General features: G+C 46.4%; 50 protein-coding genes, 1 tRNA gene, 1 pseudogene and 3 riboswitches. Of the genes and pseudogenes, 37 read left to right on the forward strand and 15 right to left on the reverse strand.

The window, feature by feature from the left end:
* The 3 genes and pseudogenes from L9W92_RS11165 to L9W92_RS18890 all read right to left on the reverse strand — a co-directional run.
* Nucleotides 1-368 (reverse strand): annotated as a pseudogene (locus tag L9W92_RS11165) (IS21 family transposase); the annotation flags it as partial.
* Nucleotides 369-531: 163 nt separating this feature from the next.
* Complete coding sequence (locus L9W92_RS11170) at nucleotides 532-681, reverse strand: hypothetical protein (protein ID WP_240083843.1); 150 nt, start codon at nucleotides 679-681, stop codon at nucleotides 532-534.
* A gap of 165 nt (nucleotides 682-846) precedes the next feature.
* Nucleotides 847-904, reverse strand: a riboswitch (Fluoride riboswitch).
* A 40-nt stretch (nucleotides 905-944) separates the two neighbouring features.
* Nucleotides 945-1,001: riboswitch (Fluoride riboswitch) on the reverse strand.
* Between the two features lie 506 nt (nucleotides 1,002-1,507).
* Nucleotides 1,508-2,332, reverse strand: coding sequence for a methyl-accepting chemotaxis protein (locus tag L9W92_RS18890; RefSeq protein ID WP_282442340.1), 825 nt, complete (start codon nucleotides 2,330-2,332; stop codon nucleotides 1,508-1,510).
* Between the two features lie 163 nt (nucleotides 2,333-2,495).
* On the opposite strand from L9W92_RS18890, the gene L9W92_RS11180 reads away from it, so the two are divergent.
* Complete coding sequence (locus tag L9W92_RS11180; RefSeq protein WP_240083844.1) at nucleotides 2,496-2,630, forward strand: SHOCT domain-containing protein; 135 nt, start codon at nucleotides 2,496-2,498, stop codon at nucleotides 2,628-2,630.
* A gap of 227 nt (nucleotides 2,631-2,857) precedes the next feature.
* Here L9W92_RS11180 and L9W92_RS11185 read toward each other — a convergent pair.
* A tRNA-Leu gene (locus L9W92_RS11185) sits at nucleotides 2,858-2,946 on the reverse strand.
* 199 nt (nucleotides 2,947-3,145) lie between these two features.
* On the opposite strand from L9W92_RS11185, the gene L9W92_RS11190 reads away from it, so the two are divergent.
* Nucleotides 3,146-5,569: a Lon protease family protein gene (locus L9W92_RS11190; protein ID WP_240083845.1), complete on the forward strand. Its 2,424-nt coding sequence runs from the start codon at nucleotides 3,146-3,148 to the stop codon at nucleotides 5,567-5,569.
* A 53-nt stretch (nucleotides 5,570-5,622) separates the two neighbouring features.
* Here the strand turns inward: L9W92_RS11190 and L9W92_RS11195 are convergent, their stop codons facing one another.
* Together L9W92_RS11195 and fliK are read right to left on the reverse strand one after the other, a co-directional pair.
* Entirely contained in the window at nucleotides 5,623-5,925 is a 303-nt protein-coding gene (locus L9W92_RS11195; RefSeq protein WP_240083846.1) for an EscU/YscU/HrcU family type III secretion system export apparatus switch protein, read from the reverse strand.
* A 12-nt stretch (nucleotides 5,926-5,937) separates the two neighbouring features.
* On the reverse strand, nucleotides 5,938-6,534 hold the full coding sequence (gene fliK, locus L9W92_RS11200) for a flagellar hook-length control protein FliK (RefSeq protein ID WP_240083847.1): 597 nt from the start codon (nucleotides 6,532-6,534) through the stop codon (nucleotides 5,938-5,940).
* Nucleotides 6,535-6,673: 139 nt separating this feature from the next.
* Here fliK and L9W92_RS11205 point away from each other — a divergent pair, with 139 nt between their 5' ends.
* The 4 genes from L9W92_RS11205 to L9W92_RS11220 all read left to right on the forward strand — a co-directional run bounded on the left by L9W92_RS11205 (nucleotide 6,674) and on the right by L9W92_RS11220 (nucleotide 10,353).
* Entirely contained in the window at nucleotides 6,674-7,384 is a 711-nt protein-coding gene (locus tag L9W92_RS11205; protein ID WP_240083848.1) for a LysE family transporter, read from the forward strand.
* 55 nt (nucleotides 7,385-7,439) lie between these two features.
* The gene (gene amrA, locus L9W92_RS11210) at nucleotides 7,440-8,840 is read left to right on the forward strand and encodes an AmmeMemoRadiSam system protein A (RefSeq protein ID WP_240083849.1); all 1,401 of its coding nucleotides are present in this window, start codon (nucleotides 7,440-7,442) and stop codon (nucleotides 8,838-8,840) included.
* Between the two features lie 18 nt (nucleotides 8,841-8,858).
* Nucleotides 8,859-9,872 (forward strand): AmmeMemoRadiSam system radical SAM enzyme, encoded by a 1,014-nt coding sequence (gene amrS, locus L9W92_RS11215; protein ID WP_240083850.1) that lies wholly within the window; start codon nucleotides 8,859-8,861, stop codon nucleotides 9,870-9,872.
* A 169-nt stretch (nucleotides 9,873-10,041) separates the two neighbouring features.
* Nucleotides 10,042-10,353 (forward strand): ribbon-helix-helix domain-containing protein, encoded by a 312-nt coding sequence (locus L9W92_RS11220; RefSeq protein WP_240083851.1) that lies wholly within the window; start codon nucleotides 10,042-10,044, stop codon nucleotides 10,351-10,353.
* Between the two features lie 126 nt (nucleotides 10,354-10,479).
* Here L9W92_RS11220 and L9W92_RS11225 read toward each other — a convergent pair whose 3' ends face one another.
* The gene (locus L9W92_RS11225; RefSeq protein WP_240083852.1) at nucleotides 10,480-10,923 is read right to left on the reverse strand and encodes a YaiI/YqxD family protein; all 444 of its coding nucleotides are present in this window, start codon (nucleotides 10,921-10,923) and stop codon (nucleotides 10,480-10,482) included.
* 184 nt (nucleotides 10,924-11,107) lie between these two features.
* On the opposite strand from L9W92_RS11225, the gene L9W92_RS11230 reads away from it, so the two are divergent.
* Nucleotides 11,108-12,085: a GTPase gene (locus L9W92_RS11230; protein WP_240083853.1), complete on the forward strand. Its 978-nt coding sequence runs from the start codon at nucleotides 11,108-11,110 to the stop codon at nucleotides 12,083-12,085.
* A gap of 50 nt (nucleotides 12,086-12,135) precedes the next feature.
* Here L9W92_RS11230 and L9W92_RS11235 read toward each other — a convergent pair whose 3' ends face one another.
* Nucleotides 12,136-13,344, reverse strand: coding sequence for a DUF2225 domain-containing protein (locus L9W92_RS11235; RefSeq protein WP_240083854.1), 1,209 nt, complete (start codon nucleotides 13,342-13,344; stop codon nucleotides 12,136-12,138).
* 444 nt (nucleotides 13,345-13,788) lie between these two features.
* Here L9W92_RS11235 and L9W92_RS11240 point away from each other — a divergent pair, with 444 nt between their 5' ends.
* From L9W92_RS11240 to bioA, 14 genes are all read left to right on the forward strand, one after another.
* On the forward strand, nucleotides 13,789-15,024 hold the full coding sequence (locus L9W92_RS11240) for a glycosyltransferase family 2 protein (RefSeq protein ID WP_240083855.1): 1,236 nt from the start codon (nucleotides 13,789-13,791) through the stop codon (nucleotides 15,022-15,024).
* 247 nt (nucleotides 15,025-15,271) lie between these two features.
* Complete coding sequence (gene argC / locus L9W92_RS11245) at nucleotides 15,272-16,315, forward strand: N-acetyl-gamma-glutamyl-phosphate reductase (RefSeq protein WP_240083856.1); 1,044 nt, start codon at nucleotides 15,272-15,274, stop codon at nucleotides 16,313-16,315.
* 175 nt (nucleotides 16,316-16,490) lie between these two features.
* Nucleotides 16,491-17,702, forward strand: a complete 1,212-nt coding sequence (argJ, locus tag L9W92_RS11250) for a bifunctional glutamate N-acetyltransferase/amino-acid acetyltransferase ArgJ (protein ID WP_240083857.1) — start codon at nucleotides 16,491-16,493, stop codon at nucleotides 17,700-17,702.
* A gap of 12 nt (nucleotides 17,703-17,714) precedes the next feature.
* The gene (argB, locus tag L9W92_RS11255; protein ID WP_240083858.1) at nucleotides 17,715-18,602 is read left to right on the forward strand and encodes an acetylglutamate kinase; all 888 of its coding nucleotides are present in this window, start codon (nucleotides 17,715-17,717) and stop codon (nucleotides 18,600-18,602) included.
* 91 nt (nucleotides 18,603-18,693) lie between these two features.
* Nucleotides 18,694-19,890 carry an acetylornithine transaminase gene (locus L9W92_RS11260; RefSeq protein ID WP_240083859.1) on the forward strand — a complete coding sequence of 399 codons (1,197 nt, stop codon included), beginning with the start codon at nucleotides 18,694-18,696 and terminating at the stop codon, nucleotides 19,888-19,890.
* Nucleotides 19,891-19,910: 20 nt separating this feature from the next.
* Nucleotides 19,911-23,114 (forward strand): carbamoyl-phosphate synthase large subunit, encoded by a 3,204-nt coding sequence (gene carB / locus L9W92_RS11265; protein WP_240083860.1) that lies wholly within the window; start codon nucleotides 19,911-19,913, stop codon nucleotides 23,112-23,114.
* 26 nt (nucleotides 23,115-23,140) lie between these two features.
* Entirely contained in the window at nucleotides 23,141-24,082 is a 942-nt protein-coding gene (gene argF, locus L9W92_RS11270) for an ornithine carbamoyltransferase (protein ID WP_240083861.1), read from the forward strand.
* A 145-nt stretch (nucleotides 24,083-24,227) separates the two neighbouring features.
* Complete coding sequence (locus L9W92_RS11275) at nucleotides 24,228-25,439, forward strand: argininosuccinate synthase (protein ID WP_240083862.1); 1,212 nt, start codon at nucleotides 24,228-24,230, stop codon at nucleotides 25,437-25,439.
* Nucleotides 25,440-25,478: 39 nt separating this feature from the next.
* A complete protein-coding gene (locus L9W92_RS11280) occupies nucleotides 25,479-26,417 on the forward strand; it encodes a hypothetical protein (protein WP_240083863.1) in 939 nt (312 codons plus the stop codon).
* Nucleotides 26,418-26,545: 128 nt separating this feature from the next.
* Complete coding sequence (locus L9W92_RS11285; protein WP_240083864.1) at nucleotides 26,546-26,728, forward strand: hypothetical protein; 183 nt, start codon at nucleotides 26,546-26,548, stop codon at nucleotides 26,726-26,728.
* A gap of 329 nt (nucleotides 26,729-27,057) precedes the next feature.
* The gene (argH, locus tag L9W92_RS11290) at nucleotides 27,058-28,452 is read left to right on the forward strand and encodes an argininosuccinate lyase (RefSeq protein WP_240083865.1); all 1,395 of its coding nucleotides are present in this window, start codon (nucleotides 27,058-27,060) and stop codon (nucleotides 28,450-28,452) included.
* Nucleotides 28,453-28,642: 190 nt separating this feature from the next.
* Nucleotides 28,643-29,209 (forward strand): biotin transporter BioY, encoded by a 567-nt coding sequence (locus L9W92_RS11295; protein ID WP_240083866.1) that lies wholly within the window; start codon nucleotides 28,643-28,645, stop codon nucleotides 29,207-29,209.
* Nucleotides 29,210-29,215: 6 nt separating this feature from the next.
* Nucleotides 29,216-29,929: a dethiobiotin synthase gene (gene bioD, locus L9W92_RS11300; protein ID WP_240083867.1), complete on the forward strand. Its 714-nt coding sequence runs from the start codon at nucleotides 29,216-29,218 to the stop codon at nucleotides 29,927-29,929.
* Between the two features lie 14 nt (nucleotides 29,930-29,943).
* Entirely contained in the window at nucleotides 29,944-31,317 is a 1,374-nt protein-coding gene (bioA, locus tag L9W92_RS11305; protein ID WP_240083868.1) for an adenosylmethionine--8-amino-7-oxononanoate transaminase, read from the forward strand.
* Between the two features lie 14 nt (nucleotides 31,318-31,331).
* Here the strand turns inward: bioA and L9W92_RS11310 are convergent, their stop codons facing one another.
* The 7 genes from L9W92_RS11310 to L9W92_RS11340 form a co-directional block, all read right to left on the reverse strand.
* Complete coding sequence (locus L9W92_RS11310) at nucleotides 31,332-31,502, reverse strand: hypothetical protein (protein WP_240083869.1); 171 nt, start codon at nucleotides 31,500-31,502, stop codon at nucleotides 31,332-31,334.
* A 13-nt stretch (nucleotides 31,503-31,515) separates the two neighbouring features.
* Nucleotides 31,516-32,736 carry a Ger(x)C family spore germination protein gene (locus L9W92_RS11315; protein ID WP_240083870.1) on the reverse strand — a complete coding sequence of 407 codons (1,221 nt, stop codon included), beginning with the start codon at nucleotides 32,734-32,736 and terminating at the stop codon, nucleotides 31,516-31,518.
* Nucleotides 32,726-33,826: a GerAB/ArcD/ProY family transporter gene (locus tag L9W92_RS11320; protein WP_240083871.1), complete on the reverse strand. Its 1,101-nt coding sequence runs from the start codon at nucleotides 33,824-33,826 to the stop codon at nucleotides 32,726-32,728. Before L9W92_RS11320 ends, L9W92_RS11315 begins: the two co-directional genes overlap by 11 nt.
* On the reverse strand, nucleotides 33,827-35,452 hold the full coding sequence (locus L9W92_RS11325; RefSeq protein WP_240083872.1) for a spore germination protein: 1,626 nt from the start codon (nucleotides 35,450-35,452) through the stop codon (nucleotides 33,827-33,829).
* A 188-nt stretch (nucleotides 35,453-35,640) separates the two neighbouring features.
* On the reverse strand, nucleotides 35,641-36,705 hold the full coding sequence (locus L9W92_RS11330) for a hypothetical protein (RefSeq protein WP_240083873.1): 1,065 nt from the start codon (nucleotides 36,703-36,705) through the stop codon (nucleotides 35,641-35,643).
* Nucleotides 36,706-36,707: 2 nt separating this feature from the next.
* Nucleotides 36,708-38,258, reverse strand: a complete 1,551-nt coding sequence (locus L9W92_RS11335; protein ID WP_240083874.1) for a helicase-related protein — start codon at nucleotides 38,256-38,258, stop codon at nucleotides 36,708-36,710.
* A complete protein-coding gene (locus L9W92_RS11340) occupies nucleotides 38,255-40,360 on the reverse strand; it encodes a DEAD/DEAH box helicase (RefSeq protein ID WP_240083875.1) in 2,106 nt (701 codons plus the stop codon). Before L9W92_RS11340 ends, L9W92_RS11335 begins: the two co-directional genes overlap by 4 nt.
* 169 nt (nucleotides 40,361-40,529) lie before the next feature.
* Between L9W92_RS11340 and pheA the strand changes: the two genes are divergently transcribed.
* From pheA to L9W92_RS11420, 16 genes are all read left to right on the forward strand, one after another.
* Nucleotides 40,530-41,603 (forward strand): prephenate dehydratase, encoded by a 1,074-nt coding sequence (pheA, locus tag L9W92_RS11345; RefSeq protein WP_240083876.1) that lies wholly within the window; start codon nucleotides 40,530-40,532, stop codon nucleotides 41,601-41,603.
* A gap of 115 nt (nucleotides 41,604-41,718) precedes the next feature.
* Nucleotides 41,719-41,994 carry a hypothetical protein gene (locus L9W92_RS11350; protein WP_240083877.1) on the forward strand — a complete coding sequence of 92 codons (276 nt, stop codon included), beginning with the start codon at nucleotides 41,719-41,721 and terminating at the stop codon, nucleotides 41,992-41,994.
* A gap of 117 nt (nucleotides 41,995-42,111) precedes the next feature.
* A complete protein-coding gene (locus tag L9W92_RS11355) occupies nucleotides 42,112-42,750 on the forward strand; it encodes an adenylate kinase (RefSeq protein WP_240083878.1) in 639 nt (212 codons plus the stop codon).
* 79 nt (nucleotides 42,751-42,829) lie between these two features.
* Nucleotides 42,830-43,660 (forward strand): MTAP family purine nucleoside phosphorylase, encoded by an 831-nt coding sequence (locus L9W92_RS11360; RefSeq protein ID WP_240083879.1) that lies wholly within the window; start codon nucleotides 42,830-42,832, stop codon nucleotides 43,658-43,660.
* 213 nt (nucleotides 43,661-43,873) lie between these two features.
* A complete protein-coding gene (locus tag L9W92_RS11365; protein ID WP_240083880.1) occupies nucleotides 43,874-44,173 on the forward strand; it encodes a DUF5665 domain-containing protein in 300 nt (99 codons plus the stop codon).
* A 28-nt stretch (nucleotides 44,174-44,201) separates the two neighbouring features.
* The gene (locus L9W92_RS11370) at nucleotides 44,202-44,900 is read left to right on the forward strand and encodes a TraR/DksA C4-type zinc finger protein (protein WP_240083881.1); all 699 of its coding nucleotides are present in this window, start codon (nucleotides 44,202-44,204) and stop codon (nucleotides 44,898-44,900) included.
* A gap of 107 nt (nucleotides 44,901-45,007) precedes the next feature.
* Nucleotides 45,008-45,307, forward strand: a complete 300-nt coding sequence (locus tag L9W92_RS11375) for an acylphosphatase (RefSeq protein WP_240083882.1) — start codon at nucleotides 45,008-45,010, stop codon at nucleotides 45,305-45,307.
* A gap of 3 nt (nucleotides 45,308-45,310) precedes the next feature.
* The gene (locus L9W92_RS11380) at nucleotides 45,311-46,279 is read left to right on the forward strand and encodes an MBL fold metallo-hydrolase (RefSeq protein WP_240083883.1); all 969 of its coding nucleotides are present in this window, start codon (nucleotides 45,311-45,313) and stop codon (nucleotides 46,277-46,279) included.
* 36 nt (nucleotides 46,280-46,315) lie between these two features.
* Nucleotides 46,316-47,746: a Mur ligase family protein gene (locus L9W92_RS11385; protein WP_240083884.1), complete on the forward strand. Its 1,431-nt coding sequence runs from the start codon at nucleotides 46,316-46,318 to the stop codon at nucleotides 47,744-47,746.
* The gene (locus L9W92_RS11390) at nucleotides 47,688-48,425 is read left to right on the forward strand and encodes a type 1 glutamine amidotransferase (protein ID WP_240083885.1); all 738 of its coding nucleotides are present in this window, start codon (nucleotides 47,688-47,690) and stop codon (nucleotides 48,423-48,425) included. Before L9W92_RS11385 ends, L9W92_RS11390 begins: the two co-directional genes overlap by 59 nt.
* A 61-nt stretch (nucleotides 48,426-48,486) precedes the next feature.
* Nucleotides 48,487-49,086, forward strand: coding sequence for a GerMN domain-containing protein (locus L9W92_RS11395; RefSeq protein ID WP_240083886.1), 600 nt, complete (start codon nucleotides 48,487-48,489; stop codon nucleotides 49,084-49,086).
* Nucleotides 49,087-49,350: 264 nt separating this feature from the next.
* Nucleotides 49,351-51,246: an ATP-dependent protease PrkA gene (locus L9W92_RS11400; protein WP_240083887.1), complete on the forward strand. Its 1,896-nt coding sequence runs from the start codon at nucleotides 49,351-49,353 to the stop codon at nucleotides 51,244-51,246.
* A gap of 290 nt (nucleotides 51,247-51,536) precedes the next feature.
* The gene (yhbH, locus tag L9W92_RS11405) at nucleotides 51,537-52,691 is read left to right on the forward strand and encodes a sporulation protein YhbH (RefSeq protein ID WP_240083888.1); all 1,155 of its coding nucleotides are present in this window, start codon (nucleotides 51,537-51,539) and stop codon (nucleotides 52,689-52,691) included.
* Nucleotides 52,692-52,729: 38 nt separating this feature from the next.
* Nucleotides 52,730-54,160: a SpoVR family protein gene (locus L9W92_RS11410; RefSeq protein ID WP_240083889.1), complete on the forward strand. Its 1,431-nt coding sequence runs from the start codon at nucleotides 52,730-52,732 to the stop codon at nucleotides 54,158-54,160.
* A gap of 224 nt (nucleotides 54,161-54,384) precedes the next feature.
* The gene (gene nagA, locus L9W92_RS11415; protein ID WP_240083890.1) at nucleotides 54,385-55,536 is read left to right on the forward strand and encodes an N-acetylglucosamine-6-phosphate deacetylase; all 1,152 of its coding nucleotides are present in this window, start codon (nucleotides 54,385-54,387) and stop codon (nucleotides 55,534-55,536) included.
* 124 nt (nucleotides 55,537-55,660) lie between these two features.
* Nucleotides 55,661-55,749, forward strand: a riboswitch (cyclic di-GMP riboswitch).
* A 45-nt stretch (nucleotides 55,750-55,794) separates the two neighbouring features.
* Nucleotides 55,795-56,043, forward strand: coding sequence for a phage tail protein (locus L9W92_RS11420; protein ID WP_240083891.1), 249 nt, complete (start codon nucleotides 55,795-55,797; stop codon nucleotides 56,041-56,043).
* Nucleotides 56,044-56,197: the final 154 nt, after the last annotated feature.

A 56,197-nucleotide genomic window follows, 5' to 3' on the forward strand; every position in this document is an offset into this window, starting at 1 on the left:
CTTTTCACATAGTCAGCGTAGTATTTGTTAAACTGGGTTGACTTGTACGGTACTTGACCGGACTCGCGGCACTGGTCGCAGTATTCAAGCCATAACAGAGTTAACGTCACGCCGCTTTTTGCCATCTCTCGATGGATGTACTCGTAATCCGGCATTTTGTACGCTGGCTTAGTGCTCTCTGAAGGAAATAGGCGTTGTGACAACTCTTTGTCGGACATGTCGGCTGCCACCTGCCAACTTAGCCCTTGATCTTTTGCTCTTTGAAGCACGTTAATAACCGTGGTTCGCGAGCATCCGCATCCTAAAGCGATACGGGTGTTGTTGATTCCGAGACTGTGAAGCCGCAGAATCTCTTTGTAACTGGTCATATCAATGACCCTCCTTGAATTTATTTGCACCTTTTGGATGCATAAATTCAATTTAGCAGAAGGGCCATATCCAGTGTTCAACTTCTTCGGAACCGGTGTTCAGTTTCAAACGGGGACACTGTTTAATCTTAGCGGTCAAACTGTTCAGTTTTACCCGGTATACTCACTTACCGAGGGAAGCAGCTACAGCAGCTGTAATTACTCCAACGCATATTTCTACCAGTGCAATTGAAATGCGGAGGTGATAGGCGATGATAGCCGAAAAAACAGCCAATCCAAGCCAAAAGAAAGCCAGCATATAGATATGTTCCATATTTTCGTTCACCTTTCATTTTTAAAGATTTATAACATATAGGATAAGAAATCAATTATCAGCTCCTTAAATAATTTTTGACTGCAACAAACTGTAAAGTTACACCACCCCCTCTCGTATTCGCAATTAAAGTTTGATAAGAGCTATAAAAACAAAAACCCCCACCCGAAGGTAGGAGTCATCAGCTTTTTATGCTCAGGCGAACTCCATCGCCCCCCGTAGCGGGGATAATATTACTTTGTTCAAAAAATAAAAACCTCCCATTACCGGTAGGAGCCATCAACGATCCGCATATGGCGAGCTCCATCACCATATATTATTATAACATATATAACATACCCTCTAAAAAAATATAAAAATTGATTTGATAGAAGCAACCCGGTTAAGGCTGCTTTTCTATTCCGAGGCGGGTTTAATCCTTCTTGGAGGACCTGAGAAAAATTTACTCCTGCTTCATCACCAAGGACTTTTAGATATTTAGTAATTGATACGTTGATTCCATAGTGGTTAAATCGTTTGCTTTGCGGTATTTCGCAAAGTCGATGTCCGCCCACGAAACAAACTCATTAGCTTCATGCGGAGGTTCATAGGCGGACGGTTCTGGGAATATGCGTCCGTCATCCTGTTCGCATACTCCCCAAAGGCCAATAGCATCATGAGCCATATAAATTGCTTCTGCCAGGTCTTTACCTTGTGTATTAATGTCAAGTTACAACATATCCCGAATTGGTGGGGGTAAGGATTACAGGATACACTTTTGTCATCTAGCAACATTCTCCTTTATGGTAGTAGGCTGACCCTCTAGAGGCAGCTTCCGGTCATTGGTTTATTCTACAATTTTTTGAATTTTTTCCGCTGAGATGGTTAGTTCTTGCATGGCTGCGGAAATCTCCTGAGTGGCTGCAGCCTGTTCTTCGCTTAGAGCGGCTGTATCAATAACTTTTTCAGCCATTGTCATTGCATTATTATTTATTGTAGCAAGGATATCTTTGATTTCTTTGACGCTCTGAGCGCTTTTTACCGACATCTTACGAATTTCATCGGCCACGACAGAGAAACCTTTGCCATATTCTCCGGCCCTTGCTGCCTCTATGGCAGCATTAAGACCTAGTAGATTAGAAGTGTTAGCAACTTCATTAATAAACCCTAAAATCGTGTCAGTCTTCTTGACCTGAGCAATTATTTCTTCAACCTGTATCTTTAGGATGTCTTGACTATTAGCCAGTTGCTGGGCGGACGAAGCAAGTTCTTCTATTGTAGCTGAGGTCTGTTGAGTTGAAGATACTACTAATTGGGCTATTTGGTTCGCCTCATCCTTGCCCTTCAAACCGAGACCGATGAATATAGCGCCTATTACATCACCTTTTTTATCTTTCAGAGGTATGCTCCTTGATTTGAAAGATACGCCATAGACCTCTTTATCTAACACCACCTCAGTAACTTCTCCCGTTGTAATGGCTTTATACATACCGCCTCCCTCGGGAACTGGTTTTCCGGCCAAGTCACCCAAGTCTATTTCGGAACTTGGGATATAATAAATATATTTCTCCTTGTCCGATATTCCGATCATGAAGTCCATTGGGAGCATTCCCTGGATGATCGGGGCAATTTCTACTAATTGATCCAGGACGTTATCTTCTGATAATAACATTTCTGTCACCTCAACTTTTGAATATGCTTTTTAAGCTCTCTCAATTACATATTACTACATAAAACATAATACGACAAAATTTTCATGAAAACTTGGTGATCCCCATGACCAAACTCTACCCCAACCCGTCCAGGTACAAACATCCCGAGCACCTCATGCTAGTATGCCGGAGAATACATCTACTTCATTAACAAATGATGTTATTGACCAACTTGAGCGTCTGGCAAAGTTGAAAGAGCAGGGTATTCTCACTGAGGAAAAATTTAAAGAGCAGAAACAAAAAATATTGAATAAATAATTCAGCCCGGCGCTAATCCGGGTTTTGATTGGCACTGATGCTCACACGTTGGCGTTTTTTTGTTAGTAATGGCGGGCGGAGTGATTGGGAGGATAAGGGTGTAGGGGGAATATTTAAAAGACGTTTTGTCGGTTCGTTTGTTTTGTGTTTTGCTCATTTGGGCACCGAATGCAAAGATCCAGCCATTTTATTTAATGGCCAGATCTTTAAAATAACCTTGATTTTATTGGTGCCCGAGACCGGAATCGAACCGGTACGAGCTTTGAGGCTCGCAGGATTTTAAGTCCTGTGCGTCTGCCAGTTCCGCCACTCGGGCATATAGCGCTAATTTCGCACAGTCATTTTAGCACATCCAAAATTAAGTTGTCAACTGCTCGGGCACCATGCCTGTGCTTGAGCATCAGGTCACTCTATTAAATGAGGGGTGTATCATTGATACAAGAAAGCAAAAGAAGGAGTAAATGGTTGTCTGTAGAATCATGATTAGATATAGAAAGGCTAGGGGGTGGGGTAATTTGGATAGCCTGGAGAAACTCAAAGTGCCGGTTGATAAGCTAAGGCGAGTTTGTAGCCGGGAAGAATTTGATTTTTGTAAAACAACCGCCGATGTTTCGCCGCTTGATGGATTCATCGTTCAGGAACGCGCGGTAAGGGCTATGCAATTTGGCTTGGCCATGAGTGCCTCGGGTTATAATATTTTTGTTGTCGGACCTCCGGGTACAGGTAAAAGTACATACACTCAGGCTGTTGTGTCTCAGGTGGCTGCGGGTAAAACCGCGCCGGACGATTGGTGCTATATATGCAACTTCGCTGATCAGGACCGCCCTCTGGCTGTTTCATTGCCTGCCGGAGAGGGCTATGGGTTTCAGAGAGACATGGAAGAATTGCTGTCTGATTTGCGGATTGCCATACCGAAGGCTTTTGAAGAAGGTGATTATGAGCAACAAAAAAGTTTAATTATACAATCTGTTCAGCAACAGATGGATGATTATTTTCAGGAGCTCAATCAGGAAGCCAGAGAAGCTGAATTTAATATGAAGCAAACCCAAAGAGGGTTTGTCTTCATACCGCTGAAGGATAACAAGCCTATCCCGCCCGAGGAATTCGATCACATTCCTGTCCAAGAACGCCGGGAAATAGAGGAAAAAGGGCGGAGGCTGCAAAAAAAGTTTGATGATACTATGCATAATGGCCGGGTACTGGAAAAACAGGCAAAAGAAAAAATAGAAGAATTGGAAAAGCAAATCGCTTTATCTGCCGCGGGTCCCATTGTTGACAGGCTTTTGGTAAAATACGATTCGTTTCAGCCAATTGTGCAATATCTTAAAGAGGTTTTAAGAGACATAACGAAAAACACTGTTTCCTTTAAAAACCAGGTGGCCGAGCCGGCCATGCCGTCTGTTCCGGTGCAATTTCAACAGGATGACACTGATCAGTTTACCCGTTACAAAGTTAATCTTTTTGTTGCGAACGACAAAAATGCGGGCGCTCCCGTAGTAACAGAACCCAGCACCAGTTATTATAATATTTTCGGGAAGGTTGAGTACCGCAGCCATGTCCTGTCTACACATACTGATTTTACAATGGTAAAGCCTGGCGCGATTCACCGGGCAAACGGAGGGTTCCTTATCTTACAGGCTAAAGACGTTTTAAGTAATCCGTTAATCTGGGACACGCTGAAAAAAGCAATCAAATACCGCCAGGTCATGGTGGAAAATATTGGTGAACAATATCATCTTGTTCCTAACGTTACCTTGAGACCGGAACCGATCCCGTTTAATGCCAAGGTAATCCTCATCGGTTCTCCGCACCTGTATCAACTACTGTATAATATTGATGAAGACTTCCAGAAACTTTTTAAAGTTAAGGTTGATTTTGCCACGGAAATGCCCCGGACTCCGGAAAACTTGCGCAAGTATGCTTCATTTGTCAGTACCGTTTGCCGTGAAGGCGACTTGAAGCATTTTGATTGGAGGGGTCTGGGCAAATTGACCGAGTACGGTTCTTACCTCGCGGGACATCAGGATAAGCTTTCCACCAAGTTCAATGAAGTAATCGAGATTGTTTATGAAGCGGCAGCATTAGCTCAATTTGAAGGCTCTTCCTTTGTTGGAGCAAGTCATGTGCAAAAAGCTATAAAAGAGCGAAGATACCGTTCCGGCAGGATAGAAGAAAATATTCAGGAGTTAATTATTAGTAATACAATAATGATTGATACTCAGGACTCTGTGGTAGGGCAGGTTAATGGTCTTGCCGTTAGCGAATTTGGCGGTTATGTATTTGGCAGGCCGGTTCGCATTACCGCGAGGACTTATCTGGGACGTGGCGGCATTATAAATATCGAGCGCGAGGCTCAGATGAGCGGGAGTATTCATTCTAAAGGCATCCTTATTTTGGCCGGATACTTGGGTGGAAAGTTTGCTCAGAAAAAACCGCTCGGAATAACTGCGCAAATTACTTTTGAACAACTCTATGACGGTGTGGAAGGAGACAGTGCTTCCAGTGCTGAGCTGTACGCGATTCTTTCCAGTTTGTCTGGTGTTCCTCTCAAGCAAAGCTTGGCGGTAACAGGTTCAGTTAATCAGTTCGGTGAAATTCAGCCAATTGGTGGAGCGACTGAAAAAATTGAAGGTTTCTTTGATATTTGTCAGGCAAGAGGTTTGTCAGGAGAGCAGGGTGTGGTGATACCTATCCAAAATGTTGAAAATTTAATGTTGAAGGAAGAAATAATAGATGCTGTGAATGAAGGGAAATTCCATGTTTATGCAATTAAGGATATTGAAGAAGGCATTGAATTATTAAGTGGAGTAGCAGCGGGAAAAATGATGGAAGACGGCAGCTACCCCAACGGTAGTGTTATGAGCCTGGTGGAACAAAAAATTAATGGAGATTTCATTGAATGTATAGATATGGCTTCGACAGACAAACCAAATAGGTAATAAAATTACCGGAGTTAATCACAACCTTATTATAATTAAACACTTGTTTTGCGCTAGCGGGTTTTGTGTTGGGTACCGGTATTCATATTAGTAGATTTTTGATCCAGGCCGGCAACGAAAACCAGGATCTTGGCCGCTGCATCATATAAATCTGGCGGAATCTCTCTCCCAATTCCCAGGTCGTGTAAGGTCTTAGCCAAAGATTGGTCCCGGTACACCGGTACTCCCGATTTTTTAGCAATCTCTTTTATCTTTTGTGCTTTTAGTCCTTTGCCGGCAGCAACAACAATTGGCGCACCATCCTTGCCAGGTTCATAGCGCAGCGCTGTGGCAATTTCTTTTCGCAAATCTTCCATAAAATAATAACCTCAAATCTTTTGGTTCAGCAAATAAGCTTCAAACTTGGGAAGTACCTCGTTAGTAAGTCCGCCAAGACCTGCGCGAGCCTGGCTGGTTAGAGACACTTCCTGAAACCCGATTTCTTTTAGAGCGTCTCTTATTGGAGAGAAGTTTTCCCGCAGGATTTCGCTTGACCTTTCGCTGTCGGTAAAATACCTGACGGATAAGCAATTATTCCGCCATGACAGGTTAATCCAGATCTGGCCCATGTTGTCGGTGTCGATGTAGACAAATATTTCTGTGGCGGTTTTATTCGCGGTGGTCGAATCTGACGCGTTTCTCTCGTCTAATCTGGCGAAAAACCTGGCTTCCGGATAAAGCTCGGAGCGCAGGGGCAGGGGAGTAAAAGCAGGCTGGTTGGCAGTTGGTTCTACAGTTTGCTTCGTTTCAGCTCGCGAGGAATACCTTGCATGAGGGGTGTTATCCAGCGCATCAAGCACTTTCTTGCCAAGAGCCATCGCGTCCCGGGCACTCGCGGCACCTTCTGTTTTAGGTGCGGGCGATACTTTGCTGATATTACGATTGGACAATTCAAATAGTAAGTTGGTTAATAAGCTGATATTCATGTTACTAACCCCGCTCAATTATTCAATCTATTCTATCAATCGGCCTATATGCGCTTTTTGTGAAGGGGGTAAGTTTTTGATGAAAAGGATTATAATGGCAGAAGATAATGATAAAGATAAATGATTTGGTGGTGTCTTGATGGATTTGCCGGCTATATTTACTACTGCTTTCATAGTTGGTTTTTCGGGAGCGATGGCACCCGGGCCGTTACTGACTGTGTCAATTAGAGAGAGCTTCCGTTTGGGCTTTGTCGCCGGTCCTCTTCTAATGGTGGGGCACGGGATTCTGGAATTAGCCCTGGTCTTCGCGCTTGTTGGCGGACTCTCGTTTTTCTTGACCCAACCTGTTGTAGCGCATATCATCGCTGTAGTTGGCGGAGCATCCCTGGTTTATATGGGTTATGGCATAGTTAACGATGTCTATAAAAAAAAATTAAAATTTAATATACAACAACGGGAGATAAATAGCGCAAGTGACGGAAGTATGGTAACCGGCATGATAAGTGAAAGTAAATCCGCTGAGAGCGAGCCTTCTTTGGGGAGAAGAAGGCTGCACGCTGTATTATTAGGTATGCTGGTCAGTATTTCTAATCCTTACTGGACGATTTGGTGGGCGACTGTCGGACTGGCTTATATTTCTACGTCAATGAACAGCGGTTACACTGGTCTAGCTGTTTTTTTTACAGGGCACATTTTGTCCGATTTCACTTGGTACAGCCTGGTGGCCGCGGCAGCGGCCGGTGGCAGAAAGATTTTAAGCGACGGTGTGTACAAAGGTGTTCTTACTGCCTGCGCTGTTTTTATGATCGGTCTGGGGAGCTACTTTCTTTATAATGGTCTTTTTGTATGAATGTTTTAGCCTGTGGTAAAAATAAACCATCATAAAAAGGAGGAAGAATGTTATCGTGTCGGTTGTATATTGCGGAATATGCCCTCACCCGCCTATTGCCGTGCCGGAGGTCGGCCGGGAGGAAGCGGAAAAGGTTGCTGCGACCCAACGGGCAATTATTGAACTGGGCAGGCGGATTAAGCGAAGCGGCGCTGAGACAGTCGTAATAATATCGCCGCATGCTCCGGTTTTTCGGGATGTGATTGCAATTAACCGGGTAGCGGCGTTAAAAGGTGATCTGGCAAGTTTCGGAGCCGGGGGACTGCAGTTCAACCTGAATAACGACCAGCTGCTGGCGGGCAGTATCAACAGACAAGCTGCCGCTATCGGTGTTGATGTTGTAGATCTGCATGAGGATATGGAAAAAAGATATGATCTCAACCTGCGCCTTGACCATGGTGTTACCGTGCCCCTCTATTTTCTCCAAAAGGGAGGCGTGGAGCTGCCCTTTGTCCATGTGGCCATGGCCTTTGCGCCGTTAGAAAAGCTTTATCTTTTCGGAATCGCGGTTCGCCGGGCCGCGGAGTCTTTGGGTCGAAAAGTGGCCTTGGTGGCAAGTGGGGACCTCTCTCACGGATTGACTAAGGACGCTCCCGGCGGCTACCTGCCGCGGGGTAAAGAATTTGACGAACAGTTGGTCCGGTTGCTATCCGTTCCGGATATTGAAGGCGTCTTGAAGATGGAGCAAACCCTGGTGCAACTGGCCGGTGAATGCGGCTATCGTTCCATTGTGATGATGCTGGGGGCGCTGGACGGTTACGATGTCAAATCTGAGATTTTATCTTACGAAGGGCCTTTCGGAGTCGGCTATATGGTGGCTTCCTTGGAACCGCGCGGAGAAAATAAATCGCAGTCCGTTCTGGCCAGGCTAGAGGATGAGCAAAAAAAAAGAATAGCGCGGCGCCGGGCCGCTGAAAGCTTTCTGGTGAAGGTCGCCAGGGAAACACTGGAAAGACATGTTAAAGGCGAACCTCCTGTGGATGTATCGTGTATGCCGGAGGAATACAAGAAGAGAGCCGGCGTGTTTGTATCAATTAAAAAACGTGGGAGCCTGCGCGGTTGCATCGGTACTATTGAACCAACCAGACCAAGCATAGCCGAAGAAGTGGTTGCCAATGCCATCAGCGCCGGGACAAACGATCCGCGTTTCCAGCCGGTTAGGCAAGAGGAATTGGCAGACCTGGAGTATTCTGTTGATGTCCTTCAGCCCACCGAACTGGTCAGCGGCTTCAATGAACTTAATCCGGAAAAGTATGGGGTAATTGTTCGGAGCGGACGGCGGAGCGGTTTACTGTTGCCTAATCTTGAAGGGGTTGACACTGTCGAAGAGCAGGTTTCCATAGCACGGCAAAAAGCCGGAATCGGGCCGAATGAGCCGGTTCAGTTGGAGAGGTTTGAAGTGATCAGATATAAATAATTGAAGGAGTTTTTACCGGTGCGCGAGGCCTTATTCTATGAAAAAAAAGAGCAGAATCTCACAGCTTGCCGCCTCTGTCCGAAGCTTTGCACCATCCGGGAAGATAAGGCCGGTTTCTGCCGGGTGAGAGAGAATAGAAAAGGTAAGCTTTATGCCGCCAATTACGGCAAGGTAACTTCTTATGGACTGGATCCGATTGAGAAAAAGCCCTTGTACCACTTTTACCCCGGTTCTTTGATAATGTCATTTGGTACTGTGGGCTGCAATCTGCGTTGCGGTTTTTGCCAGAATTGGAGCATTGCCCACGGAGACCCGGACACGGCCGAACTCACACCGGAACAAGCGGTCGAAATGGCCCGGCGGCAAAAAGAGAAGGGCTACCCGAATGCCGGCATCGCCTACACCTATTCTGAACCTTTTATGTGGTACGAGTTTGTGCTGGATACAGCCCGGCTAGCCGGCGAGGCGGGGTTAAAAAATGTTTTGGTTACCAACGGTTATATTAACGAGACTCCGCTGCGTGAAATTCTTCCGTATATTGACGCTATGAATATTGACATTAAAGGTTTTACCGGGGATTATTACCGGAATTATTGCGTAGGCAGGCTGGAACCGGTTTTGCGAACGGTCGAGATAGCCTGTGCGCAAAAATGTCATGTTGAGTTGACCAACCTCCTGGTGACCGGCCTTAACGACTCTTCTGAAGAAATCGAAAGGCTGGTTGACTGGATTGCTGCCCTGGACCGGGAAATACCGCTCCATTTTTCTCGTTATTTCCCGAATTTTGAAATGGATTTGCCTGCAACGCCGCTGAAAACATTAAAAAGAGCCGGGGATATAGCCCGCAAGAAGCTTTCCTACGTTTATATAGGGAACGCCCGGGAGTTGGATGAACAGGATACCTGCTGTCCGGAATGCGGAAACAAGTTAATCAGCAGGACCGGTTATACTGTCGGCGCGACCGGTCTGGATAATAAGAGATGCCGGTATTGCGGCAGGAGAATTAATATTGTCGGTGATATTATTGTATAATAATTACCATGTACCATATATTAAGCGATAACAGGATATATTATCAGTTAATTAGTGATAAAGTAGAAATTTTCACATTAAAAATCTTGAAATAAATTAAACCGGGAATTATAATTGTTTGTAATATTTTGTTCATAGTTAGTGAGTAGAGGTAAGGGGAATCCAGGAGATGATAGAGAGGGTAAATTTATACGTTGATAAGGATGATTGGAAACTCTTAGACGAAATATCCCAGATGCTGGATAAGAAACGCAGTGAAGTAGTACGTGACATTATTTCTTTATTTCTGGCAAATTTAAAAGCATCATTCGGAGATGAACCCAAATTAACCCGGGAAAATCTGTCTGGGTTTTATGAAGCAATGCTGGCAATTGGGAAAAAGGACAATGTTAAAGAAAATGCATCTAAAGAAATACAACTTACTGAGCAGAGCCAAACAACTAAAAATAGAAAAAAGAAGAAGAAAAATAAACGCAAGTAATAAGCATAGATAACTGATCACAGGTTGCCGCCTGTCACGGCGGTAATAGAGTTGTTAATAGCCAATAAGACCCGTTCAGCTGAAGGGTCTTTTGTTATGTCCGCCGGCTGGCCTTTTACAGTATTGCTAATTTAGGCTGCGGTCTTTTAGTAAAATGTAAAGACTTTTTTTAAAGTTTTTATCATCATCTGACGTTCTTTTAGTCGGCCCTTTAGTTCTGCCGCCGCTTCTCCGGTACTTTGCCTTCAGTTCCCTTTCTTCCAGCAGAAAGTCAATAGTGGTCGAATCGAAAATACGTCCTGAAGGGGATAATGCAGCGGCTCCCTTACCCAAAACCATTGCAGCCAGACCCCAGTCTTGAGTGACTACAATATCTCCCTTGAGGGCCAGCTTCATTATTTGCATGTCAACCTCTTGAGGAGCGTTTCCAACCACGATATGGTTTTGCGAATCGATCCGGTGGTTGAAGTTCGCTACGGTAATCATAGGCAGCGAAAATTGAGCTGCGGCTTGCCGGCATATTCCCAATACCTTTCTGGGAGCGGCATCGGCATCAATTATTATTCTCATGCTCAAAAACCATCCCTATGTGAATGTATAAGTATCTTTAAAAGTCGTTTTTGCCTTATTTATATAAATTATGTAAAAAAGCAGATTCTCAACATTTTGCATGTTGATTTGCTTTCTTGAATTTGGGAGAAGTTATAAATTATAATTATATATAACGAAATTGGTTCTTGGGAGGAGATTAAACTTGCCCGCTAATCTCACACCGCTATATTATAAAGCAGAAGAAAATTTTAAAAAAGCCGTTACTGTTTCGGAAAAAGTTGCCGCTTTAGAAGAAATGCTCGCAGTGATACCAAAGCATAAAGGTACTGAAAAAATGCAGGCAGATTTAAAAAGGCGTTTGTCCAAGCTTAAGGAAGAAGGACAAAGAAAGGCTAAAACAGGGCGTAAAGATCCTTTCTGGGTAGAGAAGCAAGGTGCCGGACAAGTTGTATTGTTGGGGTTCCCAAACACCGGCAAATCTTCTTTGCTTGCCGCCGTAACCAGAGCCCGGCCCAAAGTAGCCGAATACCCCTTCAGCACGACTTTACCTATGACAGGAATGATGGCTTATCAGGACATATTGATTCAATTGGTTGATACCCCGCCAATCACGGGAGAATTGGTTCCCGACGGCTTGCCCGGCACTCTTCGTAACGCCGATGCCTTGCTGATTTTGGTCGACGCAGGTTCAGATGATTGTCTTGAGCAACTCCTGACTTGTTATGGTTATCTAAAAGAAAAGAAGATTATTGCCGACGATGTATCGTCCGGAATGCGCGCTATCCCACTTGACCGTTGTCTGGTGCTGGCGACCAAAGCGGAGGTGGAAGGCAGCGCTGAACATATTCAGATTATGAATGAACTTGGACCGGCTGATCTGGAAATAATCCCTGTTTCAGCAGAGACAGGGATTGGCTTGGAATTAATGCGGGTTAAGGTTTTTGAACTGCTGAAGGTCATCCGCGTCTATACAAAAATGCCTGGTAAAGCTCCGGATATGAAAACTCCCTTTATCTTGAAAAAAGGGAGTAACATATTGGACTTGGCTGAAAGTATCCACCGTGATTTGCCGCAGTTGATGAAAAACGTCAGAGTTTGGGGCTCAGCCCGTTACGAAGGCCAGTCCGTCAACCGGGATTATCATTTGCACGACAAGGATATCGTTGAGATAAACCGGTAATTGTATGCGTTTTTAGAAGGTGCAGCGATGTCTAAGTATTGCTTGCTGAATTACTGCTGTTTCATCCCCTGCCAAATGTCTCTCGCCCGCTCTACTATGCCCGGTAACATTTCCCTGGCGGGATGCCTTAAAATAATGTCCAACCACTTTGCGCCTTCTTTTTTGTTGCCTAGTTTTAAATTAAGCACCCCGAGAAGGTAAATGATGTTCATTTCCAGCTTTGGATCGCGAATATTTTCTTTAGAATAAGCCTCTTTAAAACGGTCTACGGCAAAATGAAGGTACTTTAATTCTGAACTTGCCTCGTTTTTGAACCTGTACAACCAGGCTATTTTTAAGAAAGCATTTCCTCGCTTGGAGTTTTTCATTTTAAGATTTTTTATCGAGAGGGCAAAAAGATGATATGCTTGAATTGATTGTTCAATAGTGCGCGTTCCGCTGTAATCAAAGTTATCATATTTCCATAATGGTTCTATCTGTTTAAGGATCTCTTCTTTTTGCTGGTCATTGATTTTTATTGAGTAAGTATCTTCGTTAAAAGCATAGCCACACTGGGGACAAACTATTATTTCATAATAAATTGGATTTATATTTTCGTAGTGGCTGCATAAGTCATCATCGACTTTTTTAATGCGCATAGAACTGGACCGGACGTGTGATGTGGTGATTTTATTTTCGCATATTGGGCAGACATATTCTTTTTGGTACAACATCTTTTTAATATCTTCTTCAGGTATTGATAATTCTGAAATATTATAATGATTATAATGGCTCTCAAGGGTATCAAAGCTTATGCTGGACATCTTGTTGAATGCTTCGGACGATTCCATATTTTTCATATTTATCTGCCGGAGCTTGGCACTTATTTTAATAATTACTTTGATGGCCACTTCCTGGTTTTTTCTCAAAAAATCAAAAAAATCATTTCTGTCCAGTTTGAAAAGCACTGTGTCTTCAGCGGCCCTTGCATAAGCGGAACGCTCAAAACCATCAAGCAGCGACATTTCGTCAATTATCTCCGTAGATGTCAATGTCTCATGAATTACTTCATTACCGTTAGAACCGCGATTATATATGTCAACTTTCCCTGATAAAACAATGTACATACATACTCCCTCATCGCCTTTCTCGAAGATAGTTGCATTTTTTTTGAAACTGACGACTTTTAATCTTTTTACAAGTTCGAATAGATATCTCTCTTCCGTGTCATTAAGGAAAGGTATTTTTTTCATGACCTTAATAGTTTTTTCAGTGTCCAAAATATCACCCGCCAAAAATTTTTTTGTTTTTATATTATAACATAAATATACTACTAATGAGAATAATTACCTTATATGTTTTGTGTTTGTTTAAAAGGAAGAATAACCAATCATTTATTTACAAAATAATTTTTGAATTCTTGGCAGATATCTCTCATATAATAATATAACTGTATTAAACTAATGCGGCGTATGCCCGGATGATTATGCAGGCAGTGTAAGGCCCGTATGGCGTAGACAAGTATAAGCGCGGCAAATGCTGGATAGTCTAAAAAACAAGGCTGGAATAAAAATGTATATCTTAAATAATGTTTCCCGTACCATTTTTTTCTTATTGTTTTTGGGTATTTTCATGAAATCATGGGAGGATTTTTTATTTATTAGCAGAACTTACTTCTGGTGTAGTTTTTATGCTAGTATTTTTACCAGGTGAAGGGGATGGCTATGGAGGTAATTAGTTATGCGATCCAAGCAGTTTTAACAGTGTTTACTTTTTATTGCTTTGTTATTTCGCTTTTCGGCTTTTATCGCAGGCATGAGGACTGTTTATTACCGCCCAGTTCCCGACTTGCCATAGTAGTGGCAGCCCACAACGAGGAGAGGGTTATCGGTGAATTAATAAGGAACCTGCATGAATTAAATTACCCAAAAGATTTATATGACATATATGTTGTGGCGGACAACTGTATTGACGACACGGCAAAAATAGCGGCTGAAAGAGGCGCTCTGATTATTGAAAGGTTTAACAATGTGGAGAAGGGGAAAGGCTATGCGCTTGAATACGCTTTTAACAAAATATTTAATTCCGGCATAGAATATGACGCAGTTGTTGTGTTTGATGCGGACAACCTGGTTTCCAAAGATTTTTTAATGATAATGAACACACACCTGTTAAAGGGCGAAAAGATTATTCAGGGCTATCTGGATACTAAAAATGCTCAGGATACCTGGATTACAAAAGCTATCTATATATGTTACATTATTACCAACCGTTTCTTGCAATTAGCAAAGTACAATATAGGTTTGACGTGTGCCCTCGGGGGTACGGGCATGTGTCTTTCTGTTGATGTGCTGAAAAAATACGGCTGGGGTATGACTTCCCTGACGGAAGACCTGGAATTCCAGACAAAAGCGCTGATGAACAATCTAAAGGTCACCTGGGCGCACGACGCCAGGGTTTATGATGAGAAGCCGCTTACCTTGATGCAGTCATGGCGCCAGCGCAAACGCTGGATGCAGGGTCACTGCAACGTAGCCGGGCGTTATATGTTTAAGCTATTGTGGGAAGGTATTAATAATAAAAATTTCGCGATGATTGACGGGGCACTGTACTTAGTTCAGCCTTTTTTTTGGATGTTTACCGGACTCGGCATGGTCACCAATATCTTTATCGGACCTGAGATGTTGCTGGAAAACCCCACGTGGGCGGTAGTAGGTTTTTTTGCCCAGTTCTTTTACTTTAGCCTGGGGTTGGCGATGGAAAGAGTGAAACCAAAGGTTTACTGGTGGCTGTTTTTTTACCCGATTTTTGCCATTACCTGGATTCCTGTCGCGTACATCGGGTTTGCCATGCGCAAAAATAAGGAATGGAACCATACCTTGCATATCCGGGATATCAAACATGAAAATTTGCAAAATCTTTATCTTCCCACCAAGGCCGAAGGCAGGAGGACCAGTTAGAATTATAATATTTTCAATAGAACAAGATATTAGTTTTAGAAAAAATATCGACTTTGCAGTAGAAAGGGCAAATAATGGGTTGGGTACTGAACTCAACCCATTTGTCTTTTCCTGAGTTATATAAAGTTGCCCCGAGCGTAGGATTATTATTGTATTATTATACATATTTATGTATAATTATTAATATTGGCTTTAGCGTACCACAAGAGGTTTATGTTAAATATCTTTTTTCCTGAGGTGATATGACATGACAGTGAAAGTAGGGATCGTCGGAGCAACGGGCTATACAGGGGCCGAGTTGGTAAGAATTTTGTCCCGCCACCCGGAAGTTGAACTGGTGGCTTTAGGGACTCAGAGTTATGCCGGTCAACCATTCTGGGTGGTTTATCCGCACCTGTATAAATATAACCAGTTAACTTGTGTAGATGCTGCTCAAACGGATATGCTGTACTCCGCGGACGTGGTTTTTGTTGCCCTGCCTCACGGGCACGCCATGCCGATTGCCGTTGAGGCGGCTTGCCGTGGGAAAAAACTAATTGACTTGGGGGCTGATTTCCGGCTGGCAGATTACAAGGTATATGAAAAGTGGTATAAAGTTGAGCATACGGCCAGAGAATTGCTGGCAGATGCTGTTTATGGTTTGCCTGAAATAAACCGGAAGAAAATCAGAGAGGCAAAAATAGTGGCTAACCCCGGCTGTTATCCGACCAGCGTTATTCTGGCTCTTGCTCCTCTTTTACGGAATAAACTGGTCGACTCAGGCAGTATCATTATCGACTCAAAATCAGGTGTTTCCGGAGCGGGGCGGGGATTGTCCCTGGGTATTCATTTCAGTGAGGTTAATGAGAATTTTAAAGCTTATAACGTGGCGGTACACCGTCATACTCCGGAGATTGAGCAGGAACTGGGCAAACTGGCCGGGGAAGATGTAACAGTATCTTTTACTCCTCACCTGTTGCCCATTACCAGAGGTATTCTCAGCACTATTTACGCCAAGTTGTCCAACCTGCCGGGTGAAGGCGAAATAATAGAGCTTTACCGGGAGTTCTACAAGGATGAGTTCTTTGTGCGGGTCTTGCCGGAGGGGATGCTGCCCCAGACCAAATGGGTGGCTGGAACAAACCATTGTGATATTGGTATTGCTGTTGACCCCCGCACAGGCAGGATTGTGATCATTTCAGCCATTGACAATATATTTAAAGGGGCTGCCGGTCAAGCGGTGCAAAATATGAATATTATCTGTGGATTGCCGGAAGATACCGCTTTAGTAGGGGCGGGGCTTTTCCCTTAATAATCAGTTATGTTTTTACGAAGATTCTTAGATAAGCTGATATATAGAAACAAACTTCTTTTGTATGAGGCTGGTAAATTACTGGAAGAATATTCTCGGGCTTATTCAGAATTCTGACTCCTGAATTCTGAATACCAGAATAAGTAATGCGTATATAAAATAGGAGGTTGCTTAAGTGGAAAGCGAATGGAAACTGTCCGGCGGAGTGACTGCGGCCGCTGGTTTTCAGGCAGGTACGGCTTCCGCCGGGATAAGGTATAAAATAAAAAAAGATATAGCTGTTATTTATTCTAATGTGCCGGCAGCAGCAGCCGGAGTTTTTACTACTAACATAGTAAAAGCGGCGCCGGTTTTGCTTTCAATGGAACGTGTCGCCGGAGGGAAAGCGCAGGCAATTGTTGTTAACAGCGGTAACGCCAACGCGTGCAATGGTGAGCAGGGGATGGAAGATGCCCTGGCGATGGCGTCCGCGGCGGGTGTTGCCCTGGGCATTCCTGGGGAACTTGTTCTTGTGGCCTCCACCGGCGTGATTGGACAGAAGATGCCCATGGATAAAGTGCTGCCGGGTATTCGGCAGGCTGCCGGTGAAATAAGCGCGGTTGGAGGCGCAATGGCAGCCGAAGCGATTATGACCACTGATACTGTTCCCAAAGAGGCTGCCCGGAAGATTGTCATAGGTGGAAAAACGGTGACTGTCGGCGGGATGGCTAAAGGCTCGGGGATGATTCACCCTGATATGGCTACCTTATTATGTTTTATTACCACGGACGCCGCAATATCTCCCGCCTGTCTCCAGCAGGCGCTTAAATATGCCGTTTCTTGCAGCTTTAATATGATTACTGTGGACAGGGACACCAGTACCAACGACACGGCAGTGGTTCTGGCAAACGGTTTTGCCGGGAATCCGGTTATTGACGGTGAAGGCGATGAATACATATCGTTTCGTGATGTTTTGACCGATGTCTGTGTCAGCCTGGCGATGGATATTGCCAGGGACGGAGAGGGCGCGACCAAGCTGATCCAGGTGGAGGCCCGCAACGCGCGTACCCTTGAAGACGCCCGCCTGGCGGCAAGGGCGGTGGCCGGGTCAAACTTGGTCAAGGCCGCGATTTTTGGCCGGGATGCCAACTGGGGAAGGGTTTTATGCGCTGCCGGTTACTCGGGGGCCAATTTTGACCCGCGTAGGGTAGATATTTTTCTCGGTAACGAGCAGGTTACTAAAAAAGGTTGTTCAATTGAGTTCAGCGAGGAAAGAGCCCTGGAAGTTTTAAAAAAAGATGCTGTACGGATTATTATTGATTTTAATGCCGGAAAATATGATGCTACCGCCTGGGGTTGCGATCTGACCTACGATTACGTCAGGATAAATGGAGATTACCGGACATAGGAGGGTTTTGAGATGTCTACGGCCATTGAAAAAGCGGCTATTTTAGTGGAGGCTTTGCCATATATAAAAAAATTTTACGGCAAGACTGTTGTAATAAAATACGGCGGTCACGCTATGATTAACAATGAACTTAAAGAGGCCGTGCTTACCGATGTGGTGCTGATGAAATATGTCGGGATGCAGCCGGTGATTGTTCACGGGGGAGGCCCGGAAATAACCGGAATGCTGAAAAGGGTGGGCAAAGAGTCAAGATTTGTTGACGGTTTACGGGTTACCGATGCGGAAACCATGGAAATTGTGGAAATGGTTCTGGTAGGTAAGATTAATAAGGACATAGTAGCTCAGCTCAACCGCATCGGCGGGCGGGCGGTGGGTTTGTCAGGCAAAGACGCGAACATGTTCCAAGCGGTTAAGAAACTGCATCAGACACGTACGCCGGAAGGCGGGGAAGAAATGGCGGATATCGGCTTTGTAGGTGATGTCGGCAAGGTCAATCCCGAGATTATCACAAAACTGATCAGAGAGGAATATATTCCGGTAGTGGCGCCGGTAGCCGTAGGAGCCGGGGGAGAAGGCTACAATGTCAATGCCGATTACGCCGCAGGCTGTCTGGCGGCCGCGCTGGGAGCCGATAAACTGATTATCTTAACCGATGTGGAAGGAATCATGGCTGACCGGAACGATCCGGGCTCGCTCATCTCGATTCTGCGGGTAAATGAATTCTCCACTCTTGTTGAACAAGGAAAAATTGACGGTGGCATGATTCCCAAAGTTGAGTGTTGTTTGGAGGCACTGGCCGGAGGAGTGCGTACAACCCACATTCTGGACGGGAGAGTGCCGCACTCGATCCTTCTGGAAGTATTTACCGATAAAGGCATCGGAACAATGGTTGAAAAATGATAATTACTCGGGAGTCAGAGCGAAAAAAGGTTTATACCTGAGTAATTACCAACTTTATTTAGGTTATAAAATGAAGCGGGGTGACTATGTTATGAATACGAAAGAGATAATAGAGATGGGCGATCACTACCTGATGCGGTGCGTCGGGCGTATGCCTTTAGCTCCGGTCAGAGGACAGGGCGCCGTAATGTGGGATGCCGACGGGAATGAGTACCTGGATTTTGTCAGCGGTATTGCTGTAAATTCATTCGGGCATTGTCATCCGGAAGTAGTTGAAGCCATTTCCCGGCAGGCAAAAAAACTGATTCACTGTTCTAACCTGTATTATATCGAGCCTCAAGTGCTTTTAGCCAAAATTTTGGTTGAAAACTCCGGCATGGGTAAAGTTTTTTTCAGCAACAGCGGCGCCGAGGCGAATGAAGCCGCAATTAAACTGGCGCGTAAGCACGCCAAGCTGAAATACAGCCCGCGGAAGGTGGAAATAATCACCGCCTGGCAGTCTTTCCACGGCCGGACGCTGGCAACAATAACCGCCACCGGCCAGCCCAAGTACCAGCAAGGTTTTGAGCCGCTCCCTGGAGGCTTTAAATATGCTCCGTTCAACGACCTGGAGGCCATGGAACAGGCAGTTGGCCCGGATACTTGCGCCGTGCTGCTGGAACCGGTCCAGGGGGAAGGCGGCGTCAACGTGGCATCGCGTTACTACCTTGAAGGAGTGAAAATGCTCTGCCGGGAGCATGGCGCTTTGCTGATTTTCGACGAAGTGCAGACCGGCGTCGGGCGCACCGGACGTTTCCTGGCCTGTCAGCACTACGGTGTAAAGCCTGATATTCTTACCCTGGCTAAAGCGCTGGGCGGCGGTTTTCCGATCGGCGCCGTACTGGCGACAGACGATGTGGCTGCCGCTTTCCAGCCGGGAGATCATGCCTCCACTTTTGGCGGCAACCCGCTGGCCTGCGCCGCCGCGCTGGCCGCCATGGATTTGCTGCTTACGGGTGGTGTGGTGGAAAATGCCGCCGCGGTAGGCGCCTATATGTATGATAAACTGGTGGAGTTGGCCGGAAAATATGATTATGTGCAGGAGGTGCGCGGACTCGGCCTTTTGCTGGGTATCGAGCTGAACGTTGAAGGCAAGGATATCGTTAACGGTTGCCGGGAGAAAGGTCTTTTAATCAATTGTATCAATAATAATGTACTTCGTTTTATCCCGCCGCTGACGATAACAAAGCAGGAGGTAGACCGGGCTGTGGGGATACTGGAGGGAGTTATGGGCAATCTGAATTACTAAAGTAACCGGGAGGCTGAGCAATGCCTAAGCGGAATGACATAAAAAAAGTTCTGGTAATAGGTTCCGGTCCGATTGTTATCGGTCAGGCTGCGGAATTCGACTATGCCGGTACCCAGGCCTGTAAGGCGTTGCGCGAAGAAGGTATTTCCGTGGTGCTGGTTAATTCCAACCCGGCTACCATTATGACTGATCTGGATATTGCCGATCTGGTCTATATAGAGCCGCTTTCATGGGAAAGCTTAGCCAGGATCATTGCCAGGGAGCGCCCCGACGGGCTTCTCCCCACCCTGGGCGGCCAGACCGGTCTGAATATCGCCGTGGAATTAGCTGAAAAAGGTGTGCTGGCTGAGTACGAAGTAAAATTGTTGGGAACCTCTCTGGAGGCTATTAAACGTGCCGAAGACAGGGAGCTTTTCAAGAAGCTGATGCTCGAAATCGGTGAACCGGTGCCTGAAAGCGCTATCGCTGAAAGTGTGGAAGAATGTCTGACTTTCGCCGGTTTGAACGGTTACCCGGTCATTGTCAGGCCGGCGTATACCCTTGGCGGGACGGGCGGCGGTATTGCTTACAACGAGTATGATTTGACAGAAGTTGCCCGCCGGGGCCTGAAGATGAGTATGATCGGCCAGGTGCTTCTGGAGCAAAGTGTTGCCGGATGGAAAGAGATAGAATACGAGGTGATGCGGGACGGCGCGAACAACTGCATCACTATCTGCAATATGGAAAACATTGACCCGGTCGGCATTCATACAGGGGACAGTATTGTCATTGCCCCGTCTCAAACCCTTTCTGATAAAGAGTATCAGCTCCTGCGGTCGGCTTCTCTGCGGATTATTCGCGCGCTGGAGGTAGAAGGCGGGTGCAACGTCCAGTTTGCCCTCGATCTCAAGAGTATGAATTATTTTGTAATCGAGGTTAATCCCAGGGTCAGCCGCTCAAGCGCGCTGGCTTCCAAAGCCACCGGCTACCCTATTGCGAAGATGGCCGCCAAGATAGCCATCGGGCTTAACCTGGATGAGATTATCAATCCCGTTACCGGCAAAACCACGGCCTGCTTCGAACCGGCTTTAGACTATGTGGTAGTGAAGATACCCCGCTGGCCTTTCGACAAATTCGGCAGCGCAGACCGGACCCTGAGCACCCAGATGAAGGCTACAGGGGAGGTTATGTCTATTGACCGTACTTTTGAAGGGGCGCTGATGAAAGCGGTGCGCTCTCTGGAAGTGGGCGTGGATAGCCTCCACCTGCGCGGGGCCGCCGCCTGGTCCGAGATGGAACTGCAGGACAATCTTTCATATCCCAACGATCTGCGCCTTTTTGCCATAGCCGAGGCCTTCAGCCGCTTTTGGAGTATGCGTGAAATTGCCCAGCTCACCATGATCGATTATTTTTACCTCAGCAAGATAAAAAAAATAATTGAGCTGGAACGCAAGCTGCGAACCGAAGGGCCCAAGCCCCCTCCAGATTTGCTGCGCCAGGCAAAAATTTCTGGTCTGCCTGACTCTCTGATCGGCCGCCTGACCGGACGGACGGCGCAAGATATACGCGCTCTGCGCAAAGAATACGGAGTTGCTCCAACTTATAAAATTGTCGACACCTGTGCCGCCGAGTTTGCCGCCGCCACTCCTTATTATTATTCAACCTATGAAGATGAGGACGAGGTGCCGGTTTCCGGGCGGCCCAAAGTGCTTGTTTTAGGTTCAGGGCCGATTCGCATCGGGCAGGGAATAGAATTTGATTACTGTTCTGTTCATTCAGTATGGGGGCTGCAAAAAGAGGACATCGAAGCAGTAATCATCAACAACAACCCGGAAACAGTCAGCACAGACTTTGATACCGCCGACAAGCTTTATTTTGAGCCGTTGACTCTGGAAGACGTGTTAAATGTAATTGAGAAAGAAAAGCCTCTCGGCGTAATTGTCCAGTTTGGCGGACAGACGGCAATCAACCTTACTGCCGGGCTTGTCTCGGCGGGCATTAAAATTCTCGGTACTCCGGTGGAAGGAATTGATACGGCCGAGGATCGCGGCAAATTTGAAAAATTGTTAACGGAGCTTGGTGTGCCGCAGTCGGAGGGAAAATCAGCCACAACGGTTGAAGCGGCCCGGGACATAGCCGAGAAGTTAGGCTATCCCGTCCTGGTCAGGCCTTCTTACGTACTTGGGGGCCGCGCGATGGAAATTGTCAGCAATACCAGCGAGTTATTGAAGTATATGGCTACCGCCGTGCAAGTTTCTCCCAGACACCCGGTGCTGGTGGATAAATATATTCTTGGCAAAGAGGTGGAAGTGGATGCTGTCGGCGACGGGCGAGACCTTTTTATCCCGGGGATCATGGAACACATTGAGAGAGCCGGAGTACATTCTGGTGACAGTATTGCCGTTTATCCGCCCCAGACCTTAAGCCGTCAGGTAACGGGGAAGATTGTTGAATATACCTTGAAAATCGGCCGGGCGCTGCGAATCTGCGGGCTGATTAACATCCAGTATGTTGTGGATGACAGCGGGGTCTACGTCCTGGAAGTAAACCCGCGGGCGTCACGCACTGTGCCGGTGTTGAGCAAGGTTACCGGGGTTCCGATGGTTCAGGCGGCAACGAGAACCATGCTTGGCAAAAGTCTGGCGGATCTGGGCTACCGCCCCGGACTCGGACCCGAACATGGCTTTATCGCTGTGAAAGCGCCGGTATTCTCCTTCGAAAAGCTCAGCCAGGTTGAGATCTCGCTGGGACCTGAAATGAAATCAACCGGTGAGGTGATGGGAGTTGACCGCACTTTTTCCCATGCTCTATATAAAGCCATGCAGTCGGCCGGGCTGCGGGTGGCATGCAGCGGAGACGTGCTTTTTTCCATAGCGGACCGGGATAAGGAGGAAGCAATACCTCTGGCGCGCGAATACGCTGGCCTCGGGTTCCAACTTCAGGCTACCCCGGGTACGGCGGAATTTCTGAAAAAAGCCGGGCTGACGGTACGTGAGGCAGAAGAAACAGTTTCCTTGGTTTGTTCCGGGAATATAGCCCTGTTGATTAATACCCCCACCCGGGGGAAAAACCGCGAACGGCCGGGCTTTTTGCTGAGGAGAACCGCTGCCGAGTATAAAGTGCCTTGTTTAACTTCGCTGGACACTGCGCGCGCGCTGTCAGTGGTCCTGCGCTATCTAAAACAGGGAGGAGGGCCGGAGCCGTTGAGCATGGCGGAGTTCGGAGCGTCAAGCGTATGTTGTTAAGCTTTTAGAGAGAAGGGATATAAGAGTTGGATGCACAGAAAGTTGTTTTAAAGGGGCGCGACCTTTTAACCCTGCACAATTTCAGTCCGGATGAAGTGGCCGCTATTATTGAGCTGGCCGGTGAATTGAAAGAAAAACAAAATTGTCAAGTACCTCACGCCTGTCTGCAGGGAAAGACTTTAGGAATGATCTTTCAAAAGTCTTCCACCCGTACAAGAGTGTCTTTCGAGGTAGCCATGTACCAACTTGGCGGTTACCCGATGTTTTTAAGCGCAAATGACTTGCAGCTCGGGCGGGGCGAGAGTATTGCCGATACCGCCAAGGTGCTTTCCCGCTACCTGGACGGTATTATGATCAGAACGTACTCTCATGCCGAAGTGGAGGAACTGGCACATTACGCCACCATTCCGGTGATTAACGGACTGACCGACCTCCTGCACCCCTGCCAAATCCTGGCCGACCTGCAAACTATAAAAGAAAGGAAGGGAACTTTTGCCGGTTTGAAGCTGGCCTATGTCGGGGATGGTAATAATATCTGTCATTCCCTCCTGTTCGGCTGCGCCAAGGTGGGTATGCATATCAGCGTGGCCTGCCCGGACGGATATATGCCTGACGGGGAAATCGTCAGGCTGGCGAAGGAAGACGCCTTGCCGACCGGCAGCAAGGTGGAAATAATGAACGATCCGGTCGAAGCAGTCTCTGGAGCGGATGTAGTCGTAACCGACGTGTGGGCCAGCATGGGGCAGGAAGCTGAACAAAAGAAAAGGGCTGGTGTATTCCCCCCGTATCAGGTCAATGAACAGCTGGTTGCCCACGCCGCGCAGGACTACATTTTTCTGCATTGCCTGCCTGCCCACCGGGGCGAGGAAGTAAGCGCCGGAGTGATAGACGGACGGCATTCAGCCGTCTGGGATGAGGCGGAGAACCGCCTGCACGCCCAAAAGGCTGTTTTGGCCTTGCTGTTATAATTTATTGACATATGTGAATAACTGTTGTAGAATTCTACAACAGAGTAATATTATGCCTAATTGTGATAATTGGCGGCATTTTTATGAAAATTGTTCGGAAATTAGCATAAATTCAGTTCAACAAGGTGAAGGAGATGTTGCGCAAATGTCAAAGGCAAAGGTTGTCTTGGCTTACTCGGGCGGGTTGGACACATCAATTATTATTCCCTGGCTGATAGAGAATTATGGTTACGAGGTTATCGCAATGGCAGCCGACGTGGGCCAGGGTGAGGAACTGGCGCCTCTTAACGAAAAGGCCATCAAAACCGGCGCCAGTAAGATTTATATCGAGGATCTGAAGCGGGAGCTTGTTGAGGATTACATCTATCCTACTTTAAAGGCCGGCGCAATTTACGAGGGTAAATATTTGCTGGGCACTTCCATGGCCCGGCCTCTGATCGCTAAAAGGATGGTTGAAATTGCTAAAAAAGAAGGCGCCGAGGCAGTGGCGCACGGCGCCACCGGTAAGGGCAACGACCAGATTCGCTTTGAACTGGGAGTGAAGTCTCTCGCCCCGGAATTGAAGATCATTGCTCCCTGGCGGGAATGGGATATTCGCTCCAGAGAGGACGCCATTGATTACGCCAATGCCAGGGGCATCCAGGTGCCGGTAACAAAGGACCGTGCTTACAGCATGGACCGCAACCTCTGGCACTTGAGCCACGAGGGTGTGGATCTGGAAGATCCCTGGAATGAACCGAAACCGGATATATTGGAATTAATCACACCGCCGGAAAAAGCTCCCGATAAGCCGGCCTACGTCAGTATTGAATTCGAGTGCGGCATACCCGTTAAAGTGGACGGGGCGGCTCTTGATCCGGTAGCTCTTATTGAAAAGCTTAATCAGATCGCGGGGGAAAACGGTGTCGGCATCGCCGATATGGTGGAAAACCGGCTGGTGGGCATGAAATCCCGCGGTGTTTACGAGACCCCGGGCGGCACGGTTTTGTACCAGGCCCACCATGAGCTGGAGCTGTTGACCCTGGACCGCGCAACCATGCATTTTAAAGAATTAGTTGCTTCCCGGTACGCCGAATTGGTTTACGACGGGGTGTGGTTCGCTCCGATCAGAGAAGCCCTTGACGCCTTTGTGGACAGCACCCAGAGAACAGTTACCGGAACGGTGGTAATGAAACTCTACAAGGGAAACTGCACGCCGGCAGGCACAAAGTCGCCGTATTCCCTGTACAACCAGGAACTGTCCACTTTCAGCAAGGACGAAATATACAACCAGCGGGACGCGGAGGGTTTCATCAACCTTTTTGGGCTGCCGTTGAAGGTAAGGGCGCTGATGGAGAAGAATGCGGGATTAAAATAAAAGAATTAGCCAAAGTTTATCATAGGTGGAGTAATCGGGATGAAAAAAATTGCTTTTACAATTGTTTTAATCTTGTTAATTGCCGGTGGACTGACAGGATGTTTGGGTAAGACACAAGAACAAACAGATGCCTCAGCCCAACAGGAAGAGGGAGGATATTCTTCTTCCTCCTCTTCCTCCTCGGGTTATGTATTTAATATACCTGAGACATCAAAAGAAGAAACCCTGAATATACCTGGAAACATCGGGCCGGGGCAGCGTATATTTATTAACGAGTCAGAGGCTGCGGTTGACGGGTTTGGAAATTTCAATGCTCAGCTGAAGCTGACTCCCGGGTTGAATTCTGTTGCATTAAAAGTTGTTTCGAGTGACAACAAATCCATTTACGCAACGGCAAAAAGCGTAAATTATATACCTTCCGACAATCCCAAGCTGGATGTGACCATTCCGGGAGAATATAATTCCGACACGGAGATGCTCATAATCAAAGGCGCGACAGAGCCCGGCTGTCAGGTGGACGCTAATGGTTATCGGGCGACACCGGATGAAAAAGGTGATTTTATTGTCAGTGTGCCGCTGGAAAATGGTGAGAATGTAGTTAAGGTTACGTCAACTAATCAAAAAGGAAAAACAAGCACTGTGCAACAAGTCGTTACTTACAGCAGGCTTAATAACAAACAACCTACGCTCGTCGTTTCGTCACCGGAACCGAAAGACGGCTATGTTTCCACGGAAAAAATTAAGATTAGCGGTTTTACCGAACCTAATAACTTGATTGAGATTTATAATAATTACTACAATGGAGACAGCGCTGTAAAAAGCTTGATTTTTAAAGGGACTACAAGCAACGGTCAGTTTTCCGCCGACGTGACATTATCGAAAGAAGGTGGCGGTGTCAACAACTTGTTAATAGTGGCGACAAATGCATTTGGCGGGACTATATCCGAAACGAGAAATGTTATTTATAAAGCCTCATAGCACAATTAGATAATGAAATATTAAGGGTATTTGCTGGAAAGCAGCTTGCCGGTGACGGACGCCGGACCGGATGTAGAAGGCGGTCACTGGTTATTTATTTTACCCTATAAGGTAAAGAGGTAATTAGATTGAGCAAGCTAGTCATAACATTTATATGTGAGAACAGGCATGATCTGGAAACAGTAACCGTCGATCTTGCCCGCAGGGGAGAAGTAACAAAAGAGGAAATATGGCGGATGCTGACCAAGGACTGCCGATGTAAAAAGTGCGGCAGCGATAAGTTTATCTACCGTACCCGGTATAAAGATTGATAAATTTATGTTGACTAGCCAATAATTAGGCATTATAATCATTTTATTCTGTTATTGGAAAGGAGGATGAGAAATGACGAGGGAACTCATTAATGAAATCCTAAGAGACGTCGGATTAGAGTCAATCTGTGATGGCGAATACGAGAAGGAGGATTAATCTAAGCGATGGATACTATATCCGGAAGCAAATTAGGAAGGAGGCAGGTGAGCAAGGTATCTGCCTCCTTCCTAATTTTATTCTATATTTATTTGGCAGTAAAAAAAGCCCATGTTAAAATAAAACGATAAATACAATATCCGCTGAGGAGAGGCTAAAGGAGGGTCAGGCTATGAGCAAATTATGGGGCGGCCGTTTTCAAAAAGAAACAGATCGACTGGTAGAAGACTTTCACTCTTCCATTTCTTTTGACAAGCGGCTTTATAAATATGATATCAAAGGCAGCATCGCCCATGCCCGGATGCTGGGCAAAACCGGAATTATTTCTCAGGCGGAATCAGAAGAACTGGTGCGCGGGCTGGAGGCGGTGCTGGCCGACATCGAAGCCGGGCGGGTGGAGTTTTCCGTTGGTGCTGAGGACATTCACATGAATGTGGAACAGTTGCTTACCGCCAAAGTGGGAGAAGTCGGCAAAAAGCTGCACACCGCGCGCAGTAGAAACGACCAGGTCGCTCTTGACATCCGCCTATATATCAAAGACGAAATAGAGCAGGTCGGCGCATTGCTTCGTCAGCTGCAAACCGACTTATTAAATCTGGCGGAGAGGCACGTTGATACTATAATGCCCGGCTACACTCACCTTCAGCGCGCGCAGCCGGTAACGTTCGCGCACCATTTGCTGGCCTATTGCCAGATGTTCGGCCGTGATGAGGACCGGCTGCAGGACTGCCGCCGGCGGGCTGACGAGATGCCTTTGGGAGCGGGTGCCCTTGCAGGGACAACCTTCCCCCTGGACAGAAAGTTTGTCGCCGAACAGCTTGGTTTTTCGTCAATTACCTGGAATAGCCTGGACGCGGTGAGCGACCGTGATTTCGCGGTGGAGTTCACGGCGGCGGCTTCTTTAATTATGGTTCATTTAAGCCGGTTTTGCGAAGAAATAATTCTCTGGTCTACCGCCGAGTTTTCCTTCATCGAGCTGGACGACGCCTATAGCACCGGAAGCAGTATGATGCCCCAGAAAAAGAATCCTGACGTGGCTGAACTGATCCGGGGCAAGTCCGGCCGGGTTTTTGGGGATCTGCAAACGTTATTGACCATGCTTAAGGGGCTTCCTCTGGCTTATAACAAGGACATGCAAGAGGACAAGGAAGCGCTTTTTGACGCGGTGGATACCGTGAAAAAATGTCTGCTGGTTTTCGGACGGATGCTTAACACGATGCGAGTAAAGAGAGATAATATGGCGGCGGCGGCGAGGGGCGGTTTCACCTGCGCTACCGATTTGGCTGATTACCTGGTGCGCAAGGGTGTGCCGTTCCGCGAGGCTCACGCGGCGGTTGGGAAGGCGGTTTTTTACTGCCTGGGAAAAGAGCAAACGCTCGAACAGTTAAGCCTTGAAGAATACAAAAAATTTAGTCCTCTGGTGGAAGAGGACGTGTATGAGGCCATCAACATCACATGCTGTGTCGAGGCCAGACAGCTGCCCGGCGGTCCCGCGGCGGAGGCGGTGCTCGAGTCTATTGAAAAGATCAGGCAGCGTTTAGCGGGAACCAAAACCTCACAAAGATAATTGAAATAGCCAAGCCGTTTATCCTGCTTTTGCGAAAAGAACAATGTTTTTAAATTATGCGAAGTTCCAAGCAGCTACAGTTATTGTCAACCTATATACATATTATAGTTGACATATGGACCTGCTCATAATATATTAAAGTTAACCTTTACCATGGGATTGGTTAACAATATAAACGAGGGGGCCTGTCATGAAAATATCTGTCAGAGAAATGACATTAGTGTCCATGTTTGCCGCTTTAACAGCGGTGGGAGCTTTTATCAAGGTACCCATCCCGTATGTGCCTTTCACTCTTCAATTTCTATTCGTCTTGTTCGCCGGTATGCTTCTTGGCAAGAGACTTGGCCTTTTAAGCCAGGTAATATATGTGATGGTAGGTTTGACCGGCGCGCCGGTGTTTGCCAGCGGCGGAGGCCCCGCTTACGTTCTCCAGCCGACATTTGGTTATCTGGTCGGGTTTGCGGCCGGAGCATATATAGTCGGACTGGTGGTGGAAAGAGTGCCCGGCGATAATTTTAAAAAATATCTTTTCGCCGCTCTGGCTGGTCTTACGGTTGTTTATGTTTTTGGCGTTACGTATTTATACCTTATTTTAAACTTCGTGGCGCATAAGACATTCTCAGTTGCTCAAGCGCTCTGGATCGGGGTGGCAGTTTGCCTGCCCGGCGACCTTTTTCTCTCAATAGCGGCCGCGGCAGTGAGTGTGAAGGTTATAAGAAGTTATGCCGCCGCAGGCGGGATTACCGGAAGAGGGTGATTTTTTTTGGCAAAAGGCTTATTTGTAACCGGAACTGATACCGGGGTGGGCAAAACGGTAATAACCGGCGGCCTGGCCGGAGTGTTCAGGAAAAACGGGATTGCGGCGGCGGCTTTTAAACCGGTGCAGGCCGGCGGGATCGAAAGTGAGCAGGGACTGCTGTCTGAAGACGCTCTTTTTTATCGGGCGGCGGCTGGCTTGCCGTACTCCGTCAGGGACATGAACCCTTGCTGTCTCAGGATGCCCCTCTCGCCTAATATAGCCGCGCGGGTTTCCGGGCAGGTAATCGACCCGGCGGCTCTAGCAGAAGCATACCAGCGCCTGGCCGGCGAAAATGATTATGTTTTAGTTGAAGGGGCGGGCGGGCTCTGCGTTCCCCTGGTAGACTATAGCTTTACCATGGCTGACCTGGCGCACTTGCTGGGTATTCCATTGCTGGTGGTGGCCAGACCGGGACTGGGTACCATCAACCATACTGTTTTGACGGTCAGACACGCCCAGTGGATGGGGTTGGAAGTTAAGGGAATTGTGATAAATGGCTACCGGAAGGAGCAGGCTACCTTAGCCGAGCGAACCAACCCCGAAGTTATTGAAGGGATGACCGGTGTGCCGATTCTCGGCATTGTGCCATACCTGCCGGAGACGAATGTCGAATTGTGTCGTGCCGGCGGTCTAGTAGAGATAATAGAGGAAAAAGTAGAGTGGCGCAGTTTAATGTGAATGGGGGAAAGTCATTGAAAGATTATCCAGGCGAACTATTGGAACAGTGGGACCAGGAATACATCTGGCATCCCTTTACTCAGATGCAGGAGTACGTGAAAGACAAGCCTCTGGTAATTGAAAGGGGAGAAGGGAGTTATCTCACCGACATTGAGGGAAAACGTTATCTGGACGGGGTGTCCTCTCTTTGGGTGACTGTGCACGGGCATAATAAAAAGGAATTAAACAGCGCCATTGCGGAACAGTTGGATAAAATAGCCCACTCGACGCTCCTGGGGCTTGCCAATGTTCCCGCAATCTTACTGGCAAAGAAGCTGGTGGAAATCACGCCGCCCGGCTTGAATAAGGTTTTTTACTCGGATAGTGGATCCACCGCGGTGGAAATTGCCCTGAAAATGGCTTTCCAATATTGGCAGCAAAAAGATGGCGGGGCTTTCAGCAAGAAAATCAGATACATCTCCATGGGGGAGGCTTACCATGGAGATACCATCGGCTCTGTTAGCGTTGGCGGGATGGAGATGTTTCATGATATATTCAGGCCGCTTCTTTTTGAATGTGTGCATGTGCCCGCTCCTTATTGCTACCGCTGCCCGCTGGGTCTGGCCAAGCCTTCCTGCGGCATGGCCTGCGCTCAGGCTGTGGAAGAGGTAATGAGCAAGAGCCACTGTGGAATCGCCGCCATGATTATTGAGCCTCTTGTGCAGGGAGCCGCGGGGATGATCGTGGCTCCGGAAGGGTATTTGAGAAAGATAAGAGAACTGTGCAGCCGCTATAATATTTTGCTGATTGCCGATGAGGTTGCCGTCGGTTTCGGACGAACGGGCAAAATGTTCGCCTGCAGGCATGAAGACGTGAATCCGGACTTGATGTGTCTGGCCAAGGGCATCACCGGAGGCTACCTGCCCCTGGCCGCCACCCTGGCCACTGATGAAGTATATCAGGCTTTCCTCGGGTCGCACTCAGAACGCAAGACCTTTTTTCACGGTCATACCTATACCGGGAATCCGTTGGCCTGCGCTGCCGCGCTGGCAAATATCAAACTGATTGAGAGTGAAAAAATAATTGACGGGCTGAATGAAAAAGTTTCATTCCTTGAGCAGGGCCTGAAAAGATTTAGCGGCCTCGCCCATGTGGGCGACATCAGGCAAAAGGGTCTGATGGCCGGTATTGAGCTGGTGCAGAATAAAGATACCAAAGAACCCTACCCGTGGGAGGATAATATAGGTCACAAGGTGATTCTGGAGGCCAGAAAAAACGGCCTGGTAATACGCCCTCTGGGCAACATCATCGTATTGATGCCGGTGCTGTCAATGAGCATCCCGGAACTAGGCCGGTTGCTTGATATCACCTACCATGCCATAGTCAAAATAACCGGGGAGGCGGACTGATGTTGATGTTCAGCTCAATAAAATGCAATTTCTAATACGCGCAGGAAGGCCAGGGTATACCCGATAACCAGGATTATAGCGAAAGCGCATAATTCACGCCAGAGTTTTTGACGAACCAGGCGCGGCGCGTCAAAAAGCACTATGGCGACAAGAGATAATATGAGAAGCGTAATGTTTATTAGCATCTGGCAGCCACCTTTACGGCTTGGGTTCAGCCGATTTTGTGATTTTTCCGGTGCGGCGTATCTTCGCGTCTACCGCGATGTTCACTTCCAAGGTGGGGAATATTTCATCCCATTGATCCTCCAACTGTTTCCATTCCCTGGGATACTTCCGCCGCACCGCCTCGCCGAAGCCGAAGATATCCGCGTTTAGTTCTTGTGCCTTAATCACGGCGGCGCTAATCTCGTCCTCAATTACTGTCTTTTTTTGCTCCTCAAGTTCTTTTAAGACGATTGGTTTGCTAACATCCATTGTATCCGGCTGCTCTTCACCCAGGTTGCCTTCTTCCCAAACATCAATGTTAATAATTAAATTCCCGTCCGTGATTTCCGGCTTAATTTTACTCTTGGCCCGGATTATCTCGATCGCGGCCAGCTTGTCTTCTTTTTCCGGGGAAGAAACCACAATGATCCCGCTTTTTACTTTTCCGGTAACCCAGAGCAGTCCCCGGCTTTCCTTTTCATCCAGCCAGCCGGTCAATTTATAGTGACGGAAAACGGCTGTCTCCGATACTTTAAGTTCTTTTGGCTGCACTGCCGTTGTTCCGTCCTGATTAGATTTTCCCTCCCCTGCGTTCTCCTCATTTCCTTTACGGAGCACATGGATCACTGTGGCAACCGGGGCGGTGGTCTTGCTCTCCACCGCTTTTAAAAAATCAATGATCTCCGTGGCGGGAGCCTTGCTGTGTGCCATTGTGGTTTTGACCATGCTATCAATGCCGTAGGCCCAAATTTTATTAATTCTCAGTTCAGTTTCCAGAACCTCCTTGGCTTCACCTCCTTTCACAACTATAAGGTAGTCCCGGATGTTTGGCTCATGGTCGCGCTCATAGAAGTCTATGACTTTATCAAGGCCTTCCCTGGCTAGTTCCTCCCCTATAACAAGAACTCTCACTTCTGAAAGAAATAGTTTTTCCCCAACAACCATGGACAGGTTGCGGAAGGCGTCAAAAGCGGTAAAACCTGTGCCGGTGTATACTGTCACCGCATTCATCATGCTACCCCCCCTGGCCAACGGGATGGCTTTGATTTCCCCGGCATCAACGACCTGCACCGTTACCTGTATTTTCCCCTCCTCTTCAGCTTTATCGGCACCGAATCCGGCGACAATTGCCCGGCGGTCCAGTTCCACCCTGTTCCAGCAGCCGGTCACAAAGAGATGCAATATCAAGAAGACAAGAAATAATTTAATTTTCACCGGCCGTTCCCCCTTTACCGCGCAGACAGGCGGCCACCAGCAGAACTAATGGCAAGACTGCTTCGACAAAAACAAAATAAGGCACTAATTTTACCATTTGCTCATATAAATCAGCAATATTCCCCCACAGCACTACCGAAAGCACGGTTAGCAACACACCGGCAGGCAGCACCAGAGCTTTGTACTCTTTTAGATTGAGCCATTGGGCCGTGGCCAATACAAAGCAGTAATAGAATACACTCACTTTTACAAACACGGCGATAACCCACAATAGCAAAAAAAGAGGCTCCACCCTCTCAATCAGTTCGGCCAAGCTGACCAGCCTGGCCGCGAAGATGGCGGGAACCGGTATACGCGCGGCCAACTCGCCCAGGACAGCTATAGTCGAAACAACAGCAAGCAACTCGCACAAGCTGATAACCACAAAGCTTTTGAAAATTATCCCCCTGGTCCGGCGGGTAGTATTAAGATATGGTATAAACATTACCATCACGATAGTTTCCGCGAAATAGACCAAAGCGACATATGTTCCTTTAAACACGGGCAGGATTCCTTTCTCCAGCACAGGTATAAAATTTTTAATTTCCATCTGCGGAAACAGCATTATTGCAAGGATAATCCCAATCGTCAGACTCACGGGCAATATTATTTCGTTCGCCCTGGCTATCACCTCCAGCCCGCTGCGGACAGCATAGGCGGCGGCAAAAATAATACCAATCAAAAAAAACACCAGAGGAGTTTCAGGCATAAAAAAGGTAATTGACAGCTCGCCGAAAAACCTGATCGGGAAGGTATTAAGATAAAGGAAAAAAAGAACGTATAAAAATCCGATGATTTTTCCGGGAATACGTCCGGTCACTATTTCAGCGTACTCGACAATGGTTTTATCGGGAAAACGCATTCCCAGGCTCATTATAATACGTCCGACCACTATGCCGTAGACTGTAAGTAAGAGTATGGAGATCCAACTGTCCTGGGCAGCTTCTTGATATATCATCGAAGGCAGAAACCCAATGGAGGTAGTGGACAGTATCGTTGTGATAACAAGGAAAGCGGCTTGCCTGTTAGATATTCTCCCTTCTTCAAGCATTTACTCATCCACCTTGTACCGGTGCGCCGGTTTCTTCTCCTCGTTCCTGGGTGGACTTGGAGATGAAACTACCCCTGCTCTCCGGGTATTTTTCCAACCGGTAACGCGGGGTCTACCGGTCATTACCCACCATGGGGCGCGGATGAACGTATCCTTCAAGTCACCTGGGCTTAGAGGGGCGGCAGGTGATAGGTAAGGCGCCCCGAAGGAACGCAGGGAGGCCATGTGGGCTAATACCAGGACAAAACCAAGAAACAATCCGAAGAAACCGGCGAACCCGGCTAAAATAGTAAAAAACAGACTTAGAAGAAGGTTGGTGTCGCTTTGTGGGGGGACCACGAAAGAACAAATCCCTGCCAGGGCAATAATTATAACTGCCGGTGCGCTTACCAGCCCGGCCGAAACCACCGCCTCCCCGACCACTAAGGCCCCCACGAGGCTCACCGTCAAGCCCACCGGCCTGGGCAGGCGTACCCCGGCCTCCCGCAGGATCTGAAAGAAAACTCCCATCACCAGAATCTCGCCAATCGCGGGGAAAGGCACTCCCTCCCTGGACGAGGCCATGGAGATGAGCAGGGGTGACGGCAGCACCTCCGGGTTGTAGGCTGTGATGGCCACATAAAGGGCGGGCAGTTCGGCGGTGATAATTACGCATAATAACCTGATCATTCTGAGTAATGAACCTGGTATATACCTTGAGTAATAATCTTCGCTGACCTGGAAAGATTCAATATAAAGATAAGGCACAGTCAGGACAATGGGTGTTCCGTCGGTAAAGATGGCCACCCTTCCTTCCAGGAGCTTTGCCGCCACCTTGTCCGGCCTTTCCGTGTTTCCGACAGTCTGAAATATGGAAAAGGGAGCGTCCTCAATAAATTCTTCCAGATAGCCCGACTCCAGCACGCCGTCAATATCAATTCTCTGCAGGCGCTTTTTCACCTCATCCACTAATTTGGTGTTTACAATCCCCTTGATGTAAGCGACGCAGATGTCGGTTTGGGTTACCCCGCCCACTTGCATACGCTCCAGCCGCAAGTCAGGGCTTTTGATCCTCCGGCGCAGCATGGAGATGTTAACAGAAAGTGCTTCGACAAAACCCTCCCGGGACCCCCTGACTACAGTTTCAGTGTGCGGTTCTTCCACTGATCTGGTTTCAAAACCCGGCAGCTTCAGGATAAGCCCTGTGTCTTCACCGTTGAAGAATAAAACTATGCCGGCTCCGAGAATCCCGTCCAGCACTGTGCGAAAATCGCCGATTTTTTTAACGTCGGCGATACTTAAAACCTTTTCCTTTACCGAGTCGGCCAGGTCCTTACTCCCCGAACCGGGCGAGGGTTCCACATTGTGCATATCTATCATTAAGGCCCGCATCACATTTTCCCGCAGGGCGGTCTCATTGATTAATCCATTTATATAAACTAGCGCCACCCGGGTCCGGCACACGAGCAATTCTCTAACTACAACATCCATGCTGTTGCCCAGAGTATCTCTAATCATATTTAAGTTAACAGCCAGGTCCCTGGAAAGTTTCACGGTACCGGCAGGAGAAGTGCATGTTGAAAAAGATTTGTTTTTTTCCCGGCCGCGCCCAAGGGATAATAATCTTCGGAATACATTTCTGGCCATCACTTTGGTCCTCACCATTCAATAGAAGATAAAGTTATTATCTCCAATAAAAAACTAATTACCCGTTAAATGAGAACTTTACATTATCGTAAAGTATTTGTGGGAATAGGTAAAAAAAGAGGGATTCCTTTTCAATATAAAGGAATCTCTCTTTTTCCCAGTGCGGAAAATATGTACTGATTTTTTACTTAATTTATGATTCCAAACACCCCCAGAAACACTTCCAAGAGGATCAGGAAAACGATGGCAAGTTCCAGGAGTTCTGAGCGCTGGTTAATATTCCTGTTGCTCAGCATGGTATAGCTTTGGGTGATAATATTGATCTTCCGGTTGATGCTTTCCTCCCAGGCTTTTGTGCGCAAAATTGAAAGTGCGGTTCCGTAAACTCTTGCGTAAAAGACATCCTCGGTTACTTTCAAGGAGTTGTCAATTCTTTCTGTAATTTCTGTGATGTCTACGATCAACTCCATCAACTGGTTCATGATTCGCCGGTAGTGATTCAAACGCCTGAAGCTGGTTAGTTTCTCCGCTTCTTCGATGGCATCGTACATTTTTTCCATTTCGCCGGTCAGCAAGCTGTCGTAATACCTCAATTCGAGCAGCTGTGAATTGGCGAACTCAAGCAGGTCGGGTATGTCGGTGCTCCCGGTAGGGTCATAAACCAGGGCGGAATCCCACGTGATAATAGTAAGATCCTCTAAACCGTAAGAAAAAGAGTTGCGCAGGGTTTCGCGGCGCACTTCTTTGCTGACCGTTTCGGTTTCCGCCAGGAGCAGCGGTACGGGATCCCAGCTTTCATCCCACTCTCTGAAGTAAAAGATGGTAAAATCTTCGACGAATCCGCTAAATGACTCTTTGATCAAGGCATTGGAAAGAATCTTTAGGGTGTTTCTCAGCTGCTTGTATAATAACGGTTCTATCGTTTCTGATTTATTCAGCTCAACTGCAAGATCTCTGACATCTTCATAGCTAATGCCCGACGGCAGCGGTATACGCATAATAATTACAATTACACCGAGATCATATATTCTAGCGGTAAACTGCGCGTCATAAATCCGGTTGCGAAGCGTTACCGGGATTTCACCCAACTCCACCGATACGGGCGGATTTTTAAACTGAATCGACTTAGGTCTAATCCGTGAGAGGCGCATTCTTGATGTCTGGTGTTCCTGGGAAAGGATTTCTTCCACACGGTGCAGCTTGATTTCTTCAGCTGTATCGTACAGACGGTACACCCATACGGAATTGCTCATGATTAAAAACAGAGGGCGACCTCTTCCCGGTCCAGACGTCCCCGGATTGCCCTTACCCTTTCTGCTAGATTGTGGTTGTCACCGGCCGCGCGTTCAATCTGGCGGAGGAGGTCAATTTCCCTCCTGAAGATCGAAAACACGTCTCCCGGTTGAAAAGTTGACATTTCCAATAACTCGTTAAAACTAGCGCCGCTGTACCACGCGTGAGCAAGCGCGCCGGGCAAATCCGACCAAATGCAGAATCTTTCCGGGACGCCCATGCTAAGCAATTCCCACTTTATTTGAGAAGCTTCCCGCAATGCGGGCAGGTCGAGCCAGGTTGCCCGTGTGTTTTTACCGGGTATAAACTCGATGCCCGCTAGAACAGCCGCTATTTCTGCCGGGTCAGCATCTTCAATAATTCCGGAATAGGCCAGTTCAGTAACCAATATTTCCTGTACGTGCAGTTCAAGAGCAAATAAACCGCGCGGGAAAAACTCCCTGTTTTTTACGTAACCCAGTTTTTCCAGAATATCTCGAACTTCGCCATATTCTCTAAAGGTTGAATCGACTTGTTCTGTAACGACTTTGTATTCTTGGTAAAGCGTGTTTAAATGCATTTTTACCTTGATTAATTTTTCAACGCCTGAACGGCATTTGTTTGAATCCCGGCATTTCCTCGGGCTCAACGAGGCAAGCTGTTTTTTTAGCGATTCTTTTTCCTTGTTCCTGCCGCGCCGGCGGGAATGCTTCAGCCGCCTGTGCGCTCTCGCCCTCTCGATCGGACATTTGAGGGTTAAACTATCATGACAGAGGCCTGATGTTAATTCCAAGACAAGTTCTTTGGATAATTTTATTTGCTCAGCAAGCTCTTTTTCCCTTTTCCTGGTTTGGTATGATTTAAAATTATCGTTTAAAAACCGGTCAATCTCGCTATCAGACTTATATCTTAGTAAACTTAGGACAGTGTTTGGCGAGATAATCAGCCTGCCGGAAACCGGCTCAACAGAATTTTCGTCAAAAAAACCGGTTTGTTCAGGAAAGCGGCTGTCAATGCGAATAATGGCGTGACCGACCTGATCAAAACCGCGCCGTCCCGCCCGTCCGGCCATCTGGTAGAATTCCCTGTTTTGCAGGATGCGGAAATCATGACCGTCCCATTTTCTGGTCGAGTCAAATATGGCGCTGGCGGCAGGGAAATTGACCCCGGCGGCGAAAGTTTCCGTGCAGAACACCACCCAGATTAGACGCTTGGAATAAAGGTTTTCCACCAGGTACTTAACCGGAGGCAGCATGCCGGCGTGATGATAAGCTATTCCCTGATATAACAGCCGCTGCAATATGTGCCAGCCCGCCCCGCTAAATGTACCGGGATATTCAGCTTCGGCGGCGCGGATTATTTCCCCGGCGGCGCTTTTTTCTTCAGGATTAAGAAAATCCCATTCCCGGCTTAAGTCTTGCGCAAGAATTTCAGTGCGTCCCCGGCTGAAAACGAAAAAGAGGGCCGGCAATTTGTCTTGAATCTGTTCAATGATTTCACTACATGACAATTCCTGCAGTTCCGTCTTGCTCACTCCTCCGCCCATTGTCTTCTATTGCGGAATGCTTTTAGGTATTCAGCCAGTTCATCGACCTCTTGCCTTGCCTCGTTCTCTTCAACTATTTGTCCATTTGGCGTTACCCAGCATATTTTCAGGGGCACTTGTCTCTTTTTTTCTTCGATGATAATTACTTTTTCGCGCCGCACCGAGCCAATCCAATCTGCAATTTCCCGGATATTAGGCACCGTTGCGGACAAGCCTAAAAACTTAATGTGCGGCGGGGCGAACAGGATGCTTTCTTCCCACGTGGTGCCCCGTTCGCTGTCATCAAGGTAGTGAATCTCATCAAAAACAACGTATGTTGATTTTTTTAATTGTTCCGGTTCACCAAGACACCAGTTTCTGAATATTTCCGTGGTCATGATTAGCAGCGGCGCGCCGGCATTTACGCTTATATCTCCGGTAACAAGCCCGACAGCGTCCAAACCGAATGTCTCTTTGAAATCCCTGTATTTTTGGTTGGAAAGCGCTTTCAGCGGGGAAGTGTAAACCATTCCATTTCCGGCAGCCATCAGATCTCTGGCCAGTATTTCCGCCACAAGGGTTTTTCCATTGCCGGTAGGCGCCGATAAGAGGACGGAATGACCGGCGCGGAGGGCTTCGACTGCTTCAATTTGAAAACGGTCCAGCTGCAACTGGTGCTGATTGTCCAGCGTGAGTTCCTTGCGCAGCAAAGGCCTTTTCGGGGCAAGGAACTGCTTTTTCCCGCAGCGCCTGGAACCGCTCCCACCGGTTTTTTCGACGGAACTCCAGCCGGATAGGATTTCCGGCAGGCTTTTTTGCAGTTCTTCAATATTTCTTCGAGTGAACAGTTGTCCCGAATTTGCGTCTTTACTGCAATGACCGGCCGGCTCCAGCTTGCCTTCGTTAACCAGGCGTCTGACTTGTCCGGTTGTGATTCCCAACAATACCGCGGCCCGGGGGATTTTTAACTTTTCATGTTTTTGGGATAAGTCTCGCAGCAGGGGGCTGTTCATTTTTAGTTGCTCAACATCATTGCGCCACATTCGCCTCTTGCCGTCAAGATAAAAAGCTTCAATGTTATTGTTCTGAATTAACTGATTTAAGATTTCTTCCTCCACACCAAGAAAATTTAAAGTTTCCTTTTCACCCATGGAAATTGTTTTTAAAAAAGCCGGGGCGCTAATTCGAGCCGGTGGGTCAAAGTATCGTCCGGTAATATCCACGAGTTGGTCTGTTACAATGTCACCGGGGAATTCCCGGCGCAGGCAAAAGTATTCCTTACCGTTTAATACAGCGTTAACCGTATGTTTGTCAGCTATACTCTGAAATATGCTTTTATTCATCTCCAGCTCTTCTAAAGTAAAAAACGGTGACGGCAGGGAGTTTAAAGTGTCGTTGCACAGCTTCAGCTGCCGGCGCCGTTCCAGTTCTGTTCTGCCTGCGGGAGAATCGCTGGTTGTGAGCAGAGCGTGGGGAAGTCTGATTAACTTGCCCTGACTGTCTCCAGCCGTTATTATTGCTCTAATGTTTTTATGTTTCTGAAAAATACGGAGAAGATCCGACAGGCGCCGGGGCTTCTCCCGGACATATTCGTAAAAATATTCCCTCGCGCCGCTGCTGTCGGGTAAGGTATACCGTCCGTCCGGCAAACGGGCGAACCGCCGCCAAGTTTGCGAAGAAATATTTTCGATGCCTGTCGCCGCTGTTATCTGCAGGCGAGAGCGCGGTTGCCCGTCAGACAGCAGTTCTGTTATGGATTTTACCTGATTGTGGTCAAGCTGGTCATCAAGTAATATCTCTTGAGCAGGACTATATTTTTTCAGTTCCTTAAGGATTTTCGGTAAGCTGTTTCTCATTTGCCCACGCCCGGTATGCCAGGTTGCACCCCCCGCCGGAGTATCGATCTCTTTATTGCCGATCAGCCACCCGGCTCTTGTTTTAAGCCGCCCAATCCTGATCTCTTCTTTTTCAATAAGTGAGCTGAGTGCTCCTGCAAGAGCGTCAAATTCGCAATTGCACTTGGAATATACCTCTTCCAGGGACAAGATTTCATTCTCTCTGAGCAGGTCCAGCAGCAAATCAATCGCCTGCTTTGTTTTATTGTTTGCCAAACCTATAAAACACCTCTTAACCAGCTTTACTCATATTATTTGTAGTCTAGCACATCTCATGCCAAAATAACAATAAAATTACTAATTTCATAAAAATAATAGCTCTTTCCTAAATTTATTATATTATAGTATGATTATAAAAATAATTAAATCAAAACGGGTGGAATTTATGGAAGCAAGAGATTTGCTTGGCAAACTGCGCAAAAAGATTGATGCGATTGATTTTGAAATTTTAAAATTAGTAAATCAAAGAATGGAACACACATTACGTACAAGAAAGCTGAAGGCAAATATAGCGGACCCCGGCAGGGAACAGGAGATAATGGCCGGCATACGGCGCCGTTCAAATGCTCTAGTCGGCCCTGATTTTTCTGAGCATTTATTTAAAGTAATTATCAATGAAAGTAAGCTGTTGCAACAAAAAGAGCTAAAACTTATTGGCTTTCAGGGTGAGCATGGAGCATATGGTGAGGTTGCGATAAGAATTGTGGACCAAAGTCTGCTGCCTATTCCATGTTTAGAATTTGTTGATGTTTTTGATGAGGTGGTTAACGGACAGCTTGATTTTGGCATTGTTCCCGTGGAAAACTCGCTAGAGGGCGCGGTTACACAGGTTAATGACCTGCTGGTAGAAGCAGATGTGCAAAATATCAAAATTGTCGGCGAAGTGAAAATACCAATTCACCATTGCTTGCTGGCTTTGCCGGGTACGGATTATCGTGAAATAAAAGTAGTGTATTCGCATCCTCAAGCGTTGGCGCAATGCCGCGGGTTTCTTTCCGGGAATAAGCTGGACTCCATGCCGTATTACGATACCGCCGGAGCGGCAATGATGCTGTCAAAAGAAAAGCCAAGGGCGGCTGCCGCGATTGCCAGCAAGCTTTGCGCAGAATTGTATAATTTGGAGGTCCTTTTCGAAAATATAGAAGATAATGAGACTAATGCCACCAGATTTTTGCTCATATCCAATAAAGAAAGCAATAAAGCCGGCAATAAATGTTCAATTGTATTTTCAACGGAACATAAGGCGGGCGCGTTGTTCAATATCTTGAAAATTTTTTCAGACGCCGGTTTGAATCTGACCAGAATTGAATCAAGGCCTATGCGTAATGACCCTGGGAAATATGCTTTTCTGCTTGATTTTTTAGGCTCTAATCGTGAACAAACGGTTGTCGACACTTTAGAGAAAGTAAAAAAGGAGACAGCTATTTTTAAGTTTCTGGGTTGTTATAGTGAATTATGAGTCCATGCTGAAATTATCTGCAGTGATTTGCTGACAGCCCAAAAACCTTATGCGTTCGGACAGAAGGAAAATGACTGGCTGTGGTCGAATTATTACCTCTTAGGGAGGGGACAAAATGCCGAACTTTAATATTAGCGATGAGTATCTGAGGCTAATCAAAGTTGTTTCAGAGAAAAATAATATAAGTCAGGATGAAGTAGTGGAAACAGCTCTGGAAATGTTTTTGAAGATGTATTTTATACGTTTTGACATGTACCCTGAATTGGAAACTGTCCAGCGTGAGTTCGGCAATCATGAGCTGGATGCCGAACAGGTTAGAGAGAAGATCAATAACGACAAAACAATGGTTGATACAGCCATAGCGGAGGCAGAACGTCTGGGTTTAATTTAGCATTATTTTATAGATATTTATACGCCGGTTGTTTTCAGATTTATCAAATTTATGTTAAAATAGCAATGTTGAGTTTGGAGAGATAATCCTGCAATGAGAAAAAGGGGAGGGATAGTTGTGAAACTTTTGATTATGGGACCGCCGGGAGCAGGTAAAGGAACTCAAGCGGAGGGGCTGGTTAAAAATCTGCAAATTACTCATGTGTCTACGGGTGATATGTTCCGTGCGGCAATCAAGGAAGGTACCGACATGGGTAAAAAGGCCAAGGAATATATGGACAAAGGTGAATTAGTGCCTGATTCCGTGGTGGTAGGTATGGTTAAAGACCGCATTTCTCAACCCGATTGCGCCAAAGGTTTTCTGCTGGATGGCTTCCCCCGGACGGTCGCCCAGGCCGAAGCGCTTGATCAGACCTTCAAAGAATTAGGCATTAAAGCAGATGGTGTGATTAATATTGACGTGCCCAGGGAAAGATTAATGGCCCGCCTGACCGGACGCCGTATTTGCCGTTCCTGTGGCGCCAGCTACCATGTCATCTTCAATAAACCTGCGGAAGAAGGAAAGTGCAACTGCGGCGGTGAGCTCTACCAGCGCAGCGACGACAATGAGGTGGCGGTAGGCAACAGGCTTGATATATATGAAGCCCAGACACAGCCGTTGATTAACTACTATGCAAAACAAAACCTTCTCAAGAACATTAATGGAGACCAGGATATTAAGAACGTTTTGGCGGATGTTCTCGCGAGTGTGCGCTAACCCGGTTTAATAAAGCCTCCCGGAAAACTTCGGGAGGCTTTTTGTCAGTGGTGAGAGAAAGTAACAGGAGGGGGCGCTGTTGGAAGCTAAAAAAGTACCTCAGGTGGATTTTGCCGTCATTGGCGGGTCAAGCACTTTTTCAATAAACTTCCCCGAAGATTTACAGCGGGGCGACACACGGATTATCGCCGACGCTCTGACGTTTGAAACGCCGTATGGGGTGAGCCCTCCTCTGAAATTATTCATGTTAGATAAAAAGAAGATCATAACAGTGAAAATGCACGGGTGGAGAGGCGGTATTGCCAGGGCGGATGCTTCACGCCAGGTATTTTGGGTGTTTCGCGAAGCAGGTGTGAAAAAAATAGTGTCGGAGGGCGGGGTCGGATCGATTAACCGGCTTTTGCGGCCGCGTGACCTAATAGTCCCCACCGACTATCTTGATTTTTCCATGCGTAAAGATGTAAGCCTGGGCGGAGCTTTTTTATTGACCATGCGCAAGTCGGTTTGTCCCGGCATAAGAAGGGAATTAGTGCGGAGTGCCGAGGCGGAAGCAGTCGGCAGGGTTTTTGACCGGGGTGTCTACGCCGTAACAGATGGCAGGCATTTTGAAAGCCCCGCTGAAGTAGAGATGCTTTACCGGCTGGGCGCGGATATCGTAGGGCAAAGCATGTGCCCGGAGGTTTATTTGGCGCGAGAAATCGGCGCTTGCTACGGGCGTATGGATATGGTGGTAAATTACGCTGAAGGTGTCATCAAAGAGTGGGATTACGAAGAAATGGCCGGTATTTTTTACGGTGAGCCCGGTAAAATCGGCAGCATTATCCTAAATACCCTGGCCCGGATTGAGCCGGAGCAGTCGTGCGGATGCACGCAATATAGAAAACCCAGTCTGCTAAAAGAGAAAACATAATATACCAGGAAAGTTTACACTCTGCGAACATATATTTTAGATAAAAGTGAATAAGGGGGTATGAGTAAACAGTATCTTGGTAAAGAGCGGAATGAGCTGGATTGGTGTTGACAAACCTTGGATAAACGGCGGGGACAGCAAATAGCTGCCCCTTTTCAATTTTTTATGGAGCTGCGGGATACAATATATTAAAGAACCGTAAAGGGTGATTTTTTGGATAACGATGAAAAACGGTTGTTAAAGATTCTTCAAGATAAAATAAACAATCTGTCCGTGAGCATCGAGAAGATGAAACTTGCCGAGTACGTGAGTCTTCTTGAACATCCATGGCGCTTGATGTATATAAATTTTATCGCCGGGCTGGCCAGGGGGGTTGGCATAGCTATCGGTTTTACTATCCTGGGCGCTGTTGTTTTATATTTCTTGCGTATTTTGGTTATGCTTAATTTGCCTTTAATAGGTGATTTTATCGCTGAGATAGTGAGACTGGTCTACCTAAAGGTAGGTACATAAAATGCGCGATTAAATGCACGGAGGTAATATGATGCAGGAAAAACAATATGCACAAATTAAAGGTAAGCTTGAAGATTTAAAGCAAAACCTGGAGGACCGCATTAAATATCTTGATGAGCAAGGATTAAGCGTCCCGCTGGGTTATTCTGTCGGTGAACTGTCCACTTACGATAATCACCCGGCGGACATTGGTTCTGAGGTTTTTGAACGGAGCAAGGACTTTGCCTTGCGTGAAAATGCCGCAATAGCATTAGCGGCGGTAAATGAGGCTATAGAAAAGATTAACAATGGCACTTACGGTATTTGTGACGTTTGTGGTGAAAAAATTCAAAAAGAACGGCTCGAAGCTGTTCCTTACACTACTAAATGCCGGGATTGTAAAGAAGCAGAAGAGGCGCTTCCCGACCAGAATGTTCGTCCTGTTGAAGAGGAAGTTTTAGGCAAGCCTTTTGCCAGGACTTTTACGGATGATCCTGAAGCCGTAGGATATGACGGTGAAGATGCCTGGCGGGAAGTAGCCCATTATAGCGAAACAAACGAAGAGTGGGCGAGAGGCGGAACTTATTACGGGTATTCCACGTATAACCCTAATGAAGAGGGGGGGACGGAAGATGTTGATGAAATTCCTTACGAAGTAGGCGACGAAGGGGTCTTTTATAAAAGCTTCGCTGGGTCAGATGATGAAGATTCCCCGGCAGAGAAAATTGATGCAGGTAAAGATGAGTAAAAATTACATCCGCATCACTTTTTTACCAGTTGCTAGGTTTTATTTAATTATAAACAATTATTTGGTATAATTAATTATCTAGCTTAAAGAAGAATGGAAGAAAAGGCGTGAGTAAACAAATTTTTACAGTTCGGGCGCATGTAATAATCAGCGGGAAGGTGCAGGGTGTATATTACCGGGCTAAAGCACGGGAGCAAGCTTTAACCTTGAAATTGTCAGGTTGGATAAAAAACATGCCGGATGGCAGAGTTGAAGGCATTTTTGAAGGTGGACGGGAAGGCGTTGATAAAATGATTGACTGGTGCCGTCAAGGACCTGCAAGGGCAGTTGTTACAGGTTTAGAAATAAAATGGGAAGAGCCACTGGGCGATTTTTCAGGTTTTATGATCTCTCCTACCAGGGCATAAACTATGCTGGAAATATATAAAATAACGGTTCATACGCCTTATCCTGTCGGACCTGTAAACTCATATTTAGTGAAAAACCAGCCCTACACTCTGATTGATCCGGGTCCGGAAACAGCGGAGGCGAAACAATCACTTGCGGAAGGGTTGACTTCCCTGGGTGTCGATTTGAAAGACATTTCCAGAGTTATATTGACCCACAGTCATTCAGACCATAGCGGTTTGGCGCGCTGGTTGAACGAAATTGCCGGGGCGCGGATCTATGTTCATCAATTTGAGATCCGCAAGCTGACCCTTGATTACGATTTTTATCAGGAACGGCTTTCTTTTTTTCAGGAGGCCGGTATGCCGACAGAAGCGTTGAAAGAAATATTGAATGATTTTGACCCTGTCGGAAAACCTGTGCTGCCTGATACGGGCGTAACAATATTATCCGGCGGAGAGACATTAAGGTTTGAAGGCGGAGCACTTTTAACTATGCACATGCCCGGTCACTCCGACGGTCACATCTGTCTGTATGATCAGGAAGGGATGTGCTTACTGGCCGGCGATTTCATCCTCAAACATATTACACCAAATCCGAACATGGAGCCTGATCCAACTAATTTCACCGCGAGATTGCCGACTCTCAATCAGTATCTCGGCGGATTGGATCTTTTGGAGAACCTTAATCCACGTCTTATTTTGCCAGGCCATGGAAATAATATTGACAATAGCCGGGAAGCGGTAAAAAAAGCCAGAGAGCATCACAGGGAGCGGTTAAAAGCGTTAACGTCAGTTCTGGAAAATAACAGTATCAGTGTCTACCAGTTGATGAGGTTTTATTACCCGCAAATAAAAGGCTTTGAAATCTACCTTGGCATTTCTGAAGTATTTGCCCATGTGGATCATCTGCTGGCGGAGGATAGGATAATTAAGAGGAAATCTAGCGGAGTATCTTTATTCAAAAAAAAATCAGGTTGTTCAAGCGGTTAACTTGACCTCACGACACAAGTAAAAGGAGGTCATAAATTGAAATTAAAGTTATTTGCCGCCATTTTAGCAGGGAAAACGGTATTTTGGCTCAGCCGGCTGCGGGGCAATAAAGGCACTTCGCTGCCCGGTCTGGTTGCACGCAAGTTTTATGGTGACTCATTGCGTGTCCTGGCTGCCCAGGTGCGTAAAGAGATAATTGTGGTCAGCGGCACCAACGGTAAGACAACAACCTGCAATATGATTGTGGGAATGCTAATGGACGCCGGTTACGATACTATTGCCAACCGGGAAGGGGCAAACATGATTACCGGTGTTACTACAAGCTTTATCCTGAGCGCAGATATGGGAGGAAATATTGACTGCGACTATGCCGTCCTTGAGGTGGACGAAGCGTCAATGCCCAAGGTGCTGGCGGAAGTAACCCCCAGTGTGGTGGTCTTGACGAATTTCTTCCGCGATCAGCTGGACCGTTATTGGGAGTTGGACAAAATTATCAGGGTAATCCGTGACGCTCTGTCAACACTTAAGCGCGCCACTCTTGTATTAAACGCTGATGATCCATTAGTGTCGCAATTTAGTGATAATAAATTACTGCCTTCAGTATTTTACGGGTTGGGTAAACACCAGCGCTGTATCAAAACCAATTCCCAGACCAGGGAAGCTAAGTTTTGTCCTTATTGCGGAGAGCAGCTTATTTATGATTATTTTCATTACGGGCAGCTGGGTAAATACCGTTGCCCCAACTGTTATTTTGAAAGACCCGACCCTTTTGTGGAGGTGCTGGAAACGGTGACTACCAAAAAAGGAATGGAATGCCGTCTTATTTATGACAACAAGGATGTGTTATTGAACATCCGAGCGCGAGGCTTGTACAATGTATATAACGCCATGGCGGCTTTATCGGTGGGACTGCGTTTAGGAGTTGACGTTGATATTGTTTTGGAAAGCCTTGGTAAGTACCGCACTGTAACCGGCCGGATGGAAAGTTATGTCTATCATGATAAGCCGGCTTTCTTGATTTTAGTAAAAAACCCCACCGGCTTTAATGAAGCAATTGCTACCTTGGCTGCTGCCGAAGGAGCAAAAGATGTTTTCATCGCCATTAACGATAATGAGGCTGACGGGCTTGACATTTCCTGGTTGTGGGATGTGGATTTTGAATTGCTGGGCGAAGAAAGCAGTTCTTACTTATGCTTTATCTGCTCCGGCCAAAGGGGTGAGGAAATTGCGCTCCGGCTGAAATACGCGGGTATCCCGCCTGGAAAGATTACCATTGACCGGAACATCAAGACGGCTATAGGCAATGCGCTGTCGGGGCGTGCGGGCAGCACTTATCTGTTTACCACCTACACCGCCCTATGGCCCGTTCATAAAATAATTAAACGCCTGGCTACTGAGGAGATTGCTGATGATCAATGTTTGTCATCTGTATCCGGACTTGCTGAATCTGTACGGAGACCGCGGTAATATAATTGCCGTTAAACGGCGTTGCCAGTGGCGTGGCATACCTGTTTCAGTACTCGAGGTAAGCCTGAATGACGATGTTGACTTTATGGAACAAGATTTTGTTTTTATAGGCGGCGGGTCGGACCGCGAGCAAAACTTGATAGCGGCAGACCTGTTAAAACGTAAAAAAGAATTAATCAAAGCTATTGAGAATGGTCTGGTGATTCTGGCAATCTGCGGTGGATATCAGTTGCTGGGGAAATATTACCTGGCTGGTGACGGTGAAAAAATACCAGGACTGGGCATCATGGATTTTTATACCCGCTCCGGTGATAAACGGCTGGTGGGAAATGTGGCGGTTGAGATTGATATTGAGGGTTTTAAGCTGAAGGCGGCCGGTTTTGAGAACCATTCCGGACAAACTTACCTGGGTAATTGCAAGCCTCTTGGCAAGGTTCTTGCCGGCAACGGCAACAACGGGAAAGATGGTCTGGAAGGCGCCAGATATAAAAATGTTTTTTGTTCTTATCTGCATGGCCCCCTGTTGCCAAAAAACGCCAGACTTACAGACTATTTAATAAACCTCGCCATAAAGAGGAGATGTATGAACATTGCTCTTGACCCGCTGGAAGCCGATATTGAAGACCAGGCTTGTCTGGCAATGCTTGGCAGGTTGGGCTTCGGGAAAATCACAAATTAGTTGATGTTATGATGCTGTTTAGTATAATAGTATCATACTGGAAGAGAGGTGATGTGACTTGATGTCAAGTAAGAGCGGAAAAACTAGAGTTGCCTGCGTGCTGCTGAGTTTGTTTTTATTATTATTGACTGTAGCGGCATGTAAACCCCAAGCCGCCAATCAACCAAGCGGGGAGCAAGAGCAGGGTGCGCCCCCGTCTCAAGGTGCACTGTCCCAAAATGATCAAAAAACAAATTTGACGGTATACTATGTCAAAATCACTGCTGATGACGCCTGCCTTGTCCGGGAAACGCACCAAGTTCCCTACACCGAGGAAGTTATCAAAGCGGCGCTGGAAGAGTTGATTAACGCCGACCCCGTTACGCCCGGCGCGGCACGGGTGTTGCCGGCGGGAACAAAGATCCGGGGGGTATCCATAAAGGACGGTTTAGCGACGGTGGATTTTTCCCGGGATGTGCTTCATGCTAGCGTAGGGGCTGCAGGTGAAGAACTGGGGATTCAGAGTATTGTAAATACTGTCACTGAATTTCCAGGTGTGCAGAAGGTATCTTTCCAGGTGGAGGGAACACTGGATCAGGAAGCAAAAAATTGGTGGGGGCATGTAGGATTATATGCACAACCTTTCGTTAGAGATGTTACAAAAGTAAAGGAACAGAAATGAGCCAGCTGTCTGGGTGACCAGCCCGGCGCCAATATTAAAACCCAAATGATCTTTATGCCACAAATTTCATGTGGCTTTTTTTATTGTTCATAATATCTCTAATAATAGTTTTAATTGATGAATACCATAATTTATAGCGTTTTTGCTGCCGACTGCTACCATTCTTCTTTTTGATAGCGTTGCATATAATGTATTATTCATGCAAAATTAGACCTAACATGGAAAGCAGTAGAAGGACTGGATGAATTAGGAAGGAGTGAAACGATGGATTTTATTAGACGCTTGGAAGAATACCGCTCCTTAGAAAGACAGCTTGCCTGGGAAGGGACATTCCAGGATTACCTTGAGGTTTTAAAAGAAAGGCCTTTTGTATCCCAACTTGCCCACTCCAGGATTTATAAAATGATCAGGTCCGCCGGAATAGAAGAAAAAGATGGCACTAAGCAATACAATTTTTTTTCCGCGGAAATATTCGGACTTGATAAAACACTGGAAAAGCTTGTAGAGGAGTATTTCCATCCGGCGGCGCGCCGTTTAGATGTGCGAAAGCGTATCTTGCTTCTAATGGGACCGGTGAGTGGGGGTAAATCAACCTTGGTGGCCATGCTGAAAAGGGGGTTGGAGAAATATAGCCGCACCGATGAAGGAGCTGTCTACGGTATTAAAGGATGTCCGATGCATGAGGAGCCCTTGCATTTGATCCCAAAAGAGTTGAGAGAAGATTTTCAAAAGGAGTATGATGTTTACATCGAAGGTGAACTGTGTCCATCATGCCGGCTTATGGTAGAAAACAAGTATTCCGGCAATATTGAAAATGTTCCTGTGGAAAGGGTGTTTTTATCTGAAGACGACCGGGTTGGCATTGGCACGTTCACTCCTTCAGATCCTAAATCTCAGGACATAGCCGACTTAACCGGCAGCCTTGATTTTTCCACCATAGCCGACTATGGTTCGGAGTCGGATCCGCGCGCCTACCGCTTTGACGGTGAATTAAACATAGCCAACAGAGGTATGATGGAATTCCAGGAGATGCTTAAATGTGACGAAAAGTTTTTATGGAACCTCCTCAGCCTCTCCCAGGAAGGGAACTTTAAGGCCGGCCGTTTTGCGTTGATCTATGCGGATGAAATGATAGTGGCGCACACTAATGAGAATGAATATAAAACGTTTATCAGCAACAAGAAAAATGAAGCCCTGCAATCGCGGATCATTGTCATGAAAATACCCTATAATTTGAAAGTCAGCGATGAAGTGAAGATATACGAAAAATTAATCAGACAAAGCGACTTGCGAAATATTCACATCGCACCCCATGCCTTGCGCATAGCCAGCATTTTCTCCGTATTATCCCGCATGAAAGAATCAAAAAAACAGGGTATGGACCTGGTTAAAAAAATGAAACTCTATGACGGTGAAGATGTGGAAGGGTTTAAACAGAAAGATTTGCATGAACTTCATTCAGAAGCTATCGACGAGGGCATGAGCGGCGTCGATCCCCGCTATGTAATCAACCGCCTTTCATCTGCGCTGATTCGCAGTGCAACTCAATGCATTAATCCGTTAGACGTACTGCGCGCTTTGAAAGAGGGGCTGGATCAGCATCCGTCGATAACAAAAGAAGAACGGGACCGCTTGTTGAATTTTATCTCGGTGGCCCGGAAAGAGTATGACGAAATGGCTAAAAAGGAAGTGCAGAAGGCGTTTGTTTACTCCTACGAAGAATCCGCCAAAGTCTTGTTTAATAACTATCTGGATAACGTGGAGGCTTATTGCAACGGCTTGAAGTTAAAAGATCCCATTACTGACGAGGAATTAGATCCGGATGAGAAACTGATGCGCTCAATAGAAGAACAAATAGGCGTTTCTGAAGGCGCCAAGAAAGCATTCCGGGAAGAAATACTAATCAGGCTTTCCAGCTACGCCCGCAAGAACAAACGCTTCGAGTACAGTTCCCACGAACGTTTGCGGGAAGCCATCGAAAAAAAACTTTTTGCCGATCTAAAAGATGTGGTTAAAATCACTACTTCCACCAAGACGCCTGACGCTGAACAGCTGAAGCGGGTAAACGAGGTCAGCGCCAGACTGATAGCGGAGCACGGGTATTGTCCGACCTGCGCTAATGAGTTGTTAAAATACGTCGGCAGTTTGCTTAACCGTTAAGAACAGGTTAATTAACATATTAAGAAAGCTTTGTGAATATAAAGTTCCTATCAAATAATCAAGATTTTTAGCGAATAATGCGTTATCTGCTGAATTAAGGGATATCAGAACAATGGTAAGCTGTCTAAAGCCGGAAGTCAAACTTACCGGCTTTTAGATATATTAATCAAGTTAACAATTTTTATTGACGCGTTACATTTATTAACTATTTATTCATATAATGTTATACCAACAGCTGAAAGTGTGCTGATTAACAAGTGTTTAATTATATTTTAAAGGGAGGGGTTGCCGTGTCCGGCGGAGATTTCGTAATCTCCCGGGAAGACTGGTCACTTCATCGCAAGGGAGAGATTGACCGGGAGCGGCACCGGGAAAAAGTACGGGAGGCAATAAAGAAAAACCTGGCGGATATCGTCAGCGAAGAAAGCATTATCATGCATGACGGTCGTAAAGTTATCAAAGTACCGATCCGTTCCTTGGACGAATTCCACTTCCGTTTTGATTACGGCAAACAAAAGCATGGCGGTCAGGGGGACGGCAACAGCAAAAAGGGCGATGTTGTTTACGCCGACCCTCAGAAAGGGCAGGGTAAGAGCAAGGGGGCCGGCGAAGAGCCTGGTGTCGATTACTATGAAGCCGACATAACTATCGAAGAGTTGGCGGAAATGATCTTTGAAGATCTTGGCCTGCCGAACCTGGAACAAAAAAAGAAACCGGAACTTGCTTCGGAGTCGGTGGAATTCAAAGATGTGCGGAAGAAGGGAATAGCGAGCAATATTGACCGCAAGCGGACCATTATGGAAGTAATAAAGCGAAACGCTTTAAGAGGAGAACCGGGATTGCATGGTATCACCCCCGAAGATTTGCGTTATAAAACTTGGGACAACACATTTAAGTATGAGTCAAACGCTGTTGTTCTCGCCATGATGGATACATCCGGTTCAATGGGACCCTTTGAGAAATATATCGCGCGCAGTTTTTTCTTTTGGATGGTTCGTTTTCTGCGTACAAAGTATAATAACGTCCAGATTGTTTTTCTTGCCCACCATACCGAAGCGAAGGAAACAACCGAGGAAGAGTTTTTTACCAAGGGGACCAGCGGCGGCACCCGCTGTTCATCGGTTTACAAGCTGGCCCTGGATGTTATTGAAAAGCGGTACAGTCCTCAGGATTACAATATATATGCTTTTCACTTTTCTGACGGTGATAATCTTGTTTCGGATAATGACAACTGTATTAAATTAATCAACGATCTGCTAAAAGTATGCAACATGGTTGGTTATGGTGAGATCGAGGGGGCCTACTACTATACCAGCACTTTGAGAACAGCTTTTAAAAGGATCGGCAATCCTAAATTTACCAGTGTTACGATCAAGGACAAGAGTGGAGTTTACCCCGCCTTGAAAAAATTTTTCAGCCAAACCCAAGGTGAGGCAATTAATTAGTCCCGTGTGTTATGCCTCATTTTATGGAGGAATCATATATGAATCCGAAAGACGAATTAAAAATTCTAGAAGACGCTTTACAGGTTATCAACGCTAAGGCTAAAGAATTAGGGTTGGATTTTTATAATATGTTTTTTGAAATTTGCCCGGCGGATATTATTTATACTTTCGGCGCTTATGGAATGCCCACCCGTTATTCACACTGGACATTCGGCAAGGCCTACCATAAAATGAAAACACAATACGATTATAACCTTGGCCGCATCTATGAAATGGTGATCAATTCCAACCCATGCTATGCTTTTCTCCTCGAAGGCAACAGCATAATACAGAATAAACTGGTCATGGCGCATGTTCTCGCACATTGCGATTTTTTCAAAAACAATGCATATTTCAAAAACACCTCGCGGGATATGGTGGAATCCATGGCTGCGGCGTCTGAACGTTTCCGGGAATACGAGTTTAAACATGGCCGGGCAAAAGTGGAATTATTTATCGATGCCGCGCTGTCCATACAGGAACACATCGAACCCAGGATAATGATCAGAAAAGGTGAGGAGCTACGAAAAAGACGGCAGAATGAGCATAAACGGGCTAATTATGCTGAACACCCGGAAACTCCTTACGATGACTTGTGGGAGCTTGAAGAGGTGCGCAAGGACGCGAGTGCGGATGAAAAAGAAAAAAAATTTCCTAAAGAGCCTGAGAAGGATCTTATGCTGTTCATCATCGAACACAGCAAAGAATTAGAAGACTGGCAAAGGGATATCATGTCGGTGATCAGACAGGAGATGTTTTATTTTTGGCCTCAAATGGAAACCAAAATCATGAATGAAGGATGGGCAACTTATTGGCATCTCCGAATCATGCGCGATATACATTTGGATGTGAATGAAACGATTGAGTTTGCCAAGATGCACTCCGGCATCATTCAGACTTCACGCACGCGTATTAATCCATATACACTGGGCTTAAAAATATTTGAAGACATCGAAAAACGATGGGATAACCCTACTTCCGAGGAAAAAGAGCGGTATGGCCGTTCCGGTGGTGAAGGTAAAGAAAAAATATTTGAAGTCCGCGCAAATGAAAATGACGTTTCATTTTTACGCAACTATTTAACTAAAGAATTAATTGAGGAAATGGATTTATACCTCTACAAAAAAGTAGGAAATGAATGGCGGGTAGATGAAAAAGATTGGGAGAAAGTACGGGACGGTCTTGTTGCCGGTCTGACTAATGGCGGTTATCCTTACATCACGGTGCAGAATGGAGATTATAATAAGAATGGCGAGTTGTATCTGAAACATCATTATGAAGGTACAGAGTTGGATGTATACTATGTTGAAAAGACTCTTCCCTACTTATATTCTCTCTGGGGACACACTATACATCTGGAAACGGTTCTGGATAACAAATCGGTACTTTTTTCATTTAACGGAGAAAAGAGCAGCAAAAAATTCATGTAGGTTCAAATTGATTAGCATACCCTCCAAATGAGGGTATTTTTTTTGCATGTTTTTTGACGGTGCCAGCGGCAAGAGGAAAATGGTCCTGCTTATAGGACTATTGACTTATCCACAGATTCCTGCATGGATGTGGATATTTTTGTGAATAGTTTATAAAAAATATTTATCCATTGCGTAAATATGATATATTGTAGAAAATAATTAGCAAAAATGGTGGAATGCAAATGTATGCCATTAATAATTGCAGGGTATATACGGGGACGCGTTTGCTTGCGGATAAAGCGGTTATTATTGACGATGATAAGATAGTTGAGATTGTCAATCAGTCCGATCTGCCCGCGGGCATATCCGCAATCAACCTGAATGGATTATCCGTCGCGCCCGGGTTCATTGATATCCAGATCAACGGCGGGGGCGGCCGTTTATTTAACGAAGAGCCAAGCGTTTCAACCATTTCCACGATCTGTAAGGCGCATAAGCGGTTTGGAACAACTAACTTTTTGCCCGTTCTGCTCAGCGATTCCAGAGAAAAAATGATATCGGCCGTTGAAGCCGTGCAATACTGTCTGGATAAAAAGCTGCACGGGGTATTGGGGTTGCATTTGGAAGGGCCGTATATCAACGAGAAAAAAGCGGGCGTTCATAATAAAAATTACATAAGAGACCTTAATGCTGAGGAATTGAATGAATTAATAAAAGCCGCGGAGGCGAAGGCGTTAAAATTATTGACTGTCGCGCCGGAAGTTGTCCGGCCAGATTATTTAAAAATGTTGGCAGATGCCGGAGTGCTGCTTTCCGCCGGGCATTCGGACATTACCTATGGTGACGCGGTGAAATGCTTTGAAAACGGCATAACATGCGTTACTCATTTATTTAACGCAATGTCGCAATTAAACAGCCGGGAGCCCGGCCTGGTCGGCGCGGCATTGCAGGCGGAAAACGTGTGGGCGGGGATAATCGCCGACGGGTTGCATGTGCACTATGCCACCATAGACATAGTGAAACGAATCAAAGGGAGGAAGCTGTTTTTAATAACAGATGCCATGCCGCCTGTGGGAAAAGCTTGCCGGAACTTCATGCTGGGTGAATATGCAGTTGAGTGTAGAGACGGAAAATGCGCAACAGAAGACGGAATACTTGCCGGATCGGCCTTGGACATGGCCACGGCGGTGCGCAATTGTGTAAAAGAAATTGCTATTCCCATAGAAGAAGCTTTACGGATGGCTTCCACATATGCCGCAGAATTTCTCGGCATGGGGCTTGAACTTGGCAAAATAAAATCAGGATATGACGCAAATATTGTTATTTTTGATGACAAAATGGAAGTAAAAGGTGTTATAATTAACGGAAAATTTGAATTTTGGGCCAATTCGTGAGAAATTGTCAGGGGCTGATTTAACGTAATGGTATTTTGTCATATATTATTCCAGGAAATATTATTGGTCGACATATTTCAACAACTATTGCGGATTTTGTATGATATAATAATTTTCATGGGCTGCATAAAAAAGGCACTCCTGCCAAAAGGCAGGGGTGCAAAGCCGTGGGACTAAGGCTGTTTAAATAGTTATGTCTGTCGGTTTGTCAGCATCTACTTTAAAGGTTTAAATTTATAATTGCGAGGAGGTATCTTTATGGATCCATTACTAGGCGATATTCAATTGTTCGCGTTTGATTTTGCCCCGTCAAACTGGATGCCTTGCGAGGGACAAACCCTGAATATTGCCACCAATCAAGCCCTGTTTTCATTGATCGGCACAAAATTCGGCGGAAACGGCACCACTACTTTTTGCCTGCCGGATTTGCGGAACGCGCTGCCGATGCAGGGGATGGGCATGCACTACTGTATCGCGATTCAAGGAATTTACCCCGACAGGAACTGATTATAATTATGCTTTCTAAATACTTATTATAGCCTCTCGGCATTCGCCGAGGCAGATGGCACAAGGCTTTGCTTGAACCATCGTTATTGAATTCCTCCTACTTACCATAGAGGAATTTTTTTTAAATCCGCATCCAATTGGGAATTCGGATCTA

The organism is Pelotomaculum terephthalicicum JT (assembly GCF_022410535.1).
Taxonomy (GTDB): domain Bacteria; phylum Bacillota; class Desulfotomaculia; order Desulfotomaculales; family Pelotomaculaceae; genus Pelotomaculum_D; species Pelotomaculum_D terephthalicicum.

Bases quoted from the DNA above. Each gene is read 5' to 3' on its own strand.
- L9W92_RS11280 (WP_240083863.1), top strand. From the start codon at position 25,479: ATGAAAAAAATTGCTTTTACAATTGTTTTAATCTTGTTAATTGCCGGT.
- L9W92_RS11330 (WP_240083873.1), bottom strand. From the start codon at position 36,705: ATGAGCAATTCCGTATGGGTGTACCGTCTGTACGATACAGCTGAAGAA.
- argC (WP_240083856.1), top strand. From the start codon at position 15,272: ATGACAGTGAAAGTAGGGATCGTCGGAGCAACGGGCTATACAGGGGCC.
- L9W92_RS11195 (WP_240083846.1), bottom strand. From the start codon at position 5,925: ATGGAAGATTTGCGAAAAGAAATTGCCACAGCGCTGCGCTATGAACCT.
- L9W92_RS11220 (WP_240083851.1), top strand. From the start codon at position 10,042: ATGATAGAGAGGGTAAATTTATACGTTGATAAGGATGATTGGAAACTC.
- L9W92_RS11325 (WP_240083872.1), bottom strand. From the start codon at position 35,452: ATGGCCAGAAATGTATTCCGAAGATTATTATCCCTTGGGCGCGGCCGG.
- L9W92_RS11295 (WP_240083866.1), top strand. From the start codon at position 28,643: ATGAAAATATCTGTCAGAGAAATGACATTAGTGTCCATGTTTGCCGCT.
- L9W92_RS11380 (WP_240083883.1), top strand. From the start codon at position 45,311: ATGCTGGAAATATATAAAATAACGGTTCATACGCCTTATCCTGTCGGA.
- L9W92_RS11310 (WP_240083869.1), bottom strand. From the start codon at position 31,502: ATGCTAATAAACATTACGCTTCTCATATTATCTCTTGTCGCCATAGTG.
- pheA (WP_240083876.1), top strand. From the start codon at position 40,530: ATGGAAGCAAGAGATTTGCTTGGCAAACTGCGCAAAAAGATTGATGCG.
- nagA (WP_240083890.1), top strand. From the start codon at position 54,385: ATGTATGCCATTAATAATTGCAGGGTATATACGGGGACGCGTTTGCTT.
- L9W92_RS11420 (WP_240083891.1), top strand. From the start codon at position 55,795: ATGGATCCATTACTAGGCGATATTCAATTGTTCGCGTTTGATTTTGCC.
- L9W92_RS18890 (WP_282442340.1), bottom strand. From the start codon at position 2,332: ATGTTATTATCAGAAGATAACGTCCTGGATCAATTAGTAGAAATTGCC.
- L9W92_RS11205 (WP_240083848.1), top strand. From the start codon at position 6,674: ATGGATTTGCCGGCTATATTTACTACTGCTTTCATAGTTGGTTTTTCG.
- L9W92_RS11410 (WP_240083889.1), top strand. From the start codon at position 52,730: ATGAATCCGAAAGACGAATTAAAAATTCTAGAAGACGCTTTACAGGTT.
- L9W92_RS11260 (WP_240083859.1), top strand. From the start codon at position 18,694: ATGAATACGAAAGAGATAATAGAGATGGGCGATCACTACCTGATGCGG.
- L9W92_RS11170 (WP_240083843.1), bottom strand. From the start codon at position 681: ATGGAACATATCTATATGCTGGCTTTCTTTTGGCTTGGATTGGCTGTT.
- argB (WP_240083858.1), top strand. From the start codon at position 17,715: ATGTCTACGGCCATTGAAAAAGCGGCTATTTTAGTGGAGGCTTTGCCA.
- L9W92_RS11370 (WP_240083881.1), top strand. From the start codon at position 44,202: ATGATGCAGGAAAAACAATATGCACAAATTAAAGGTAAGCTTGAAGAT.
- L9W92_RS11395 (WP_240083886.1), top strand. From the start codon at position 48,487: ATGTCAAGTAAGAGCGGAAAAACTAGAGTTGCCTGCGTGCTGCTGAGT.
- L9W92_RS11275 (WP_240083862.1), top strand. From the start codon at position 24,228: ATGTCAAAGGCAAAGGTTGTCTTGGCTTACTCGGGCGGGTTGGACACA.
- argH (WP_240083865.1), top strand. From the start codon at position 27,058: ATGAGCAAATTATGGGGCGGCCGTTTTCAAAAAGAAACAGATCGACTG.
- L9W92_RS11350 (WP_240083877.1), top strand. From the start codon at position 41,719: ATGCCGAACTTTAATATTAGCGATGAGTATCTGAGGCTAATCAAAGTT.
- fliK (WP_240083847.1), bottom strand. From the start codon at position 6,534: ATGAATATCAGCTTATTAACCAACTTACTATTTGAATTGTCCAATCGT.
- L9W92_RS11180 (WP_240083844.1), top strand. From the start codon at position 2,496: ATGCCGGAGAATACATCTACTTCATTAACAAATGATGTTATTGACCAA.
- L9W92_RS11240 (WP_240083855.1), top strand. From the start codon at position 13,789: ATGGAGGTAATTAGTTATGCGATCCAAGCAGTTTTAACAGTGTTTACT.
- L9W92_RS11225 (WP_240083852.1), bottom strand. From the start codon at position 10,923: ATGAGAATAATAATTGATGCCGATGCCGCTCCCAGAAAGGTATTGGGA.
- carB (WP_240083860.1), top strand. From the start codon at position 19,911: ATGCCTAAGCGGAATGACATAAAAAAAGTTCTGGTAATAGGTTCCGGT.
- L9W92_RS11390 (WP_240083885.1), top strand. From the start codon at position 47,688: ATGATCAATGTTTGTCATCTGTATCCGGACTTGCTGAATCTGTACGGA.
- L9W92_RS11400 (WP_240083887.1), top strand. From the start codon at position 49,351: ATGGATTTTATTAGACGCTTGGAAGAATACCGCTCCTTAGAAAGACAG.
- L9W92_RS11320 (WP_240083871.1), bottom strand. From the start codon at position 33,826: ATGCTTGAAGAAGGGAGAATATCTAACAGGCAAGCCGCTTTCCTTGTT.